This window comes from Methylobacterium aquaticum (genome assembly GCF_001043915.1).
Classification (GTDB): domain Bacteria; phylum Pseudomonadota; class Alphaproteobacteria; order Rhizobiales; family Beijerinckiaceae; genus Methylobacterium; species Methylobacterium aquaticum.
Genome location: NZ_LABX01000102.1, coordinates 1 through 48,985, shown reverse-complemented (window position 1 = coordinate 48,985; position 48,985 = coordinate 1). Strand labels below are relative to the sequence as shown.

The 48,985-nt window shown below is 68.3% G+C and carries 48 protein-coding genes, 1 pseudogene and 1 riboswitch; of the genes and pseudogenes, 23 read left to right on the top strand and 26 right to left on the bottom strand.

The annotated features are described in order from the left end of the window. Positions 1-255 precede the first annotated feature (255 nt). On the bottom strand, positions 256-1,404 hold the full coding sequence (locus VP06_RS13860; protein WP_048464357.1) for an epoxide hydrolase family protein: 1,149 nt from the start codon (positions 1,402-1,404) through the stop codon (positions 256-258). Positions 1,405-1,516: 112 nt separating this feature from the next. Between VP06_RS13860 and VP06_RS13855 the strand changes: the two genes are divergently transcribed. From VP06_RS13855 to VP06_RS13845, 3 genes are all read left to right on the top strand, one after another. Further along, positions 1,517-2,602: an isocitrate/isopropylmalate dehydrogenase family protein gene (locus tag VP06_RS13855; RefSeq protein ID WP_048464356.1), complete on the top strand. Its 1,086-nt coding sequence runs from the start codon at positions 1,517-1,519 to the stop codon at positions 2,600-2,602. 23 nt (positions 2,603-2,625) lie between these two features. Continuing rightward, on the top strand, positions 2,626-3,510 hold the full coding sequence (locus VP06_RS13850; protein ID WP_048464355.1) for an NAD(P)-dependent oxidoreductase: 885 nt from the start codon (positions 2,626-2,628) through the stop codon (positions 3,508-3,510). 64 nt (positions 3,511-3,574) lie between these two features. Further along, a complete protein-coding gene (locus tag VP06_RS13845; RefSeq protein ID WP_048464354.1) occupies positions 3,575-4,279 on the top strand; it encodes a glutathione S-transferase N-terminal domain-containing protein in 705 nt (234 codons plus the stop codon). A 165-nt stretch (positions 4,280-4,444) separates the two neighbouring features. Here the strand turns inward: VP06_RS13845 and argC are convergent, their stop codons facing one another. Beyond that, positions 4,445-5,386, bottom strand: a complete 942-nt coding sequence (argC, locus tag VP06_RS13840; RefSeq protein ID WP_048464353.1) for an N-acetyl-gamma-glutamyl-phosphate reductase — start codon at positions 5,384-5,386, stop codon at positions 4,445-4,447. Between the two features lie 227 nt (positions 5,387-5,613). Between argC and VP06_RS13835 the strand changes: the two genes are divergently transcribed. Beyond that, on the top strand, positions 5,614-6,135 hold the full coding sequence (locus VP06_RS13835) for a DUF5872 domain-containing protein (protein WP_048464352.1): 522 nt from the start codon (positions 5,614-5,616) through the stop codon (positions 6,133-6,135). Between the two features lie 76 nt (positions 6,136-6,211). Here the strand turns inward: VP06_RS13835 and rpsI are convergent, their stop codons facing one another. From rpsI to VP06_RS13820, 3 genes are all read right to left on the bottom strand, one after another. After that, positions 6,212-6,703: a 30S ribosomal protein S9 gene (gene rpsI / locus VP06_RS13830; RefSeq protein ID WP_048464351.1), complete on the bottom strand. Its 492-nt coding sequence runs from the start codon at positions 6,701-6,703 to the stop codon at positions 6,212-6,214. 1 nt (position 6,704) lies between these two features. Next, a complete protein-coding gene (gene rplM, locus VP06_RS13825) occupies positions 6,705-7,166 on the bottom strand; it encodes a 50S ribosomal protein L13 (protein WP_048464350.1) in 462 nt (153 codons plus the stop codon). A 185-nt stretch (positions 7,167-7,351) separates the two neighbouring features. Continuing rightward, positions 7,352-7,783 (bottom strand): PaaI family thioesterase, encoded by a 432-nt coding sequence (locus tag VP06_RS13820; protein WP_048464349.1) that lies wholly within the window; start codon positions 7,781-7,783, stop codon positions 7,352-7,354. 110 nt (positions 7,784-7,893) lie between these two features. Here VP06_RS13820 and VP06_RS13815 point away from each other — a divergent pair, with 110 nt between their 5' ends. Both VP06_RS13815 and VP06_RS13810 read left to right on the top strand, forming a co-directional pair. After that, a complete protein-coding gene (locus VP06_RS13815; protein ID WP_048464348.1) occupies positions 7,894-8,676 on the top strand; it encodes an enoyl-CoA hydratase in 783 nt (260 codons plus the stop codon). Further along, the gene (locus VP06_RS13810; RefSeq protein WP_048464347.1) at positions 8,673-9,197 is read left to right on the top strand and encodes a CoA-binding protein; all 525 of its coding nucleotides are present in this window, start codon (positions 8,673-8,675) and stop codon (positions 9,195-9,197) included. Before VP06_RS13815 ends, VP06_RS13810 begins: the two co-directional genes overlap by 4 nt. 171 nt (positions 9,198-9,368) lie before the next feature. Here VP06_RS13810 and mgtE read toward each other — a convergent pair whose 3' ends face one another. Next, the gene (gene mgtE, locus VP06_RS13805) at positions 9,369-10,736 is read right to left on the bottom strand and encodes a magnesium transporter (RefSeq protein ID WP_048464346.1); all 1,368 of its coding nucleotides are present in this window, start codon (positions 10,734-10,736) and stop codon (positions 9,369-9,371) included. A gap of 327 nt (positions 10,737-11,063) precedes the next feature. Between mgtE and VP06_RS38990 the strand changes: the two genes are divergently transcribed. After that, positions 11,064-11,825, top strand: a complete 762-nt coding sequence (locus VP06_RS38990; RefSeq protein ID WP_082167380.1) for a low affinity iron permease family protein — start codon at positions 11,064-11,066, stop codon at positions 11,823-11,825. Positions 11,826-11,981: 156 nt separating this feature from the next. Further along, positions 11,982-13,226, top strand: coding sequence for an NAD(P)/FAD-dependent oxidoreductase (locus VP06_RS13795; RefSeq protein WP_048464345.1), 1,245 nt, complete (start codon positions 11,982-11,984; stop codon positions 13,224-13,226). A gap of 24 nt (positions 13,227-13,250) precedes the next feature. Here the strand turns inward: VP06_RS13795 and VP06_RS13790 are convergent, their stop codons facing one another. After that, complete coding sequence (locus VP06_RS13790) at positions 13,251-13,796, bottom strand: MarR family winged helix-turn-helix transcriptional regulator (RefSeq protein ID WP_048464344.1); 546 nt, start codon at positions 13,794-13,796, stop codon at positions 13,251-13,253. Positions 13,797-13,946: 150 nt separating this feature from the next. Here VP06_RS13790 and VP06_RS13785 point away from each other — a divergent pair, with 150 nt between their 5' ends. The 3 genes from VP06_RS13785 to VP06_RS13775 are packed head-to-tail and all read left to right on the top strand — an operon-like array spanning position 13,947 to position 16,786. After that, positions 13,947-15,197, top strand: coding sequence for a cytochrome P450 (locus tag VP06_RS13785; protein ID WP_048464366.1), 1,251 nt, complete (start codon positions 13,947-13,949; stop codon positions 15,195-15,197). 14 nt (positions 15,198-15,211) lie between these two features. After that, on the top strand, positions 15,212-15,535 hold the full coding sequence (locus VP06_RS13780) for a 2Fe-2S iron-sulfur cluster-binding protein (protein ID WP_048464343.1): 324 nt from the start codon (positions 15,212-15,214) through the stop codon (positions 15,533-15,535). A 36-nt stretch (positions 15,536-15,571) separates the two neighbouring features. Further along, a complete protein-coding gene (locus VP06_RS13775; protein WP_048464342.1) occupies positions 15,572-16,786 on the top strand; it encodes an ABC transporter substrate-binding protein in 1,215 nt (404 codons plus the stop codon). A 297-nt stretch (positions 16,787-17,083) separates the two neighbouring features. Here the strand turns inward: VP06_RS13775 and VP06_RS13770 are convergent, their stop codons facing one another. The 8 genes from VP06_RS13770 to VP06_RS13740 all read right to left on the bottom strand — a co-directional run bounded on the left by VP06_RS13770 (position 17,084) and on the right by VP06_RS13740 (position 24,546). Then, positions 17,084-17,974, bottom strand: a complete 891-nt coding sequence (locus tag VP06_RS13770) for an ImmA/IrrE family metallo-endopeptidase (RefSeq protein ID WP_048464341.1) — start codon at positions 17,972-17,974, stop codon at positions 17,084-17,086. A 194-nt stretch (positions 17,975-18,168) separates the two neighbouring features. Further along, on the bottom strand, positions 18,169-18,270 hold the full coding sequence (locus VP06_RS34940; protein ID WP_245291169.1) for a DUF3606 domain-containing protein: 102 nt from the start codon (positions 18,268-18,270) through the stop codon (positions 18,169-18,171). Positions 18,271-18,313: 43 nt separating this feature from the next. Beyond that, positions 18,314-18,658 carry a hypothetical protein gene (locus VP06_RS38100; RefSeq protein WP_048464340.1) on the bottom strand — a complete coding sequence of 115 codons (345 nt, stop codon included), beginning with the start codon at positions 18,656-18,658 and terminating at the stop codon, positions 18,314-18,316. Further along, the gene (locus VP06_RS38095; protein WP_048464339.1) at positions 18,592-19,053 is read right to left on the bottom strand and encodes a TonB-dependent receptor plug domain-containing protein; all 462 of its coding nucleotides are present in this window, start codon (positions 19,051-19,053) and stop codon (positions 18,592-18,594) included. Before VP06_RS38095 ends, VP06_RS38100 begins: the two co-directional genes overlap by 67 nt. Before the next feature lie 174 nt (positions 19,054-19,227). Continuing rightward, positions 19,228-19,420, bottom strand: a riboswitch (cobalamin riboswitch). A gap of 256 nt (positions 19,421-19,676) precedes the next feature. Next, the gene (locus VP06_RS13755) at positions 19,677-20,054 is read right to left on the bottom strand and encodes a response regulator (RefSeq protein WP_082167377.1); all 378 of its coding nucleotides are present in this window, start codon (positions 20,052-20,054) and stop codon (positions 19,677-19,679) included. Between the two features lie 10 nt (positions 20,055-20,064). Beyond that, a complete protein-coding gene (locus VP06_RS33745) occupies positions 20,065-23,433 on the bottom strand; it encodes a PAS domain-containing protein (RefSeq protein ID WP_156295588.1) in 3,369 nt (1,122 codons plus the stop codon). 253 nt (positions 23,434-23,686) lie between these two features. Continuing rightward, positions 23,687-24,112 (bottom strand): hypothetical protein, encoded by a 426-nt coding sequence (locus VP06_RS36315; protein ID WP_156295587.1) that lies wholly within the window; start codon positions 24,110-24,112, stop codon positions 23,687-23,689. A gap of 50 nt (positions 24,113-24,162) precedes the next feature. Then, complete coding sequence (locus VP06_RS13740) at positions 24,163-24,546, bottom strand: DUF3768 domain-containing protein (protein ID WP_425350909.1); 384 nt, start codon at positions 24,544-24,546, stop codon at positions 24,163-24,165. A gap of 178 nt (positions 24,547-24,724) precedes the next feature. Between VP06_RS13740 and VP06_RS34930 the strand changes: the two are divergent. Together VP06_RS34930 and VP06_RS13730 are read left to right on the top strand one after the other, a co-directional pair. Beyond that, a pseudogene (locus tag VP06_RS34930) lies at positions 24,725-24,934 on the top strand (transposase); the annotation flags it as partial. 216 nt (positions 24,935-25,150) lie between these two features. After that, complete coding sequence (locus VP06_RS13730; RefSeq protein WP_048464361.1) at positions 25,151-26,899, top strand: calcineurin-like phosphoesterase C-terminal domain-containing protein; 1,749 nt, start codon at positions 25,151-25,153, stop codon at positions 26,897-26,899. A gap of 106 nt (positions 26,900-27,005) precedes the next feature. Here VP06_RS13730 and VP06_RS13725 read toward each other — a convergent pair whose 3' ends face one another. Beyond that, on the bottom strand, positions 27,006-27,968 hold the full coding sequence (locus VP06_RS13725) for a hypothetical protein (RefSeq protein ID WP_048464337.1): 963 nt from the start codon (positions 27,966-27,968) through the stop codon (positions 27,006-27,008). Positions 27,969-28,180: 212 nt separating this feature from the next. Here VP06_RS13725 and VP06_RS33740 point away from each other — a divergent pair, with 212 nt between their 5' ends. The 6 genes from VP06_RS33740 to VP06_RS13695 all read left to right on the top strand — a co-directional run bounded on the left by VP06_RS33740 (position 28,181) and on the right by VP06_RS13695 (position 34,883). After that, positions 28,181-28,909, top strand: coding sequence for an SGNH/GDSL hydrolase family protein (locus VP06_RS33740; RefSeq protein ID WP_053081781.1), 729 nt, complete (start codon positions 28,181-28,183; stop codon positions 28,907-28,909). A gap of 495 nt (positions 28,910-29,404) precedes the next feature. Beyond that, positions 29,405-31,072 (top strand): PAS domain-containing sensor histidine kinase, encoded by a 1,668-nt coding sequence (locus tag VP06_RS13715; protein WP_053081779.1) that lies wholly within the window; start codon positions 29,405-29,407, stop codon positions 31,070-31,072. A gap of 199 nt (positions 31,073-31,271) precedes the next feature. Further along, positions 31,272-32,012 (top strand): DNA repair protein RecO, encoded by a 741-nt coding sequence (recO, locus tag VP06_RS13710; RefSeq protein WP_048464336.1) that lies wholly within the window; start codon positions 31,272-31,274, stop codon positions 32,010-32,012. 102 nt (positions 32,013-32,114) lie between these two features. Further along, positions 32,115-34,376, top strand: coding sequence for a DNA topoisomerase IV subunit A (parC, locus tag VP06_RS13705; protein WP_048464335.1), 2,262 nt, complete (start codon positions 32,115-32,117; stop codon positions 34,374-34,376). Positions 34,377-34,395: 19 nt separating this feature from the next. Continuing rightward, positions 34,396-34,692 carry a hypothetical protein gene (locus VP06_RS13700; protein ID WP_048464334.1) on the top strand — a complete coding sequence of 99 codons (297 nt, stop codon included), beginning with the start codon at positions 34,396-34,398 and terminating at the stop codon, positions 34,690-34,692. Beyond that, positions 34,689-34,883, top strand: coding sequence for a hypothetical protein (locus VP06_RS13695; protein WP_048464333.1), 195 nt, complete (start codon positions 34,689-34,691; stop codon positions 34,881-34,883). The genes VP06_RS13700 and VP06_RS13695 overlap by 4 nt, the downstream gene beginning before the upstream one ends. A gap of 723 nt (positions 34,884-35,606) precedes the next feature. Here VP06_RS13695 and VP06_RS13690 read toward each other — a convergent pair. The 10 genes from VP06_RS13690 to VP06_RS13645 all read right to left on the bottom strand — a co-directional run bounded on the left by VP06_RS13690 (position 35,607) and on the right by VP06_RS13645 (position 43,916). Continuing rightward, on the bottom strand, positions 35,607-36,305 hold the full coding sequence (locus tag VP06_RS13690) for a DUF2268 domain-containing putative Zn-dependent protease (protein ID WP_053081778.1): 699 nt from the start codon (positions 36,303-36,305) through the stop codon (positions 35,607-35,609). A gap of 67 nt (positions 36,306-36,372) precedes the next feature. Beyond that, the gene (gene rpe, locus VP06_RS13685) at positions 36,373-37,056 is read right to left on the bottom strand and encodes a ribulose-phosphate 3-epimerase (RefSeq protein WP_048464332.1); all 684 of its coding nucleotides are present in this window, start codon (positions 37,054-37,056) and stop codon (positions 36,373-36,375) included. A gap of 83 nt (positions 37,057-37,139) precedes the next feature. Then, entirely contained in the window at positions 37,140-37,418 is a 279-nt protein-coding gene (gene infA, locus VP06_RS13680) for a translation initiation factor IF-1 (RefSeq protein WP_048429304.1), read from the bottom strand. Positions 37,419-37,670: 252 nt separating this feature from the next. Then, complete coding sequence (locus tag VP06_RS13675; RefSeq protein ID WP_048464331.1) at positions 37,671-38,798, bottom strand: branched-chain amino acid ABC transporter substrate-binding protein; 1,128 nt, start codon at positions 38,796-38,798, stop codon at positions 37,671-37,673. Positions 38,799-38,959: 161 nt separating this feature from the next. Further along, entirely contained in the window at positions 38,960-39,313 is a 354-nt protein-coding gene (locus tag VP06_RS13670) for a DUF6867 family protein (RefSeq protein WP_048464330.1), read from the bottom strand. Then, a complete protein-coding gene (locus VP06_RS13665; RefSeq protein ID WP_048464329.1) occupies positions 39,313-40,095 on the bottom strand; it encodes an ABC transporter ATP-binding protein in 783 nt (260 codons plus the stop codon). Before VP06_RS13665 ends, VP06_RS13670 begins: the two co-directional genes overlap by 1 nt. Then, positions 40,092-40,706, bottom strand: a complete 615-nt coding sequence (locus VP06_RS13660; RefSeq protein WP_048464358.1) for a LysE family translocator — start codon at positions 40,704-40,706, stop codon at positions 40,092-40,094. The genes VP06_RS13665 and VP06_RS13660 overlap by 4 nt, the downstream gene beginning before the upstream one ends. A gap of 11 nt (positions 40,707-40,717) precedes the next feature. Continuing rightward, a complete protein-coding gene (locus VP06_RS13655) occupies positions 40,718-41,578 on the bottom strand; it encodes an ABC transporter ATP-binding protein (RefSeq protein ID WP_048464328.1) in 861 nt (286 codons plus the stop codon). Further along, positions 41,578-42,996: a high-affinity branched-chain amino acid ABC transporter permease LivM gene (gene livM, locus VP06_RS13650; protein WP_156295586.1), complete on the bottom strand. Its 1,419-nt coding sequence runs from the start codon at positions 42,994-42,996 to the stop codon at positions 41,578-41,580. The genes VP06_RS13655 and livM overlap by 1 nt, the downstream gene beginning before the upstream one ends. Further along, positions 42,996-43,916 (bottom strand): branched-chain amino acid ABC transporter permease, encoded by a 921-nt coding sequence (locus VP06_RS13645; RefSeq protein WP_048464326.1) that lies wholly within the window; start codon positions 43,914-43,916, stop codon positions 42,996-42,998. The genes livM and VP06_RS13645 overlap by 1 nt, the downstream gene beginning before the upstream one ends. 225 nt (positions 43,917-44,141) lie before the next feature. On the opposite strand from VP06_RS13645, the gene VP06_RS13640 reads away from it, so the two are divergent. The 4 genes from VP06_RS13640 (at position 44,142) to VP06_RS13625 (ending at position 48,897) form a co-directional block, all read left to right on the top strand. Continuing rightward, on the top strand, positions 44,142-44,618 hold the full coding sequence (locus tag VP06_RS13640) for an SRPBCC family protein (protein ID WP_048464325.1): 477 nt from the start codon (positions 44,142-44,144) through the stop codon (positions 44,616-44,618). A 259-nt stretch (positions 44,619-44,877) separates the two neighbouring features. Next, on the top strand, positions 44,878-45,372 hold the full coding sequence (locus VP06_RS13635; protein ID WP_048464324.1) for a (2Fe-2S)-binding protein: 495 nt from the start codon (positions 44,878-44,880) through the stop codon (positions 45,370-45,372). A gap of 334 nt (positions 45,373-45,706) precedes the next feature. Next, the gene (locus tag VP06_RS13630; RefSeq protein ID WP_048464323.1) at positions 45,707-48,076 is read left to right on the top strand and encodes a xanthine dehydrogenase family protein molybdopterin-binding subunit; all 2,370 of its coding nucleotides are present in this window, start codon (positions 45,707-45,709) and stop codon (positions 48,074-48,076) included. Between the two features lie 20 nt (positions 48,077-48,096). Next, positions 48,097-48,897 carry an FAD binding domain-containing protein gene (locus VP06_RS13625; RefSeq protein ID WP_048464322.1) on the top strand — a complete coding sequence of 267 codons (801 nt, stop codon included), beginning with the start codon at positions 48,097-48,099 and terminating at the stop codon, positions 48,895-48,897. The last annotated feature ends 88 nt before the right edge of the window (positions 48,898-48,985 follow it).

The window sequence follows — 48,985 nt, the reverse complement described above, 5'->3', positions numbered from 1 at the left end:
AAACGGAAGCAGGTCCAGGTCGCCCTGGCCCTTGCTGTCTTCTCTTTCGGGATGTCCCGGAGGGCTGAGCCGTTCGCTCGGCGCCCCGTCGGTGAGCGGCTGTCTAAGGGTAGCCGGCTCGCCTGTCAACTCGGGTGGGATCGGACGGTTGCGGCCATGGCGACAGGCGAGGGCAGGGGGCCCTGGCCCCGGTGGCTGGCGTGCAAACCAGATGAGCCTGCACGCGGTTCGTTCAAGCCGGCAACGCGTCCTCTCCTATCGCGGCAGCACGGCCGCGAAGGCGCGAATGTCCTCGGCGAGGAGGTCCGGCTGTTCGAGGGCGGCGAAGTGGCCGCCGCGGCTCATCTCGGTCCAGCGGCGGAGGTCCGCAAACATCGTTCGCTCCGCCAGCGAGCGGGGCGGGCGGACCATCTCCTTCGGGAACGCCGCGTAGGCGGTCGGCACCCTGACTCTCTCGCCGTCCGGCACCGGCCAGGGCCGGTGCATGCGGGAATAGTAGGGGTGGAACGATGAGCCGATGGCACCGGTGAACCAGTAGAGCGAGATGTTGGCGAGCATCCTGTCGCGAGAAATCGCCGCCTCGATCGTCCCGTCGCAGTCGGACCAGGATCGGAACTTCTCGACGATCCAGGCGGCGAGGCCGGCGGGCGAGTCGGTGAGGGCGAAGGCCAGGGTCTGGGGCTTGGTGCCCTGGATCCAATGGTAGCCCGTTTCCTCCTTCAGCCAGGCAGCAACGCGCGCGTAATGGGCGGCCTCCTCGGGAGTCGCGTCGTGGCCGGAGAGATCGCGGCGCACCGGCAGCATGGTGAGGTGCAGCCCCTCGACCCGATCCGGGTGGCGCCAGGCGAGGCGCGTGGTGATGAAGGCGCCCCAGTCGCCGCCCTGCGCCATGAAGCGGTCGTAGCCGAGGCGGGTCATCAACTCCGAAAAATGATCGGCGATCTCCTCGACGCCGAGGCGGGGCTGGCCAGGACGGAAGGACAGGCCATAGCCGGGGAGCGACGGGGCCACCACCGTGAAGGCGGTCTCCGCGTTGCCGCCGAAGCGAGCCGGATCCGTGAGGCGCGGAATGAGGTCGAGGAACTCGAAGACCGAGCCGGGCCAGCCGTGGCACAGGAGGAGCGGACGGGGCTTCGGTCCTTGCCCCGGCACGTGCAGACAATGGATGTCGATCTCGCCCACGCGCACCATGCTCTGCGGGAAGGCGTTGAGCGCGGCTTCCTGCGCCCGCCAGTCGAACTGGTCACGCCAATAGGCGACGAGATCGGCGAGGTAGGCGACATCCGTGCCGTAGGTCCAGGGGGCCTCGGGGGCCTGGTCGGGCAGGCGGGTGCGTTCCAGGCGCCCGCGCAGGTCGGCCAGGGCCGAATCGGGAACGTGATAGGTGAACGGGTGTCCCGTCATCGTGCGCTTCCTCCCTGTCATGCGCCGGACAGGATGTCGCGGCCGGCGGCGCCGTGCTAGCGCCCCCATAAGGTTCCGCGCCGGACGCGGATCTCAAGGGAGGGGCGGAGTCATGGCGCCATATCGCATCGCCACCATCGAGGGCGACGGCATCGGGCCCGAGGTGACGAAGGCCGCGATCACGGTGCTGGCAGAGGCGTGCGGGGCCGGTACCCTCGCCTTCGAAAGGCTGGAGGGCGGCGCCGCCCACTACGTGAGGAGCGGGCACGTCCTGCCCGAGGACACTTTCGCGGGCTGTCGCGACGCCGACGCGATCCTGCACGGGGCGGCCGGCCTGCCGGGCGTGGTCTATCCGGACGGCACCGAGGTCGGCAACGACCTGCATCTGCGCCTGCGCTTCCGTCTCGACCTCTACGCCAATGTCCGTCCGGTCAAGCTCCTGCCCGGCGTGCTCTCGCCCCTGCGCGCCTTCGAGGGCGGCGGCATCGACTACGTCATCGTGCGCGAGAACACCGAGGGACTCTATGCGAGCCGCGGCGCCGGGGTGGTGTTGCGCGACGAGATCGCCTCGGACAGCCTCGTGGTGACGCGCAAGGGCACCGAGCGGGTGGCGCGTTTCGCCTTCGAACTCGCGGCCAAGCGCCGTGGCGCGCCGCGGGACGGCCAGCGGCGGGTCACCGTCTGCGACAAGGCCAACATCCTGCGCAGTTACGCCTTCTTCCGCCGGATCTGCGACGAGGTCCATGCCGGCTATCCGGACGTCGCGATCGACTACGCCTATGCGGATGCGATCACGGTGCACATGCTCAAGCGCCCGGACAGCTACGACGTGATCGTCGCCGAGAACATGGTCGGCGACATCATTTCGGATCTCGGCGCGGCGACGGTCGGCGGCATGGGCATCGCGCCCTCCGGCGAGATCGGCGATGCCCACGCGCTGTTCCAGGGCGCCCACGGCTCGGCGCCAGACATCGCCGGGCAGAACGTCGCGAGCCCGGTCGCCACCCTCCTGTCGGGGGTGATGATGCTGCGCTGGCTCGCCGAGCGGAAGAGCGACACAGCCCTCGGCCAGGCTGCCGACCGGATCGAGGCGGCGGTCGCCACGGTGCTCGCCGAGCGGCGGGCGGTGCCGCGCGACCTCGGCGGCCACGCGAGCTGCACCGAGGTGGCCGAGGCCGTGCGCCGGGCGCTCGCCTGACTTTATCGCAAGGAGACAGCGTCATGATCAAGCAGACGGTCGGTGTCGTCGGTGTCGGGCTGATGGGGCACGGCATCGCCCTCAACCTCGCCCGCAAGGGTTGGCCCCTGGGCTATCTCGACCATCCGGGCAACCAGCCGACGGACGATCTCGACGCCCTTGGGGCGACCCGCCATGCCGACCGGGCGGCGCTGGCGCGGGCGAGCGAGGTGATCGTCCTGTGCGTCACCGGCACGCCGCAGGTCGAGGACGTGCTCCTCGGCGAGGGCGGCGTACTCGCAGCCTTGCGGCCCGGCACGGTGGTGGTCGATTGCTCGACCGCCGTCCCGGCCTCGACGGCGCGGGTCGCGGCGGCCGTGCGCGAGGCCGGCGGCCGCTTCCTCGATGCACCGATGACCCGCACGCCGAAGGAGGCGGCGGAAGGGCGGCTCAACCTCCTGGTCGGGGCCGAGCCCGACCTGTTCGAGGCGATGCACCCGCTGCTCTCGGCCTTCGCAGAAAATATCTTCCATGCCGGGACCGAGGCCGGTGCCGGCCACACCCTGAAGCTCCTGCACAACTACGTCTCGCTCGGCTCCGTCACGCTGATCGCCGAGGCCGCCGCCTGCGCCGGCAAGGCCGGCATCGCCCCGGAGGTTCTGGTCGACGTGCTGCGCAAGGGCGGCGGGCATGGCGCCGCGCTCGACCGGCTCTCGCCCTACCTGCTCGCAGGCGATTCCTCGCCGATGCGCTTCTCGGTCGCCAATGCCCGCAAGGACCTGAGCTACTACGTGGCGATGGCCGAGGGCTTGGGCGCCGAGCACGCCGTCGCCGCCGGGGTGCTGGCCGATCTCGATCGCCTGGTCGAGGCGGGCCATGGCGCCGACCACCTGCCGCGGATCGTCTCGCACTTCGCAGCCAAGGGCTGACAAGCGCCCTTGCCCGGCCCGGGAGGCCGGGTATCGTCGCGGCCCCGCACGAGGGAGCCCCGCGATGCCCGATCTCTCCGCCTTTCCGATCACCGCCCGCTGGCCGGCCCAGCACCCGGACCGGATCCAGCTCTATTCGTTTCCGACCCCGAACGGCGTGAAGGTGTCGATCGCGCTCGAGGAACTCGGCCTCCCTTACGAGGCCCACACCGTCCGGATCGGCCAGAACGAGACCTGGCTCCCGGAATTTTTGTCGCTCAACCCCAACGGCAAGATCCCGGCAATCCTCGATCCGGACGGGCCCGGGGGCAAGCCATTCGCCCTGTTCGAATCGGGTGCGATCCTGCTCTACCTGGCGGAGAAGACCGGGCGGCTGATCCCCGCCGATCCGGCCGGGCGCTACGAGACCACGCAGTGGCTCTTCTTCCAGATGGCAGCGCTCGGGCCGACATTCGGCCAGCTCGGCTACTTCCATAAATTCGCCGGCCGCGAGATCGAGGACAAGCGGCCGTTGCATCGGTACCGTGACGAGTCGAAGCGCCTGCTCGGGGTGCTGGAGACGCGGCTGACCGGGCGCGACTGGATCATGGGTGCCGACTACACCATCGCCGACATCGCGATGCTGGGCTGGGTGCGCAACCTGATCGGCTTCTACGAGGCGAAGGAGCTGGTGGAGTACGATGCGCTCGAGGCGGTCCCGGCCTGGCTGGAACGGGGCCTCGCCCGCCCAGCGGTGCAGCGGGGGCTGGAGATCCCGTCGCGGGAGTAGTTTCAGAGCCGTCGCGATCGGCTGACACCGCGGTGAAGCCCTCGATGTCATTCCGGGACCCGCTTTCGCGGCCCCGGAATGTCGCGGAGGGTGTCCGCCCTGTAGAATGAAGCACACGCTTTCCGGATCGCCGGAAGGTGTTCGGCCCTCCGGCGACCGGGTTGTTTAATCGAGGTCGAGCATCAGGCGCAGGTTCTGCACCGCAGCGCCCGATGCGCCCTTGCCGAGATTGTCGAGGCGGGCGACCAGCACCGCCTGGCGGTGCGTGTCGGAGCCGAACACCCGGAGTTCCAACCTGTCGGTGTCGTTGAGCGCTTCCGGCTCGATGCGCTCCCGGTCGGCGCCATCCTCGGCCGCGGTCACGACCTTGACCAGCGTCGTGCCGGCATAGCGGGCGACGAGGGCAGCTTCGAGATCGGCGGGGCTCGGCTTGCCGGGCAGCAGGTCGAGATGCAACGGGATCGACACCAGCATGCCCTGCCGGAAGTTGCCGACCGACGGCACGAAGATCGGGCGGCGGGTCAGGCCGCTGTACCTTTGCGTCTCGGGCAGGTGCTTGTGGCCGAAGCCGAGCCCGTAGAGCTGGAAGGCCGGGGCTTCGCCGGCCTCATAGGCTTCGATCATCTTGCGGCCGCCGCCGCTATAGCCGGAGACCGCGTTGATGCTGATCGGATGATCGGCCGGGATCAGGCCGGCATCGATCAGCGGGCGCAGGAGCGCGATGCCGCCGGTCGGGTAGCAGCCCGGGTTGGAGACGCGGCGCGACGCCCGGATCGCGGCGTCCTGCTCGGGCGCCAGCTCGGCGAAGCCGTAGGTCCAGGCCGGATCGACCCGGTAGGCGGTGCTGGCATCGAGGAGCCGCGGGCCACCGCCGGGCAGCGAATCGGCGAGCGCCGCGGTCTCGCGCGAGGCGTCGTCGGGCAGGCACAGGATGACGAGGTCGACCTCGGACAGGAGGGTGCGCTTCGCCTCCGGGTCCTTGCGGCTCTCATGCGGGATCGACCGGACGGTGATGTCCGTGAAGGCGTCCAGGCGCTCGCGGATGCCGAGACCGGTCGTGCCGGCCTCGCCGTCGATGAAGACGCTCGGGCTGTGCTTGCGGGTCATGGGCGAAGTCTCCGTGGCGCGGAACCGGCCGGTGCCGAACGACGCGCGTGGTGATTGGGGGGCGGGGGCCGTCAAGTCAATCGGCAATGACGATCCTCGGGGCCGGGACTGTGCCGCGCGATGTGCGACGATCTCGTGTCGCACCGCCCTCCACAGCGGAACCCGCCTCGGCGGAACCCGCCGCCGCCACCTCGGTTGTGCTGCCGGATCGCCAGCAGGAGCGCCTCATGGCCGGAACCGCCAAGAAGACCGACCCGAAGCTCTGGGACAAGGTGAAGAAGGACGTCACCCGGTCGTCGAAGGGCGGCAAGCCCGGGCAATGGTCGGCCCGCAAGGCCCAGATGGCGGTACAGGACTACAAGGAGGAGGGCGGCGGCTACGAGGGCCAGAAATCTTCCGACAACCACCTCACGCAATGGACCGAGGAGGAGTGGAACACGAAATCGGGCGAGAAGAGCGGCGAGACCGGCGAGCGCTATCTGCCGAAGAAGGCCCGCGAAGACCTCTCCGACGAGGAGTATACGCGCTCGACCGCCAAGAAGCGCGCCGACAGCGCCAAGGGCAAGCAGCACTCCAAGCAGCCGAAGGATGTGGCGACGAAGGCTGCGGCGGCCCGCAAAGCCTCGCATGCGGGCGGCAGCCGGGGCGGGCCGACCAAGGCCGACTTGATGCAGAAGGCGCGGGCGAAGAACATTCCGGGCCGTTCCACCATGTCGAAGGGCGAGCTGGAGCGGGCGCTGAGCGCCTGACCACCATCCCGCAACGAAGAAAGGGCGAGCCCCCGCGGGCCCGCCCTCCGTCTTTCGCAGTGACCGAAGCGGTCGCTTAGCGCTTCGAGAACTGGAAGCTGCGGCGGGCCTTCTTGCGGCCGTACTTCTTGCGCTCGACGACGCGCGGGTCGCGGGTCAGGAAGCCTTCGCGCTTCAGCGGGGAGCGCAGCTCGGGCTCGTAGTAGGTCAGAGCCTTGGACAGGCCGTGACGGACCGCGCCGGCCTGGCCGGAGAGGCCGCCGCCGGCCACCGTGACGACGATGTCGTACTGGTCGACGCGGTTCACGACCTGCAGCGGCTGCTGGAGGATCATGCGCAGCACCGGGCGGGCGAAGTAGGTGTCGACCGGACGGTCGTTCACCGTGATCTTGCCGGCGCCGGGCTTGATCCAGACGCGGGCGATCGCGTCCTTGCGCTTGCCAGTGGCATAGGCGCGGCCGAGGGAGTCCAGCTTCTGGACATGGACCGGGGCCTCGTTCTCGCCCTGCGACGAGTTCTGGGCCTTGCTGGCCTGACCGAGGTCGGCGAGAGACTGAAGGGTCGCCATCTTACGCGCTCACGTTCTTGCGGTTGAGAGCGGCGACGTCGAGCGTCTCCGGCTGCTGGGCGATGTGGGGGTGCTCGTTGCCCTTGTAGACCCGGAGGTTGCCCAGGATCTGCCGGAACAGCGGGCCGCGCGGCAGCATGCGCTCCACGGCCTTCTCGACGACCCGCTCGGGGAAGCGGCCTTCGAGGATGAACTTGGCCGAGCGCTCCTTGATGCCACCCGGGTAACCAGTGTGGTGGTAGTACACCTTCTGGTTATATTTGCGGCCGGTGAACTTCACCTTCTCCGCATTGATGACGATGACGTTATCGCCGCAATCGACGTGGGGCGTATACTGGGGCTTGTGCTTGCCCCGCAGACGCATCGCGATGATCGACGCCAGGCGGCCGACCACGAGGCCCTCCGCGTCGATGATCACCCACTTCTTGTCGACGTCGGCGGGCTTCAGCGAAAAGGTCTTCATCGCGGATAGGTCCCGGAAGTCTTGACGAAAAAAACAGGACGCCGCCGCGGTCAGGACTGAGCGCGCGGCGGCGATGGCCGGCTCAATAACGGAGGTTCCCACCCGCGTCAAGCGGACCAAAAAACCCAGAACGGCAAAAACGCTTGTTTTTCGAGCGGCTTCGCATATGCGGTATTGTGATACCGCTATTTCGGCGGGATCGCGTAGGTACCGGTGGCATGGCAGACGAGGTCGTCCTGGCCCTGGCTCCGGATCAGCACCTCGCCCACGGCGAGGGAGCGCCCGAGCTTGAGCAGGCGCGCTTCCGCGAGGAGATCGGCCGGCGCCGGCTTGCGCATGAAGTTGAACGACAGGTTGGTGGTGACGGCGAGCGCCACCGGGCCGATCTGGCCTAAGATCGCGACGTAGAGCGCCACGTCGGCAAGGCCCATCATGGCGGGGCCGGAGATCGTGCCGCCGGGGCGCAGGTGGCGCTCGTGGTAGGGCAGGCGCATCGTGGCGCTCATCGGGCCGACGCTCTCGACCACCGGGCCGGGCCCGCCGTGATGGATCTGCGGAAAAGCCTCGTCGAGGAAGGCCGCGACCGCGTCGCGGTCCATCATGAGGGCGGCAGGCATGCGGGGGCGTTTCCGGTTGGGGGTCGTGCACGATCTTGCAGCACGGCGCCCGGCACCGGACAATAGGCCATCCGTTTCGCCCTCATCCGAGGCTGCAAGACCGAGTCCCCATGTCCGATCCCCTGCTCCTGCGCAACGACCGCGACGGCGTCGCGACCTTGACCCTCAACCGGCCGCGGGCCCGCAACGCGCTCTCGCACGCTCTGCTCACCGCCCTGTCGGAGGAATTCGCCCGGCTCTCCCGGGACGAGAGCGTGCGCGCCGTGGTGCTGGCTGCCGAGGGCCCCGCCTTCTGCGCCGGCCACGACCTGAAAGAGATGACCGCCTACCGTGCGGAGGCCGACCGGGGCGCCGAGCGCTTCAAGGCGCTGTTCGATCTCTGCTCGTCGGTGATGATGGCGGTTCCCGCCCTGCCGCAGCCGGTGATCGCCGCGGTCGAGGGCATCGCGACGGCAGCCGGCTGCCAGCTGGTCGCCTCCTGCGATCTCGCGGTGGCGGGCGAGGACGCTCGCTTCGCCACGCCCGGCGTGCAGATCGGCCTCTTCTGCTCGACCCCGATGGTGGCGCTCTCGCGCAACCTGTCGCGCAAGGCCGCGATGGCGATGCTGCTCACCGCCGAGATGGCGGAGGCCGAAGAGGCGAAGGCGCTCGGCCTCGTCAACCGGGTGGTGCCGGCCGGCACGGCGCTGAGTGCCGCGCAGGACCTCGCCGCCGGGATCGCGGCCCGGAGCGCCTATACGGTGCGGGTCGGCAAGCGCGCCTTCTACGAGCAACTGGAGATGCCGCTCGCGGACGCCTATGCCCATGCCGGCCGGGTGATGACCGAGAACATGCTGGCCCGCGCCGCCGAGGACGGCATCGCGGCATTCCTCGACCGGAAGGCGGCCCGATGACCCACGACCGTTACGACGACGAGAGCGTCAGAAAAATCCTGCGGCAGGTGCGCAGCATCGCCCTCGTCGGCGCCTCCGCCAACCCGGCCCGGCCGAGCTGGATCGTCACCAAGTACCTGCTGGAGCGCGGCTACCAGGTGACTCCCGTCAATCCGGGCTTCGCCGGGACTGAGCTCCTGGGCCGGCCGGTGGTGGCGCGGCTCGCCGACCTCACCCACCCGGTCGACATGGTGGAGATTTTTCGCAATTCCGAGGCCGCCGGCCCCCTCGTCGACGAAGCGCTCGCCCTCGACCCGCTGCCGAGCGTGATCTGGATGCAGCTCGGCGTGCGCAACGACGCCGCGGCCGCCCGGGCCGAGGCGCGGGGCGTCACCGTGGTGATGAACCGCTGCCCGAAGATCGAGTACGGTCGCCTCTCGGGCGAGATCGGCTGGACGGGAGTGAATTCCCGCATCCTGAGCGCCAAGCGGCCGAAGCTGGCGGCCAAGGGGTTCCAGAAGCTGACGATCGAGGAACGATGATCTCTCTTCGCTGACAGATGACACCGGAGAGCATCCCCGTCCTTCCGGGCTCCGCTTTCGCGGCCCCGGAATGGTACCAACGGCCCGATGCGTCAGCATCTTGGGCCGTCGGTAGGGCTCGGCGGAATGATGGAACTGTGCTGACCGGACGATCCCGCGACGCTTCCGATCCTACAGCAACGTGCCCTTCAGGATCACCAGGGCCACCGTGAAGTAGATCACCAGCCCCGACACGTCGACGAGGGTCGCGACGAACGGGGCCGAGGCGGTGGCGGGGTCGAAGCCGACGCGCTGGAGGATGAAGGGCAGCATCGAGCCGGTGACGGAGCCGAACAGCACGATGCCCACCAGTGCGGTGCCGACCGTGGCGGCGACCAGGAACCAGTGCTCGCCGTAATCGTAGAAGCCGAGCTTCTGCCAGATCACGATCCGCACCACGCCGATCGCGCCGAGGATCGCCCCCAGCGTCAGGCCGGCGGGGATCTCGCGCAAAGCCACCCGCCACCAGTCGGAGAGCCGCACCTGGTGGAGCGCCAGCGCCCGGATCAGCAGCGAAGTCGCCTGCGAGCCCGAATTGCCGCCCGAACTCATGATGAGCGGGATGAACAGGGTCAGGACCAGGGCCTTTTCCAGCTCGCCCTCGAACCCCTGCATCGCGCTGGCGGTGAGCATCTCGGACAGGAACAGCACGCAGAGCCAGCCGGCCCGCTTGCGGATCATGGTCAGGAAGTTGATCGACATGTAGGGCTCGTCGAGCGCCTCCATGCCGCCGAAGCGCTGTACGTCCTCGGTTTGCTTCTGGATCATCGCGTCGATCACGTCGTCGACGGTGACGATGCCGACGACGTGGTTGCTGGCATCGACCACCGGCACGGCGAGGAGGTCGTATTTCGAGATCAGGCGGGCCGCCTCGTCGCGGCTGGCATCGGCCGAGACCACGACCGGGCGGCGGTTCGGCGCCACCGACAGGATGTTGTCTTCCGGGTTGCCGGTGATGAGCCGGCGCAGCGGCACCGCCTTGGCCAGTGCCCCGGTGCGCGGATCGAGCACGAAGATCGAATAGACGGTCTCGCGGGTCCGCTCGACCTTGCGGATGTAGTCGAGGGTGAGACCGACGGTCCAGGTCGTCGGCACGGCAACGAACTCGGTCGTCATGATCGAGCCGACGCTCTCCTCCGGATAGGCGATGAGCGCGTCGACGGCACCGCGAGTCTCGGCGTCGAGGCGGGCGCGCAGGTCCGAGCGCCCCGGCTCCTCGATCTCCTTGAACACGTCGGTCACCCGGTCGGCCGACATGCCCGACAGGAACGAGGCGACGCGGTCGCGCGGCAGCATCTCGATGATGTCGGGGGCGCAGTCCAGCTCCGGCTGGTCCAGCACCTCGACGGCGCGATCGTGCGGCAGGCTGAGCAGGATGGCGGCGGCCACCTCCGGCGCCTCCCGGTTCAGGGCCTCGACGATGTCGGGGGCCCGCTCCTCGGAGAGGCGCGCGGCGAGGGCGGCGGGCTCGACGGGGGTGTCGATCACGGTATCGGTCATGGCTCACCTGTTGGGCGCTGGCGTCGGCCGGCCGTCCCCGGCCGGTCGCGGTGAGCCGCCGAAAGGCTAAGCGCGCGGGACCTCAGGCCGGAGACGGCAGGAACGGTCGACTGTGACTGTCGCTCGGCATGGAAGTTGGGGTTGTCCGGGGATGCTGTGGCGCGAGACGGCGCCGCGAGCGGCCTGTCACTGCGCCGCGCCGCAGGCCACGTCAAGAGGGGAACCGGGGGCACCGCACCGGAATTCGCAAGCGGTGACCCATAGCCCGGAATCCACTGGAAACGCTGGGGAAACCTCCCAGGATCCCGGGCCGCCGCGGGAGCCGCGATGGTCACGACACGCCTCTGTACCTTGTCGGATTTTGCCGCCGCCGTCGCCCGGGCGGTGGGCCGTCCGGGCACCTTCGCGGCGCGCCTCATCCTGATCGCGGTCTGGGCGGTGACCGGCCCGCCCTTCCCCTATTCGGGCACGTGGCGGCCGATCATCAACACCGTCCCGACCATCGTGACATTCCGGTTGGTGTTCCTGATCCAGAACACCCGAAACCACGATGGTGCGGCGATCCAGGCGAAGCTCGACGAGCTGATCCGGGCGAGCGCGGCGCAGAACGCCGATATCGGCATCGAGCACCTGACCGAGGAGGAACTCGATTCCTTGCGTGCCCGCTGCGAGGCGCGGGCGAAGGACTTATGCCTGAGCGAGGCCGCGGATGCCGTCGAGAAGACCGCAAATGCCAAGGCCGCGAGGGGGTCGTTGAGCCGTCTTGCGCGCAGCGCTGGCGCGAGAGCGCTTCACGATTGCGTTGCAATCGCGAAGCGCTCTCGCTTTTTGATTTTGCCGCATTGTCTACGACGAACCGATATCCACTTCGTCGGAAAATGCTCTGGATGTCTGGCCCTGAGTTTGAATAATGATCTTGGGATTTCGGCTGGTACTCACGCAGCAGACTTCGTGATGATCCCAACACGCCTCTGGTCTTCGTCGCTGCCCGTGCTCCTGATAGTCCCACATACAGCAGCAATTCCGATACCGCAGCCGGACGTTTTTCTTGAATCGCAGGGCTCCTCGGACTGCGATATCGGCCGGTAAGACGGGCTTGATCGGCATTCGAGACACCTTGGACCGACGCCTCTCATATGGTTGCCAGGGCAACAAAATGGTTGCCAGAGCAACATGATTGTGCGAGCTTCGGGCATGAGAGCGTTCAATCGCCACCGCGGAGGAAACGATGCACAGGGCTCGGCAATGAATGGGTGCCGCGACATCATCGTCGTCGGAGCCGGTCAGGCAGGTTTCCAGGCGGCTGCCTCGCTGCGTGAGGCGGGCTTCGACGGATTGCTTACGATCGTCGGCGACGAGCCCGTCGCGCCATATCAGCGTCCGCCACTCTCGAAAGCCTACCTGGCGGGCAAGGCGACGGCTGGGACCCTGGCGCTGAGACCGGCGAGCTTCTACGCCGACCATCGCATCACGCTCAGGCTCGGCGAGCGGGCCGCCCTTATCGATCGGCCCATCCAGCAGCTCGAACTCAAGTCGGGCGAGCGGTTGGGTTATGACCACCTCATCCTGGCCACAGGAGCCCGCAATCGTTCCCTGCCGGTTCCTGGGGCCGACCTCGCCGGTGTGCTCCAGCTTCGCACGCTGGCGGATGCCGAGGACGTCCAGCGGTATCTGGCTGGCGTCGAGAGTGTGGTCGTCGTGGGGGCCGGCTTCATCGGACTCGAATTCGCCTCGGTGGCCGCGGCGCGCGGGATTGCCGTCACGGTCGTCGAGTTCGCCGACCGGGTCATGTCGCGAGCGGTCTCCCGGCCGACCTCGGCCTTTTTTCGGGACGCACACGAGGCCGCCGGGATCCGGTTCGCCTTCGGCGTGGGCGTGGGCCGCATCACGGGGGCAGACGGGCACGTCACCGCGGTCGAGACGACCGACGGTCGCGCGTTTGCGGCCGATCTCGTGCTCGTCGGCATCGGTGTCGTGCCGAACGTGGAACTCGCGGCGGAGGCGGGTTTGACCGTCGCCGACGGCATCCTGGTCGACCAGGCCCTTCTCACGTCGGACCCGTCCATCTCGGCGATCGGCGACTGCGCCACGTTCCCGAACTCCTTCGCCGGGAATGCACCGACGCGCATCGAATCGGTTCAGAACGCCGTCGACCAGGCTCGGTGTGTCGCCGCCCGTCTCGCCGGACGGGCGGCATTCTACGCTGCCCTGCCCTGGTTCTGGAGCGACCAGGGCGGCTGGAAGCTGCAGATCGCCGGTCTGGCGAACCCGCACGATCTGACCGTGACGCGCGGCGACCCGGCACAGGGAGCGTTCTCGATCTTCTGCTACCGGCACGACCGCCTCGTCGGGGTCGAGTCTGTGAACAGGCCTGCCGACCACATGATCGCCCGGCGGCTCATCGCCGAGCGCCTGCCACTGGTGCCCGATCAGGCGGCGGACCTCGCCCTCGACTTGCGGGCGCTGATCAGAACCGCCGCGGCTGCCTGAGCGGAGCGGCCCGTCCCATCTCGATCAATCTCGACGCTCGCGCCGGGATGTCCCGGACATCGTCACGGCTGGGAGGTTTGCATGCAGGCGGTTGAGAAGATCGATCAGGGTGTCCCGCTGCTCGGGCGTCAGGCAAGCCGTCAGACGTCGCTCACGCTCCAGCGCCACGACGATGATCTCGTCGTGCAGCGATTCGCCCTGGGCCGTCAGGCGGATCAGGCGTCGGCGCGCGTCGGTCGGGTCCTCGTCGATGGCGACGAGATCCCGCTTCTCCATCGAGGCGATGGTCCGGCTCACCGGCCCCTTGTCGAACCCGATCACTTGGCAGATCCGCGCGGCCGAGATGCCGGGCTCGATGGCGAGCAGGGACATGATCCGCCATTCGGTGACGTTGACCCCGAAGCGGCTCTGATAGGTGGTGCTGGCGCTGTGCGACAGCTTGTTGGCGACGAAGGTGAGGAGCGCCGGCACGTACCGCTCGAGGTCGAGCCGCAGCCCAGGCGTCACGTCCGCGGCCGGTGCCTGGTCGATCGCTCGACCAGCGGCGTGTCTTGCTCGACCCGATGGCATCGTCTCTCCGGTGCGCTGTCGATGCTCCACCTTATGTCTCGACGGATCGGCCGCGTCCAGGCGCACATCTCCGTTTAATGGGGAGATCCGGGCCAATCTTTCGCGCTCGCTACATAGAAAACGGCAATAAGCCATGGAGGATCGCTCATGATCGAGCCGTCGCATATATCGAATTCTGCTGCGCCGCCGGCGGTCCCGCCGGTCGATGTCCATGGTACAGGCGCGGCGATCGTCGACGTCGACCCCTTCTCGATTGAGTTCTTCGAGGATCCGCACCGCATCCATGAGGCGTTGCGAGAGGCCGGACCGGTGGTGTGGCTGCCGCGCTGGGGCGTGCACGCGGTCGCGCGCTACGAGGAGGTGCGGGCCGTGCTGCACGATCCGGCGACCTTCTGCTCCGGCCGCGGCGTGGGCCTGAGCGACTTCGCCAAGGAGAAGCCCTGGCGGCCTCAGAGCCTGATCCTGGAGGCCGATCCGCCGGCCCATGGACGCACGCGCGCGGTGCTGAGCCGGGTCCTGTCGCCGGCGGTCATGAAGACCCTGCGCGAGCGGTTCCAAGCGGCTGCAAACCAGCTCGTCGACGAGCTCCTGGACCGTCGCGAGATCGATGCGGTCGCCGATCTCGCCGAGGCTTTCCCGCTCTCGGTCTTCCCGGAGGCGGTCGGCCTACGCGAGGACGGGCGCGAGCACCTGCTGCCCTATGCGGGTCTCGCCTTCAACGCTTTCGGGCCGCCCAACGAGTTGCGCCAACGAGCCTTCGAGACCGCCGCACCCCACGTCGCCTGGGTCATGGAGCAGTGCCAGCGCGAGAACCTGAAGCCCGGCGGCTTCGGCGCGGCGATCCACGCGGCAGCGGATACAGGCGCCATCACGCACGATGAGGCACCGCTCCTCGTGCGCTCGCTCCTGACGGCGGGCCTCGACACGACGGTGAACAGCATCGGTGCCGCAATCTACTGCCTGGCCCGCTTCCCCGACGCCTGGGCTGCGTTGCGGGACGATCCGACCCTCGCCCGCGCGGCCTTCGAGGAGGCGGTGCGGTTCGAGAGCCCGGTCCAGACCTTCTTCCGCACCACGACGCGGCCGGTCGAGATCGGCGGGGTGCATCTCGACGAGGGCTCCAAGGTCCTGATGTTCCTGGGCGCCGCCAACCGCGACCCGCGCCGCTGGAGCGACCCCGGCCGCTATGACCCGACCCGCTCGACGGTCGGCCATGTCGGCTTCGGCTCCGGCATCCACATGTGCGTCGGCCAGCTGCTCGGCCGCCTCGAAGGCGAGGTGATCCTGTCGGCCCTGGCCGCGAAGGTCGGCGCGATCGCGATCACCGGACCGGCCGTGCGCCGGTACAACAACACCCTGCGCGGGCTCGAGCGCCTGCCCGTCACCCTGATGGCCGCCTGAAGGACTTGCCCGTTATGCCGACCATTACCTTCATCCGCCCGGACGGCGCGCAGCGGGAGCTTGCCGTCGCGGAGGGCACGAGCCTGATGCAAGCCGCCACCCATCACGGCCTCGACGGGATCGTGGCCGAGTGCGGCGGCAACGCGATGTGCGCCACCTGCCACGTCTACGTCGACGAGGCCTGGTCCGCGCGACTGCCGCCCTTGTCCGACGACGAGGATGCCCTGCTCGACGGGGCCGCGGCCGAGCGTCGGCCGACGAGCCGGCTATCCTGCCAGATCATCGCGACCGCCGCCCTCGACGGACTGGTGGTCCGTCTGCCCGACCGGCAGGTCTGAGCGGCTGGAAACATCACTTTCAAAGGGAGGAAGACAATGCGCACGGTGATGCGGGCCATGCTGCTCGCAACGATAGTGCTTGCGGCGGGTGCAGCAAAGGCGGAGATTTCGGACGGGGTGGTCCGGATCGGCGTGCTGACTGATATGTCTGGCCCGTTCCAGGACACCAACGGTCAGGGTTCGGTCGAGGCCGCCCGCATGGCGGCCGAGGACTTTGCCGGCGGGGGCAAGGGCATCCGGGTCGAGATTGTTGCGGCGGATCACCAGAACAAGGCGGATGTCGGTTCATCCATTACCCGCAAGTGGCTCGACGTCGAGAAGGTCGACGCGGTGGTCGACGTACCGAACTCCTCGGTGGGCTTGGCCGTCAACGCGCTCCTGCGCGACACCCGGATGGCGCTCCTAGCTTCGGCCACCGCCACCTCGGACCTCACCGGCAAAGCCTGCTCGCCCAACACGGTGCAGTGGGTCAACGACGCCTGGGCGACCGGCAACACGACCGCCGCCGCCATGATGAAACGCGGCGGCACGTCTTGGTACTTCCTGACCGTGAACTACGCGCTCGGCCAGGGTATCGAGTCGGAGGCCAGCGCCTACGTCACCCGCAATGGCGGCACCGTGAAAGGGGCCAGTCGCCACCCGCTCGGTACGGCGGACTTCTCGTCCCTGCTGCTGCAGGCGCAAGCATCGGGCGCAAAGGTCGTCGGGCTCGCCAATGCGGGTGCTGATGCGATCAATATCGTCAAGCAAGCCAATGAGTTTGGGCTGACGCAGAGCGGTCAATCGCTGGTAGCATTCCTGGTCTTCATCAACGATGTGCACGCTATGGGACTGAAGGATGCTCAGGGCCTTCTGCTGACCGAGTCATTCTACTGGGACATGAACGACGAGACTCGGACATTCGCGAAGCGGTTCGCGGCCCGGTCAGGTCAGGCGGGTAAGGTGCCGAGCGGCAACCAGGCCGGCGTCTATTCGGCCACGCTCGCCTATCTTGATGCTGTGGCACGCACCGGTAGCGATGACGCTCGAACCGCGGTGGCGGAGATGAAGCGCAAAGGCCCGCGCGACCGGCTGTTCGGCGACCTCACAGTGCGTCCGGACGGGCGGGCAATCCACCCGATCTACCTCTTCGAGGTGAAGAAGCCGGCGGAGTCGAAGGGCGCATACGACTACTACAAGCTTGTCGACACAATCCCAGCGGATCAGGCATTCCGACCGCTCGCGGATGGCGGTTGCCCCATGGTGAGATAATCAACGAAGGCATTCCGCCGATTTGAGACTTGATCGGCGAATTTTGTCGGTGTTTTTTGTTTTTTATAATATAATATTATTTTCTGACCAAGTCGACACCGGTTGGTCGCATAAAATGCGGCAAAATAAAAGACCTAGAGCACTGCCCGATCGCAACTTGGTCGGGCAGTGCTCTAGATGTCATCTAGATATTTTCCTAAAAAAATCCATGCTGCGATTACGATGGGTGGCACTGAGCCATTGCACGCTCGCGACACGACTGACTCGACCAGTCGTGGGACGCTCGCTGAGGCTTGTCTACCGTCGCCCCGAGTGGAAGCGGTGACGCCAGCCCTCCTCCAGCCTGCGCTCCTCCGCGTTGTCCTCGGGGACAGGCTCCAGACGCAGCAGAATCATCGCGAAGCCGTTCTGCTGGGGGTATACCTGCTCGTAGAGGGCCGGCGCGCGAAGATCGCGCTTTACATCAATCCAGAGGTCGGAACTGCACGCAGCGATGTCGCTCGCAATGTTCAGTCGATGCGCACCTACATGATAGTGCGACCGTGTCGGGACCGGGCTACCGACCCCGCAGCTGATAGCCGGGAAGGAGAGGCTGCGATAGCACCGCTGCACCCTGCCGTTGCCCGCCACGACGATGGCGATCCGCTCGGGGTGGTACTGCACGTAGGCCCGAGCTGCCACCTCCTTGCCGACCGCGAAGTCGCGCGCGAGTATAAGAACGTGCTGCAGATCGGGCTCGCGAAAGGCTTCCATCGCCCCCCGCAGAAGGGGCGGGGGCATCAGCACGAGACTGGCGAAGCGGTTGGCCTCCATCTCCATCCGCTGTCGCGGATCACCCGGCTTCGCTGTGAGGCGTAGCAGGTCAGAACTCTTGCACAGAAACCGACCGGGCTGATCCGGGACGTGGTGCGCCATCAGGAAGTGGCCGAGTTCGTGTGCGATGGTGAAGCGGCGACGCGGTTCGCCCCCGCGCTTTGCGAGGATGGTGCCTTCGGACCGCTTCGCGTCGGTGACGAGGCCGCCCTCGAACTCGTCGGTGTCGAACTTCTCGATCCTGAGGATGCCGAGGCGCGCGCACAGCTCCTGGATCGGTACGGGCACCGAAAGGTTCGGCTCGGCCTGTAGGATGTGTTTAACGAGCGCCTCCGGTGAGCCCGCCTCCGCGAGGTCTGTCCTGGTAATTGGCATCCGCGCAGCCCCTTCCCGTCCCTAAACCGATCCATCGGGCCGCCACCCACCCGCGACCCCACGATCTGATTACGGTGAGTTTGTACGGGTTGTAACGCATCTTGGGTTCGGCATCGGGAGCGGGCCGAACTTTGCGGCGGCTTCACCATCGATGACGTCTCCTGACGAAATATCTCGTTGCTGCAAGCACACGCCTATCGCTTCTTGCCCAACTCGGCAGCGATATCCTTTGTGATCCGGCCGACCTTTCGATGCGCTGCCGTAAGCTGGTCCTGCGTGACGCCCCATCGCTTCATCCAAAACTCGACGGCCTTGCGTTCTGACAGATCGAGTCGGTCCTTAGCAATCGAAGGTCGCGCGGTTCCGTAGGTACTGGGCCTCGACCGTCAGCTTGGTGTCGGGAGTGACCTGCCAGCTCACCACAGGCGCGGCAAGCACCCGGTCGCCGTCGACGTAATCACGAAAGCTGTCCTGGCGGGCGAGGACGCCGTTGAAGCGGTAAAGCACGCTGCCGTCCTGGGTCAGCGGGCCCCCGGCATCGTCGGTGGTGCGGGCGGTGCCGAAGCTGCCGAACAGGGTGCCCATCTCGACGAACGGCAGGGCGACCGGCTGCTTGGTCAGGATGTTGATGGTGCCGCCCGGATCGCTGCGGCCGTAGAGCGCTCCGCTCGGGCCCTTGAGCACCTCGATCGACTCTGGGTATCGGGCGCGCCGTTGTAGCCGCGGGCGATGGTGAAGCCGTTCTGGAAGATGTCCTGGGTGGCGAAGCCCCGCACCGAGTAGAGGGCGAGGTTCTGATTGCCGAAGTCGTTCTGCTTGGCGATGCCGGGCACGTAGTCGAGGGCGCGCTCGACGCGGGTGGCGGCTGTGTCGCGCAGCACCTCGCGGGGGACCACGTCGACCTGCTGGGGCAGATCACGCCGCGGGGTGATCGTCTTCGATCCGCTGTAGAGTTCCTCGACGCGGTAGCTCGGCGTCGCCGTGAAGGTGCCCTCGACCGTGATCGGATCGAGCTGGATTGTGGCGTCGGCGGGGGCCGATGATTGTGCAGGCTGAGCGCAAGCCGGGATTGCGGTCACGACGGGTGAGAGCGCGCAGGCGGTGATGGCACAAAGCCGGAGCGACGAACGAGAGCGGGACGGGATCACGGAGCCTCGGTGAACGGCTGTGGTACGTCACCGCGAACGAAGTCTCGCACGGATGCGCGCATCCGCCTCAACACCCGTCGGAACACCCCGTCCGACGCGCTGCGCGTGTGACCACGGCTGACGGCAGGTCTCCTGGCTCGCGGGTCGGTGCCCGCCACCGTCTTCCCGGGTGAGGCACCCAGTGACGTCAGTGGTGGAAGGCTCGCCGCTCACAGTTGCGGGGGCCAGCCGCGGATTCGGGCAGGCCCTCACCGAATTCCCTTTTGATCCCGGGGGAACCGTCGCCGTCTCTGTTGCAGCCACGTTTCCGATCGTCAATGACAGGCAGCGACGAACCGCCGGCTGTGCCGCTCAAAGCACCTAACTTTCCTACCTCGAAACGCCCCGCTGGTGAAGGAGACATCAGCGAGGGGCAAACCTCGATCAACTTGGCCGTGCGAAGGACCGCTGAGGGTGGAGAGCGGCTGTTTCGCGAGCGGCGAGAAGCGGGCATATGTCAGGTCACAATCATCTATACGCAAGCGCGCAATTAGATTTCTATAGTAATTTGAAAACTATCCCACCATCCGCCGCATGGCGGCGGTGATTTCATGCTTCTTGTAGGGCTTGGCGAAAAATACGCCTCGCGCGGGCATCTCATCGGCCTGGGGCCTTCGCTTCCCCGAGACGATGATGAGCTCGATGGGCGGCCAGCGGTCCCGTATCGTCGCGGCGAACCGCATCCCGTCCAGGCCACCGGGCATGTCGACGTCCGTGAACACGACGCGGATGTCGGGGCGGCTCTCCAGTACGAGAACCGCCTCGGCCGCGCTGGCAACGTCGACCACGTCGAACCCCGCGTCCTCGACCAGGTCCACCGCCATCAGGCGCTGTAGCGGCTCGTCCTCGACAACGAGCACGACGGGCCGCGCCGGCGGCGTTACCTGACCCAACCAGACCTCCTCAAGAATGCTGCAACTGGACGAGCGGTGCGCGCATCGTCGCCTGGAACCCGGACGTTGGGTAACGAAGGTCGACCCCCCCCGTTCCGACGAGCCCGAGGTGGATCAACCGCGAGCCGAATCCCTTGCGCCCGCTGCTCGCGGGTGGTGTCGGCGGCGGACCGCCGCGCTCCGTCCAATCGAGCGTCACCTCGCGTCCCTCGCCTTCACCTTCCAACCGCCACCCGACCGCGACCCGGCCGTCGGGCACCGACAGCGCGCCGTATTTGGCCGCGTTCGTCGCGAGTTCGTGCAGAAGGAGCGAGAGCGAGAGCGTCGCGCGTGGCCCAAGGTCAAGCTCGGGACCCGCGAGGTCGACGCGGTCGTCATGCCCGGCATTGGCCAATACGGCCTTCATGACCTCTCTCGCCGGAGCCGCCGCCCAACTCTGGCGCAGCAACACGTCATGAGCGGACGAGAGCGCGTGGATGCGGCGCTCGAACGCCTCCACAGGCGCGCGGTCGGATACGGTGCGCAGCGTCTGCGAGGCGATGGAGATCACCATCGCGAACGTGTTCTTGAGGCGGTGCGAGAGTTCCTCGTTGAGCACCCGTTGCTCCGCCTCGGCCTGGATGCGAGCGACCGCGCTCTGCACGCGGTCGGCGACGGTGCGCACGAAGGCGAGGTCGTCACCGGAGAAGGGATGATGGCTCGCCCAGTTGACGAAGGCGATGCCGACGAGCCGGCCGCGCTCCAGGATCGGCACGTTGAGCAGCACCCGCACGCCGATGGCGAGCAGTGCCGTCGCCGTGTCCCGCGTGCGCGGGTCGAGCGCCACGTCGTTGATGGCGACGACCTCGCCGCGCTTGAGGTCATCGATGTAGGAACCGTAGGTGCGAAAGCCGTGCAGGCCGGCAACCGACACGGTGTCGGGTGCGTGCCAGTCGGTGAGCACCTCGACCGTCTCGCGTACAGCATGGACGAGGCCGTAGCCGGCGCGGGTGGCATCGGTGGCGCGGGCGAGGATGCCGGCAGCGGCCTCCACCAGCACGGGTATGCTGTCGAGGTCGCGCAGGCGCTCGCCGAGTTCGAGCAGCGCGTCGCGCCGCACATCCGTCTCGACGCGGGCGGTCACCTCGAGGAAGATCATACCGAACCGCTCGACCCCAAGCGGGAAGGCGCGGCCTTCGTACCAGCGCCGCAGGCTGCCCACCCGACGCGTGAACGTCACCGGCTTCCCGGTCTCGACCACCTCGGCGAACTCGTCGACCCAGATGTCCTCGACGCCGGGCAGGACTTCGCGCAACGTCCGCCCGATGACGCTCGTGGGGTCGAGTCCGACGAGGGCACCCCAGGCGGCGTTGACGTCGACGTAGCGCCAATCGGTGATCCGGCCCGTCTCGTCGCGCACGACCTCGCCGACGAGGAAGCCCTCGCTCAGGCGCTCGAACAGGCCGCGCCAGTGCGCCTCGCTCTCAGCCTGGCGCGCCTCGGCCATCTTCCGGTCGGTGACGTCGACGGCGGTGCCCGAGAAGCGCACGGGCGTACCCGCTGCATCGTGGATCAGCTTCCCCTTACACTCGACCCAGCGCAGCGCCTCGCCGGGGATAGCCAGGCGGTACTCGACCAGGAATGGGGCCTCGCGCTCGAAGGTGTCGCGGATGCGGGCGCGCAGCGGTTCGATGTCCTCGGGGACGACGAACTCCTGGTACTGCTCCATGGTGAGGCCGGCGGCGGTGCGCGCGGGATCGAGCCCGTAGAGACGCGCGAAGTTGGCGTCGCCGTGCAGGAGGTCGGTGTCGACCATCCAGTCCCACAGCCCGACCACCCCCGAGGCTGTCAGTGCCAGTTGAAGGCGTTCCTCGGTGGTGCGCAACGCCTGCTCGGCCGCGTGTCGCCCCTCGATGTCGAGGAGCACACCGGGAAAGCTCAGCGGCGCGCCGTCCGGTCCGCGCTCGACGCGGCCATTCGCCTCGATCCAGCGATAGCGTCCGTCAGCTCTGCTTACGCGGTACTGGTGCGCGTAGGCTCCCCCTCGAAGGATCGCCTTGGTGAGGGCGTCTGCCAAGCCGACCTTGTCATCGGGATGCACGGTCGCGACGATCTGCGCGAGCGGGATGCCGTCGCGGCCGAGCGCCGGATCGAGGCCGAAGGCCGCAGCGAAGCCCTCGTCGACGGTGAACTGGTCGGTGGCCAGGTCCCAGTTCCACGTGCCGATGATCGCGCCGGCCGCGAGGGCGAGTTGCACCCGCTGGATGTTCTCGCGGGCCAGCGCCTCGCTCGCGCGCAACGCGCTCTCGGACCGGCGCCGCGCCGTCGTGTCGGCGATGAGCATGGCGACACGACCGCCGCCGACCGGGAAGAGGTGGGCGTCGTACCAGCGCCCGAGCGGCGCAGCCTCACCCTCGAAGCGCAGCGGCTCCCCTGTTCGAACGACCTGCCCATAGGCGTCGTGCCAGTGCTGCTCGATGCCGGGAGCGATCTCGTTGGCCCAGCGTCCCACGGCGTCTGACAACCCGGTATGGCGCTCGAAGGCAGGGTTGGCGGCGAGCACACGGTGATCGATCGCCCGGCCGTCCTCGTCGAACTTCACCTCGCAGACGCAGAAGCCGGCATCGATGTTCTCGAACAGGACGCGGTAGCGTTCCTCACTCCGGCGCGTCTCCAACAGGCCCGAGACCTGCCTCCCGAGCGCACGCAGGTCGTCGGCCTGATCCTCCGTCAGCCCCTCGGGCCGAGGAACCGTGTCGATGACGCACAGCGAGCCCACCACATACCCGTCCTCCAATCGCAGCGGCGAACCGGCGTAGAAGCGGATGCCGGGCTCGCCCGTGACCAAGGGGTTGTCGCGGGTGCGCGGGTCAGCGGCCAGGTCGGGGATGACCAAGAGGTCGGGCTGGGCGAGGGCGAACTTGCAGACCGAGCGGTCAAGGTCGGTCTCGCAGTGGGGAAAGCCGACCTGTGCCTTGAACCACTGCCGGCCCGACGCCACGAGGCTCAGCAACGCGACCGGCGCGGCGCAGAGGCGCGCGGCGAGGCGCACGGCATCGTCGAAGCCAGCCTCGGCGGGCGTATCGAGGATGGCGAGCGCGTCGAGCGCGGCGAGGCGCGCCGGATCGGTGACGACGGACGGATTCATCCTGGCCGATGTCATCGTTTCAGCGTCCAAGGTCAACCGAGTTGCCAGCGAGCTGACCTTCGGCGGGGTCGAATTGAGTCGGAAGCTGACTCCCAAACGGTCAAGCTGGTTGGGTTTCCACCCTATGGTTGAAAGCTCGCGAATGCGGGCGATGATGATTTGCCTTGTGCCGACCCACGATGCCAGTAAAATCTGCGCCGCCTGCTGATATTTCAGTTGAATACGGCGGAATTCGCAGCATGTGAGAGGCAATTACCATTTGCATTTACTGCCTCACGTCGATCAGTTCGTCGCCAAGCCAGTTCTTTCACACCGTGATCGTTACCAGCCCACACTGGCCCGATGACAACTCCGCCTCGAACACGCAGGAACGGACGGTATCCGGTTGCCCCGAATTCGTAAGCCCACGTGTTAGATCGAGCAGCTTGCCGCCCCGAAGCGTGCGCGGTCCGTCGCATTGGCGGCCTCCATCGACTGTCGAGGCACTACAACCCGATTGCATGGATCACGCGCCAGCGCCGATTCCTCCTCGCGCCGGAGGCGGGCCAAGGTCTCGGCGTCCGCCCGCTCCTATAACTCCCGGGTTGGCGGCGCGCTGAGCGTCGTTGCGTTGCAGTTGTGCCGCAACCTCCGCCGCCTGCCGTTCGGCTTGCGCCCGAGTCCCAGCATCCCGGTCGCGCAATCCGAGAGTGGGCGCGGTGAGCAGCGCGAGCCGCCGTTCCGCGAGATCAGGAGCAGCGGCGAGGAGCTGGGCGTCGGCGAGCCGCTGAATGCCGGTAGCCATGTGCAGCGGGCAGCCCCCGGGCTCGACGGGCGCATCCCGCCGGATGAAGTAGGGCCAGCCACCGGGCCGGTCCTCGGCAGCCGGCTCGGCCCCGAGCATGATTTGCGCGGGCCATGCATCCGGGTCGGCCTCGCCGGCACCAACCATGGCCCGGGGTGTCGGGGATGGCCGAGGCCACCAGTTCGCGTCCGGCCACGTCAATACTCCCCGGCGAGCATGACGGTCAGCATCCGCGTCGTGCTGCTGCTGTCGGCCGGATCCGGGGAGTGCCCCGTCATCGCGCGGTCGTAGTCGTCGATCTTGGAGAACACCCGCTCGCCCGCGACCTCGAGCGCACCGAAGTCGTGTTCGCCGCGGGGATCGTTGTCGGGCGTAGAGTCGTCGGAGGCAGCCAGGGCGTCCAGAATGGTCTGCCGGCATTCGCGGCCGAAGGCGATGACGCCAGCGGTGAGCATCAGTAGGCCGCCCGAGAGGGAGCGGCGGAGGATATCGTTGAGCGCGCGGGTGCGATCCACGTCGAGGACAGCGGTCAGCACAGGAGCCTCGAATGTCGGAAGGGCGTTGACGGCGGCGCGGGGCATCCTGCCGCTGGGCACCCGAGCTAGCCTGTGCGGCCCAGGTGCGGGGTACGGAACGGCTAGGCTTTGCCGGGCGGCAGCAGCGCGAGTTCGTCGGCGCGGCGCGGGATGGTGGGCTGGGTCGGGTAGCTGCGCCAGCGGAGCGAATGGACGGTGCCGTTGCGCCCGATCACCTCCGCCTCCCGGCAACGCCAGCGACGTGAAGACCGCCCCCGCCGTGCTGGACAAGGCGCCCGGTCGCGTGCGCCGGCTCATCGCCGACAAGGGCCACGATGCCGACTGGCTGCGCCAGGATCTGCGCCAGCAGGGCATCAGCGTGGTCATTCCCGGCACCCGCGCCCGCAAGCGCAAGATCCGCCTCGACAAGCGGCGGCATCGAGATCGTTGCCGGAACGGCGGGCGGGGCCGGTGCCGCCGCCGCCTCCGCCCTGTCGCAACGGTCCGAGGACCTGCGCCAGGGCGTCTCCCGCTTCCTGGAGCGCCTGCGGGCGGCGTGAGCCGCCCGTGACCGTCACCGAACCGTCAAGGTGGCGTGGTTGCCTCGCCAGGGATGAACGCGCAGCCCCGGCCGCCCCGGCGGCGGGGCTGCCGGGAGGACGAGGCCGCGATGACGGACCACAACACCCTGACCCGGCGCACCACCCTGGCGGGGGCGACGGCCCTGGCGCTGGCTCCCCTCGCGGCGCTGGCGCAGGGCGCTCCGGCCACTGGGCCGGGACCGGAGCGGGCGACCGGACAGGTCACCGGCCTCGTCTACGAGGACAAGGGCGGCAAGGGCCGGCGCGGGCCGGACGATCCGGGCCTGCCCGACATGCTGGTCTCGAACGGCCGCGAGGTGGTCCGCACCGACGCGCAGGGGCGCTACACCCTGCCGATCGGCGACGAGGCGGTGATCTTCGTCATCAAGCCGACGGGCTTCTCCCTGCCGCGTGGCGCCGACGGGCTGCCGCATTTCTCCTATCTGCACCAACCGGCCGGCACGCCTGCGGATCTCGCCCTGCGCTATCCCGGCATCGCGCCGACCGGGCCGCTGCCGGCCTCTGTCGATTTCGGCCTGGTGCGCAGCCCGGAGAGCGGTGACTTCGACGTCGTGCTGTTCACCGACCCGCAGCCGGAGAGCCATGCCGAGCTGACCTTCGTGCGCGACACCGCCATCGCCAGGGTGCTCGGCAGGCCGGGCGAATTCGGCAAGGTTGCCTTCGGGATGACGACGGGCGATGTGCTGTTCGACGACCTCTCGCTCTACCCGCGCCAGAACCGGCTCATCGCGCAGATGGGCGTGCCGTGGTTCCATCTCGGCGGCAACCACGACCTCAACTTCGAGGCGCCCGACGCCCGCCATTCCCGCGAGACCTTCAAGCGCACCTTCGGCGCGCCGTATTACGCGCTGGAACACGGCGGCGTGCTGTTCCTGATGCTCGACAACGTGAACTACCTCGGCGCGTCGACCGCCACGGCGGGACGCGGCGGGCGCTACGAGGGCCGGATCGGCGAGCGCCAGCTTGCCTTCGTGGAGAACCTGCTGACGCTGGTGCCCCGGGACCGCCTGGTGGTGGTGGCGATGCATATCCCGCTCGCCAGCGATCTCGGACCGGACGATCCCGGCATCAGCACCGCCGACCGGGCGCAGCTGCTGCGGCTCCTCGCCGGGCGGCCCTCCGTCAGCGTCTCCGGCCATACCCATACCACCGAGCACCATTACCTCGGGCCGGACGGCCGTCCCGGGGCGACGGGGGAGGGAGCCCACCACCACCACGTGCTCACCGCGGTCTCGGGCTCGTGGTGGAGCGGCCCGCCCGACCGGCGCGGCATCGCCACGGCCGACAGCCGCGACGGCACGCCGCATGGCTTCCACGTGCTCAGCATCACCGGCGGGCGGACCTACACCACCCGATACGTCCCGGCGAGCGACGATGCGGACCGCCAGATGCGGATCGTGCTGGAGAGCCAGTTCCATTCCGACGATCTGGCCCGGCTGCCCGACACGCGGCTCTACGAGCTGCTCGGCGCCACGATCCCGGCCGAGAGCGCCGGCGGGACGAACGTGGTGGTCAACCTGTTCGATGGCGGGCCGCGCAGCCGGGTGTCGTTTCGCATCGGAGATCGCGCGCCGGTGCCGATGACGCGGGTGCGTCGCCCGGACCCGTTCGTCGCCGCACTCTATGCGCGCAACACCGCGACCAAGAAGAGCTGGGTAAAGGCCGAGCCCTGCTCGCATCTCTGGGTCGCCCGGCTGCCCCGGGATCTCGCGGCCGGCACCCACCGCCTGACCGTCGAGGCCACCGACGAATATGGCCGCCCGCATCGCGACGCGCTGGTGCTCGAGCTGCTGGACGGGGCGAGCCGGGCTGGTTGAGCCGCCTTCGCCGACACGGGGTTGGTCCGGCGACGGCGATGATGCGAGACGCCGGAGGCCAAGCGGCGCTACGCCACGCGGCTCGGCCCGCCTGTCGGCCGCGCCGTTACAGCCGGCTGGGGAAGGAGATCACCGCGTCGACGGTGTCCTTGATGACGCGGCCGGCCGGGGCGAGGTCGGGCATCGGCATGCCGAGGAAGCGGGTCGGCTCCTCCGGCGCGGGCGCCGCGGCGGGCTGGGCGGCGGCGCTGCGCTGGTGCGCCTCGGCCTTTCCCCGCCGGGCGACCGGCGTCTCGGCCGCGTGCTTCTCCGCTCGTCGTTTCTCCGCGGTGGGCGTCTCGGCGGGGCGCTTTTCGGCGGCGTGCCGGACCGGGGCGGGCTTCGGCTCGGCCTTGGCGTCGCGGGCGGGTGCCGGCCTCGGCGTCGCCTTCGGCTCGGCGGCCTTCTCGCGCGGCGTGGCCGCGGGCTTGGACTCGGATCTGGCCTCGACTGCCCGGGGCGGCGGCAGCGGAACCGGCTCGCGCGCCACCGCGACGGCGCGCGGGATGGTACCCTCGCGGGGGGCGGCGACCGGACGCGGCGCCTCCGGCGGCTTCAGGGCGGCGGGCCGGAGCGGTACGGCTGTGCCGGTCGCCACCACGTCGGAGGCCGGCGACCCGGCCCCCTGCGCCGGGGATGTCGGCGCCGAAGACGCCTGAACCGGTGCGGCCTGTAGCGAGGCGCTTCCCGGCACCGCGCCGGGCGGCACGGCCGGGTTCGAATCGGGCAGGGCGGCAGGCGGCGCGGCCGTGATCGGAACCTGGCGCACCGGCGTCGTGCGCAGAGCCGGAATTCCGTCCTTGATCTCCGGCATGTCGGCGACGCGACCGAAATGCACCTGCGCGGGCTGCGGTCGCAGCATGTCGCTGATCGCCGGATAAGCCGCCGCGGCGAGGCCGGCGCAGCCACCGACACCGACCACGGCCAGGGCTGCCCGCATCGCCGGACGGCCGAGGCGTGCGCGAACGCTCTCGTGCGAGTCCCTGCGCGGCCGGCGCACCTCGGACGGATCGATCTCCACTGGCATCATGGCGCGGGCTCTCCGTTGACCTGCCCTCAACCATGATCAGAACCACCGAATCAGGCGTGAAGATGTCGGAAAAAAGCTGACAGCCTGTGGATAATGTCCGGGCCTCACTTGAGGGCCGACGATGTCCGCAAACGGTGAGGCGCGCGATTGACTCGCGGCGGGCCGCGGAGCTTCTACGGCGCGGGGGGCGTCAGGATCAGGCGCGAGGACGGGTGCACACGAGAACGAAGATCGGGATCGGCCTCGTCGCGGCCGTTCTGGCGGCCGGATCGGCCGCGATATTGGTCAGCCGGCACCGGACCGGAGGCGGGCAGGGGGTGGCGGCCTTCCGCCAGGCCCGGGCCTTCGGCGTCTCCGGCGAATTGCGGCAGATCGACGGCCCCTATAGCCTCCTCCTCGGCGACTCGCAGATGGAGCGTCTCCACCTGCCGACCCTGTGCGGCCGTCCCGCCGTCAACGGCGCCATCGCGGGCACCCGGATCGCCGGCCTGCGCGCCGTGGTCGGATGGGTCGACCTGCCGCGGCCCCCGGAGACGATCGTGGTGACCATCGGCACCAACGACCTCACCCGGCGCCAGCGCTCCGGCCATCCCGACGCCGCAGCGCGCTTCCGCAGCGACGTCCGCGCGCTGGTCGCCGAGCTGGCGCCCCGGGCCCGGCACCTCGTCGTCACCGCGGTGCCGCCCTTCGATGCCGGCCGGCCCGGCGTGACGGCATTCTACGACACCGACGCCGCGCCGGCCTATTCGGCGATCCTGTCGGAGGAATGCGCCCGGGCCGGCTGCCGCTTCGTCGACGCCTTCGCGGATCTGCGCGACCCGGCCTCCCTGAGCCGGTCGCCGGACGGGGTCCATCTCGGCCTCGACCCGGCGGCGCGGGATCGCGTCGCCGCGCGGCTCGAGGCGGCGACCTGCCCGGACGCCTCGGACCGCCCCCGCTGAGACGGGGGCCGGGAGCGCGGTCGGCTCCCGGCCGTCGACCCCTCTCGCAGGGTCAATGCCTAGCCCACAAGTCCGGAGCCTTGGGTGGGACTCTTGACCTTGGCGAAAATTCGCCAATGGAACCAAAGGCCGCATTCAATGACCGGTGACATGACTTGACTGAAAGACGATTTTACGCACAATAGTGCCACCTGTGGCGGCGTGACTGCGCCGGCACGCGGCGCGGTGCCTGAATCGACATTCCGCGCAGCCAAGTGCCGGCATGATTTGCATCAGGCTCTGGCAGATCATGGCCAGGCGGCGGTTTTGCCCGGGAAAGCTTTCGAAGTCGGCTTCGGGCTCTTGGACGGAGCGCGTCGTTAGGTTAGCAGAAGCAGGACTCGGGATGTGCCCGATTCGGCCGGGTTCCGGCGGTGGCTGAGGCGGACGGATGTCACGCCGGGGCACCGCGCCTGCGTCGGCACCCACGCTTGGCGCGATCGCGTAGGAGAGCTGATGACGGCGCGGACCGCGCATCCGATCGAGGGCATCCCGGTGAAGGGACCGGGCGATGCCCTCGGCCATGCGCTTCCGGAGAGCGAGCCGGGGATGAGCGGACTGCCCTCGCGCCTGATCCTCGACGCGCTCCCGCAGAAGGTCTGGATGCTCGACCGCGACGGGCTGGTCCACTTCGCGAATCGGGCGGCGCGGGAGATCGGCACCAGCTTCGGCGAGCCCGACGGCTGGGACAGCGTGATCCACCCGAAGGACCGCGCCCGGGCGGCGGCGGCGCGCAGCGCCGCCGTCCGGTCGGGCCAGCCCTACGACCTCACGATCCGTCTGCGCGACGCTAGCGGGCGCTGGCACTGGCACCAGACCGACGTGGTGCCGATCCGCGAGGGCGCCGGAATTACCGGCTGGCTGATGACCGCCGCCGATGTCGACGAGGTCGTGGCGGACAACCAGGCGCTGGAGGCCACCACCAACCTGCTGCTCCTGACCCACAAGGCCGCCGGCGTCGGCCTGTGGGACTGGAACATGCGGACCGGCGCGCTTTCGCTCTCGGCGGAGGGCGCACGCCTGCACGGCCTCTCGGCGCAGGCTTGCATCATCACCTCCTCGGCCTGGACCGCCCTGGTCCATGCCGACGACCGCGCCATGCTGTGGGACGCGGTGACGAAGGCCGTGACCACCCGCACCCCGTTCTCGGTCGATGTGCGGGTGACGGCCGAGCATGGCGCCATCCGGTGGATCCAGAGCCTCGGGCGCGTCCTCGACGACGCGAACGGCCTGAGCGGGCGCATCGTCGGGCTCACCCTCGACATCACCGCCCGCAAGCGGGCCGAGCAGGCCCTCTCGCACGCCAAGGAGGGGGCCGAGCAGGCCAGCCGGGCCAAGTCGGACTTCCTGGCGATGATGAGCCACGAGATCCGCAATCCCCTCAACGCGGTCCTCGGCTACACCGAGCACATGCTGAGCCGCTCGCGCGAGCCCGAGACCCTGCGCCATCTTGCTGCCGTCCAGGAGGCGGGCGAGATCCTGATGCGGGTCGTCGACGACGTGCTCGACGTGGCGCAGATCGAGGCGGGCCAGATCGCCCTCGACCCGGAGCCGTTCGTGCTCGGCGAGCTGCTAGAGGGAACCGCGGCGGTTGCCCGGGGGGCCGCCTCCCGGAAGGGTGTGGTGGTGGACGTGCTGCGCGATCCCGCCACGCCGACCCTGGTGATGGGTGATGTTGGGCGCCTGCGGCAGGTCCTGCTCAATCTCCTCACCAATGCGGTGAAGTTCACCCCGGCGGGCCGGGTCGTCCTGGCGGTGGGCCCGGATGCCAGCCGAGGCGGCGAGGGGCGGCTGCTGTTCACGGTGAGCGACACCGGCATCGGCATGTCGGCGGCACAGCAGGAGCGGCTGTTCGTGCCGTTCGGCCAGGGTGACGAATCGATCCGGCGCCGCTTCGGCGGGACCGGGCTCGGCCTCGTCATCTGCCGCCACCTCGTCGAGCTGATGGGGGGGACAGATCGGCGTCGCCAGCGAGCCGGGGCGTGGCACGCGGATCTGGTTTGCCGTCTCGTTGCCGCCGGCCTGAGACGCGCCGTTCAGGTCCGGCCCGTGAGCGACGCGAGCATCGTTCGACGCAGCGGATACCGGTTCGTCACAGACAATGCGGCACCGTCAAAGACCTAGAGCATCCCCGATCACACGGATGCGAGATGCTTTGTTTGCAAGGACTTGCGGCTCCATCGAACCGCCCTGTTCGAGCCGTTTCGGTTTTTCGCGTGAATTTGTGCCGGTTATCCTTTCGCTCGCCTAGGTTCTTGTTTTATCGCAGATTTTTCCTGCCGAACCGGTGACCACGTCGGCGAAATCGGCTTAGGCTGCCACCATGCAATGGACGGATGACGGACTGGTTCTCGGGGCGCGGCGACATGGCGAGACCAGCGTGGTCCTCGAATTGATGACTGCGGCCCATGGCCGCCATCTCGGTCTCGTCCATGGCGGGCGCTCGCGCCGGATGCAGCCGGTGCTCCAGCCCGGCAACCTGGTGCGGGCAGTGTGGCGGGCGCGGCTCGACGAGGGGTTGGGCGCCTACGCGGTCGAGCCGATCGAGAGTGCCAGCGCCCGGCTGATCGGCTCGCGCCTCGCCCTCTACGGCATCGGCCATGCGGCCGGGCTGATGCGGCTCCTGCCCGAACGCGATCCCCATCCGGCGCTGTTCGCGGCCGCCCGCGTGCTGATCGCGCATCTGCACGAGCCCGAGATCGCTCCGGCCCTGATGGTGCGCTTCGAGCTGGCGATGCTGGCCGAGTTGGGCTTCGGCCTCGACCTCTCGGCCTGCGCCGCCACCGGCACCAACGCCTACCTAGCCTATGTCTCGCCGAAGAGCGGGCGGGCCGTCAGCGCCGCCGCCGGCGAGCCCTGGCGCGACCGGCTGCTCGCGCTCCCCGATTTCCTGGTCGACCGGCCTGACCGCCGCGGCCTCACCGTGCCGACGCCCGGCGAGGTCAAGCAAGGCTTTACCTTAACGGGATATTTCCTTGATCAGCACATCTGGGGTCCGCGCGACCTCGCCGAGCCGGAGGAGCGGGCGCGATTCGTCGCCCTCGGCACCGCCGGTTCGGAGTGACCGACCCGAAGGCCCGGAGGGGTCGGCCATCCTGGCCAGCGGGCAATGTTCGTGTTATGTTCTGGTCTTGAGACCGCCGAAATCGTGAGTTGACGTCCGCCCATGGGAAAGCCTTTCGAGCCACCCTCCGATCGCGACGGGATCGAGAACGTCGACCTGAAGGCGGCGCTCGAGGAGCGCTATCTCGCCTATGCGCTCTCGACGATCATGCATCGGGCCCTGCCCGATGCCCGCGACGGTCTGAAGCCCGTCCATCGCCGCATCCTGCACGCGATGCGGCTCCTGCGCCTCGATCCCGGCAGCGCCTACAAGAAATGCGCCCGCGTCGTCGGCGACGTGATCGGCAAGTACCATCCCCACGGCGACGTCGCGGTCTACGACGCGCTCGTGCGCCTCGCCCAGGACTTCGCCCAGCGCTATCCCCTGGTCGACGGCCAAGGCAATTTCGGCAATATCGACGGCGACAACCCGGCGGCCCAGCGGTACACCGAGTGCCGGATGACCGAGGTCGCCCGCCTCCTCCTCGACGGGATGGACGAGGACGCGGTCGATTTCCGCCCGAACTACGACGGGCAGGAAGAGGAGCCGGTGGTCCTGCCGGCGGCCTTCCCGAACCTGCTCGCCAACGGCTCGCAAGGCATCGCCGTAGGCATGGCGACCTCGATCCCGCCGCACAACGTGGCGGAGCTGTGCGAGGCGGCGCTCTACCTCATCACCCACCCGGCCACGACCTCCGAGCAGCTGACCACGTTCGTGAAAGGCCCGGACTTCCCGACCGGCGGCATCGTGATCGATTCGGCGGCCTCGATCGCCGAAGCCTACCGTACCGGCCGCGGCGGCTTCCGGGTGCGGGCGCGCTGGCAGAAGGAGGACCTGGGCCGCGGCACCTGGGCGGTCGTCGTCACCGAGATTCCCTATGGCGTGCCGAAGGCCCGGCTGATCGAGAAGATGGCCGAGCTGCTGCAAGAGAAGAAGCTGCCGCTGCTCGCCGACGTTCGCGACGAATCGGCCGAGGATGTGCGGGTGGTGCTGGAGCCGCGCTCCCGCACCGTCGATCCCGTGGTGATGATGGAATCGCTGTTCCGGCTCACCGAGCTGGAAAGCCGCATCTCCCTCAACATGAACGTGCTGGTCGGCGGCACGGTGCCGCGCGTGATCGGCCTCGCCGAGGCGCTTCGCGAATGGCTCGACCATCGCCGGGTCGTGCTGCAACGCCGTTCGCGCCACCGCCTCGCCCAGATCGAGCGGCGCCTTGAGATCCTCGGCGGCCTGCTCATCGTCTATCTCGACCTCGACCGGGTGATCCAGATCATCCGCGAGGAGGACGAGCCGAAGGCCGAGCTGATGCGGGTGTTCGCGCTGACCGAATTGCAGGCCAACGCCATCCTCGACACGCGGCTGCGCAGCTTGCGCAAGCTGGAGGAGATGGAGCTGAAGCGCGAGCACGACGCGCTGACCAAGGAGAAGGCAGACCTCGACGGCCTGATGGGCTCCGACGACAAGCAGTGGAAGTCGATCGCGACCCAGATCCGGGCCGTGCGCAAGACCTACGGCCCGGAGACCCCGCTGGGCCGGCGTCGAACGACTCTGGAAAACCCGCCCGACACCTCCGGCATCGACTTCTCGGAGGCGATGGTGGAGCGGGAGCCGATCACCGTGATCGTGTCGCAGAAGGGCTGGATCCGGGCGCTGAAGGGCCACGTCGCCGATCTCTCCGCCGTGCAGTTCAAGGGCGACGACACCCTCAAGGTCAGCTTCCCGACCGAGACGACTGCGAAAATCCTGGTGCTGGCCTCGAACGGCAAGGTCTTCACCCTGGAGGCGGCCAAGCTCCCGGGCGGGCGCGGCGTCGGCGATCCGATCCGCCTGATGGTCGACATGGACGAGGGCTCGGAGATCGTGACCGTCTGGGCCCACAAGCCCGGCGTGAAGCTGCTTCTCGCCACCACCGACGGGCGCGGCTTCATCACGCTGGCGGACGGGCTCGTCGCCAATACCCGCAAGGGCAAGCAGGTGATCGGCCTGGACGATCCGGCGACGGCGAGCCTCGTCGTCGAGGTCGGAGAGGGCGACCATGTGGCCGTCTGCGGCACCAACCGCCTGCTGACGGTGTTCCCGCTCGCGGAGATCCCCGAGATGGCCCGCGGCAAGGGCGTGCGGTTGCAGAAGTACCGCGATGCCACCCTCGACTCCGTCGTGATCTTCCGCCTCGCCGATGGCCTGACCTGGCCCGACAGCGCCGGGCGCACCCGGACGGAGGCCGGCGAGGAGTTGGCGAAGTGGGTCGGCCATCGCGGCGGTGCCGGAGCGATGGCGCCACGCGGTTACCCCAAATCCGATCCCAGCAAGTCCGGCCGGCCGTGACCCAGGCCTGGAATCGCGCATGGCGAGCGGGCTGCAACCCGACGGAGAGATGGGGGAGGAGAGCGACCGGGAGCGCGAGCGGGCGCTTCTCGCCCGCGACATCCTCATCCACAACGAGCAGGTGAAGCTGACCGCCAACCTGATGAATATCGGCGCCGCGGGCTTTGCCATCACGGGCATCGTCGCACCGCTCACGGCCGCCATGGCGACGACGGGCCGCGTCATGGCGCCCACCCTCGCGCTGATGGCCGTTTGGTTCGTGCTCGGCGTTGGTCTACACTTCGGTGCGAGGCTGACGTTGACGACATTGCGATGATGAGCTTGACGACCTACGCCCTGGTCCTGGTGCCTTGCCTCGTGGGCGGAGCGGCGGCGCTCGGCGTCGTGACGCTGCGCCGATCGGCCGACCGGCTCGACCGGCGGGCGGCGCGGATCGCCGCGGAGGCGGCACCGCCGCGGAGGCCGCATTCCTCGCCGGGGGCGGTGCGGCGGGTCGTTGGGGGCTGATCATGGCTTGGAATGGCCTGTGGTCCATCCAAGATGCAGAACGAACCGCCAGGTTCCTTGAAGAAGAATGATGCAATATTCAGGGCCTGGAGCACTGCCCGATCACGTTGTAACACGGTACACGACCGTCGCGTGACTCCTGCCGGAGGAGTCTCTCCCACCCGCACCTGAGGATGTGGTCGAGGGTGGGAAGGATTTGAACACCAGACGGACCATCTTGTCGTAGACCATGATGTTGCAATCAGTCAGTACTCTCAATCTTAGATTTTGCCGCATTTTCTGCGGCTAACCGGTGTCCGCTCGGTCGGACGATCCTCCGAGTGAGTGGCTGCTTCAGTAGTTCTGGCGCGAATCGTGATATCTTGTACCAACGGTCGTCGAAAACGACTTTTGGTGCCGATCTCGAAGTTTCGCCAAGCCCAAGGTCCCGGACATCTGCGCTTGGCATCGACAATGCAAGACTGGGTCAACGGCCGCGTCGATCCCGGGCCTGCCCGAAATCGACCCGATGCGTCAGCATCTTCGGCCGTTGGTATTACTACGTTATCCCCGGGGCTCGCCGAATGCGGGTAACCGGGATCCACAACCGCTGACAGTTCAGGGCGAAGCGGAGCGCGTTCGGCTTTCTCCGGGATCGTCAGCGGTTGTGGATCCCGGGTTCCGCCGCACGGCCGCGGGATGACGGGGAGGGTCGGAGTTCGGTGGTCTCAATCAAACCGGCTTTCAGCCCACGGCCTGATGCTTGTCCATGACCAGAGCCTCAAGGATCGGCGAAAGCACCGGCCACGCCTCCTCCGCCGACAGCGTCGCGTCCTCCGACGCGGTCGTGCCCCGCTCTGCCAGGGTGCGCCGGACGAGTTGGTAACCCAGCGAATAGCCCCCACTCCACGGCCAGGCCGGATCGGCACGGTCGCCGAAGAACCAGCGGCCATGGTTGTATCGGGTCTCGGCCCATTCCGCCCGGGCGAGGCCCGCCAGGACCGACAGGCGCGGGCCCTGCACGGCCAGCGCATAGTTCGGCGTCGGGCAGCCGACCTGCTCCTGGAAGCATTGCGCAAGCCCTTCGGCCAGGAGATTGGCGCCGAGGGTGTCGTGCGGGCCCGGGCCACGGAACCGGCGCAGATGGTGCAGTTCGTGGGCGAGGGTCGTCCTGAGTTGCTCGGAATAGGACGGAGTCCAGACGTCGAGATCCGTCGTATCGACGCCGATCGTCAGTCGGGCGATGCCATGCGCGTAGGCATTCAGGTTCCAGCCCGGGATGAGCCAGCGCGCCGGCGTCGGCGCTACCACGACATCGACTCGGTCGAGACCGAGGACGGGCGCAATCTCGGCGCAGGCCGTGTTCAGGCAATCGACGATCCGGTCAAGCTGGCCTGGCGGACATTCCGCCATGGCGTCGAGCGCGAGGAACCGGATCGTCATGGGTCAGTCCGAAGCCCGCACTCAGTGGCTTACCTTGCGGCAGAGAACGTCGGACCGCAAGCCGCTTCTACACCCACTGCCCCGCCGCGCCCTCCGCCGCCCGGCGGATCGCCGCGATGTTGGCACCGTAGGCGTCGCGCCCGCCCTTGAAGGTGGCGGAGCCGGCGACGAGGGCGTTGGCTCCCGCCTTCACCACGGCTGGCGCGGTCTCCGGCGTCACGCCGCCATCGACCTCGATGTCGATGTCGCGGCCGGCACTCATGGCGCGCACCCGCGAGACCGTCTCGCAGACCGAGCCGATGAAGCTCTGGCCGCCGAAGCCCGGGTTGACCGTCATGCACAGCACGAGGTCGACCATGTCGAGCACCGGCTCGACCAGGCTCGCCGGCGAGCCCGGGTTGATCGCCACACCGGCCTTCTTGCCGAGCGCCCGGATGGTCTGGAGCGAGCGGTGCAGGTGAGGCCCCGCCTCGGCATGAACCGTGATGATGTCGGCCCCCGCCTCGGCGAAGGCTTCGAGATAGGGATCGGCCGGGGCGATCATCAGGTGGACATCGAACACCGCCGTGGTGTGCGGACGCAGCGCCTTCACCACGACCGGGCCGAAGGTGATGTTCGGCACGAAGTGGCCGTCCATCACGTCAATATGGACCCAGTCGGCCCCGGCCGCGACGACGTCGCGGACCTCCTCGCCGAGCCGCGCGAAGTCGGCCGAGAGGATCGAGGGGGCGATCACCAGGGGGCGGGTCATGGCAAGCCTCGCAGGCATCCATACGCAAAAGGCCAGGGTTCTCTCACCCCAGCCCCGCGCAAGCGCACATTTTGTCGGACGGATCAGCGCCGGCGGAACTGGCTGCCGCCGCGGAACGGCGGACGCGGGCCCGAGGAACGCTCGTCCTTGTGGCGGAACACCAGACGGCCCTTCTCCAGGTCGTAGGGCGACATCTCGACGGTGACCCGGTCGCCGGCCAGAGTCTTGATGCGGTTCTTCTTCATCTTGCCGGCCGTGTAGGCCACGATCTCGTGGCCCTGGTCGAGCTGCACGCGGTAACGCGCGTCCGGCAGGATCTCGAGCACGAGACCGTCGAACTGCATCAACTCTTCTTTCGCCATTCACACTCTCCACCCGGGTCGCCGTCGCGGTCGGCGCCACCGGGGACACATCTTCGGAATTTGATCGCGACGCAGCCGGCCGTGCGGGTGCTCGGCCGAACTGCCGGGCGCGCTGATGGCCTTGTAACGCTCACGTGCATGTAAGGTGAGGCGTTCGGACGCGCAAGCGGGGCCAGTGACGAACGCACGGGTTCGTCAACGGAAAAAGGCCCGGCGCGTGGGGCGCCGGGCCGATTTGGCGAGCGCCGTCTGTTACTGGGTCAGCTCGTTGCCGGTATAGTCGATCCGGCCGTCGGCGCCCTTCTTCCACATGTACATCACGTAATCGGGACGGGTGATGTCACCCTTCTTGTCGTAGGAAATGTCGCCGATCACGGTCTTGAACGGCTTGCCTTCGAGCATGTAGGCAGCGACCTTCTTGCCGTCGGTCGACTTGGTGGCCTCCATGGCGGATTTCAGGATCTGTACCGCGGCGTAGGAGTAGAGGGTATAGGCTTCGGGGTCGATGTTCTTGGCCTTGAAGGCCGCGACCACCTCCTTGGCGTTCGGGTTCTTGCGGGCATCCGGCGCGAAGGTCATCAGGGTGCCGTCGGCGCCCGGGCCGGCGATCTGGGCGTATTCCTTGTCGGTGATGCCGTCGCCGCTCATCAGCGGGGCGTTCAGGCCCTGGTCGCGCATCTGGCGCACGATGAGGCCAGCCTCGGTGTGCAGGCCCCCGTAATAGACCACGTCGGTCTTGGCCTGCTTGAGCTTCGAGACCAGAGCCGAGTAATCCTTCTCGCCCGGGTTGATGCCCTCGAACAGCACGTCCTTGCCGCCCTTGGCCTTCAGGGCCTTCAGGGTCTCGTCGGCGAGGCCGCGGCCATAGGGAGTCTTGTCGTTCACGAAGGCGATGTTCTTGCCCTTGAACTTCTCCGCCAGCCACGCGCCGGCCACGGCGCCCTGCTGGTCGTCGCGGCCGCAGGTGCGGAAAGTGTTCCACAGCTTGCGGTCGGTGAATTTCGGGTTGGTCGAGGCCGGGGTGATCTCGACGATGCCGGATTCGGCGTAGACGTCGGAGGCCGGGATCGAGACGCCGGAGTTGAAGTGGCCGACGACGGCCTTCACGCCCTCGGCGGCGAACTTGTTGGCGACCGAGACGCCCTGCTTCGGATCGGAGGCATCGTCGCCGATGACCAGCACGATCTTCTGGCCGTTGATGCCGCCGGCCTTGTTGATGTCGGCGACGGCCTGCTCGGCGCCGTTCTTGAGCTGGGCTCCGAACGCCGCGTTGGGGCCGGTGATTGGGCCGGCCACGCCGAGCTTGATCTGGGCCTGCGCCGATCCGGCCCAGGCGAAGCTGGCCGCGAGGGCGAAGCCGGCCAGTAGCGTGCGCTTCATCTCAGTACTCCTCTGGAACGACGGAAATGTCGGGCTCGTGGGCCCATTCGGCCGGAAGACCGGGGCGTGGGGACCCCGGATCGGATGCCGGGGTCGAGCCCCGGATCAAGTCGCATCCTGCACCCGTTCCGGAGCGCAGGGCAGGGGGCATGCGCCGGACGTCAGGTTCCGGGCTTGGCCCGCCAGGTGAGCGGACCGCTGCGCTCGTAGAGCCAGCGATACTGCGTCGTCATCTGCCGCGCGCGGGTGGCGCGGTAGCCGGCCGAGCCGATCATCAGGAGCACGATCGTGTCGACCACGTAGTAGTGCGGCGACAAAAGCGTGCCCCCGAACAGCGCATAGTGGATGAAGCGCACGGCGAAGCCGAGCAGCAGCAGCGAGAGCACCGCCTGCCAGTACGGCTTCCAGCCGAGCGCGATGCCGCGGCCGATCATCCATGCCATCCAGCCGCCCATCACCACCGTGACGAGCAGGAAGAGCCAGAGCGTACTCTCCTCGTAGAGGATCCCCTGCATCAGTGCCGTCCCCCTTCGAGATAGGCGGCCTTCACCGACGGATCGTCGAGGAGCTGCTTGCCGGTACCCGACATCGTGATCGTGCCCGTCACCATGACGTAGCCGCGATGGGCAAGCTTGAGTGCATGGTAGGCGTTCTGCTCGACGAGGAACACCGTCATGCCGTCGCGCTCGTTCAGCTCCTTGATGGCGGAGAAGATCTGCTTGACGATGAGCGGCGCCAGTCCGAGCGACGGCTCGTCGAGGAGCAGGAGCCGCGGCCGGCTCATCAACGCGCGGGCGATCGCCAGCATCTGCTGCTCGCCGCCCGACATCGTGCCGCCGCGCTGGTAGAGCCGCTCCTTGAGGCGCGGGAACATCACGCAGACCCGCTCCAGGTCCTGCTCGAAATGGGCGCCGCCATTGACCGCGGCGCCCATCTGGAGGTTCTCGTAGACGGTCATCCGCGGGAAGATTCGCCGCCCCTCCGGCGATTGCGCCAGGTTGAGCCGGGCGATCTCGTGGGTCGGCATCCGGGTGATGTCGCGGCCCGCATAGGTGATGGTGCCCTCGCGGGCCCGCGGCGCCCCGAAGATCGTCATCATCAGAGTCGATTTGCCGGCCCCGTTGGCGCCGATCAGCGTGACGATCTCGCCCTCGTTGACGTCGAGATCGACGCCTTTGAGCGCGATGATGTTGCCGTAATAGGTCTTGACCCCGCGCACGGTGAGAAGTGGAGCCCGGGCGCCGGCTTGCCGGGCACGGGTCTCGTCGACGAGGACGTTGATGCCGGCGACGCTCATGGTGTGCTCCGGGCGGCCGCGGCCCCGGCGCCGATGAGCAGGCTGCCGCCGACGCGGTTCATCAGCCGCACCCGGGACGGCTTGGCGAAGAACCCGCGGGCCTGCGACGCGGCGAGCGCGTAGCCGAGGGCGTTGAGGAAGGCGAGGGCAACGAAGGTCGCCTCGAACACCACCATCTGGGTCAAGAGATCCCCTCGCGGATCGAGGAATTGCGGCAGGAACGCCACGAAGAAGGTCAAGCTCTTCGGGTTCAGCGTGGTGACGAGCCAGGCATGGGCCACCATCCGCAGGGCCGGCGCGCCGGAACGCGGCGCGGCCTGGAACTGGGCCCCGGCCCGCCACAGCTTGATGCCGAGCCAGACGAGATAGGCGGCGCCGCACCATTTCAGCACCGTGAACAGGGTCGCCGAGGCCGCCAGCAGCGCGCCGAGGCCGAGGAGCGACAGCGTCATGGCGGTGAGGTCGCCGAGCGCGACGCCGATCACCGCCGGCAGGGCGGCGCGCAGGCCGCTGCCGATGGCATAGGAAACGACGAGCAGGATCGTCGGGCCCGGAATCACCAGCAGGATCGCCGAGGCGGTTGTGAAGGCGGCCCAAGTGGTCAAGGACATTCCGGCAAGGGTCATACGCCGACCTCCGCCTCGACCTGCTCGACCTCGTCGTCCTCGACGCCGAGATAGGCGGCGATGACGCTCTGGTCGCTCTGGATCTCCGCGGGCGTGCCGTCGGCGATCTTGGTGCCGTAATCGAGCACCACGACGTGGTCGGAGATCTCCATCACCACCGACATGTCGTGCTCGATCAGCAGGACCGAGGTGTCGTGGTTGTCGCGGATCGCCCGCAGCAGATCGTTGAGCAGCAGCGATTCGCGGGGGTTGAGGCCGGCCGCCGGCTCGTCGAGGCAGAGCAGGACCGGGTCGGTGCACATCGCGCGGGCGATTTCGAGCCGGCGCTGGTCGCCATAGGGCAGGGCGCCGGCCGGATCGTCGGCGCGGTCCATCAGGTGGATGCGCTCCAGCCACGCCGTCGCCCGCTCCAAAGCCGCCTTCTCGGCCCGGCGGTACGCCGGCAGCCCGAGAAGGCCCGCGATGGTGAAGCCGGAGGCCAGCATCAGCGGGTTGTGCTGGGCCACCAGAAGGTTCTCCAGCACGGTCATGCCGGTGAACAGGCGGATGTTCTGGAAGGTGCGGGCGACCCGCGCATTCCGGTTCACCGCGTAGCCCGGCAGCCGCTCCAGCAGGAACTCGCCGCCGTCGCGGTGGCGCAGGGTCATCATGCCTTCGGTCGGCTTGTAGAAGCCGGTGATGCAGTTGAACACCGTGGTCTTGCCGGCCCCATTCGGGCCGATCAGCGCCGTGATGTCGCCGCGGCCGACACGGAACGACAGGTCGTTGACGGCGACGAGGCCGCCGAAGCGCATGGTGACGTGATCGACCGTCAGGACCGGATCGGCCATGCGGGGGGAGGCAAATCTGTCGGCCATCAGCCGTGGCCTTCCTTCACGAGGGAGCCCGAGATGCGCTTGCGCTCCTTGAGCACGATCGAGGGCGCGCGTTCCGAGATCAGGCCGCGGGGGCGCCAGATCATCATGATCACCATGGCGAGACCGAACAGCAGCAGGCGGTACTCGCTCGGATCGAAGCCTTCGCCGAACACCGCCTTGAGGAAGCCGAGGTTGCGCAGGAGTTCCGGCCCGCCGACCATCGCGACGGCCGCGACCGCGACGCCGATCTGCGAGCCCATGCCGCCCAGCACCACGATCGCCAGGATGATCGCGCTCTCGAGGAAGTTGAAGCTCTCAGGGCTGACGAAGCCCTGGCGCACGGCGAAGAACGAGCCGGCGAAGCCGCCGAACATCGCGCCGAGCGCGAAGGCGGTGAGCTTGGTGTTGGTGGTGTTGATGCCGAGCGACCGGCAGGCGATTTCATCCTCGCGCAGGGCCTCCCAGGCGCGGCCGATCGGCAGGCGGCGCAGGCGCAAGGTTACGCCGTTGGTGATGAGCGCGAGAGCCAGGATCAGGTAGTAGAGGAAGATGACCCGGTGCATCGGGCTGAAATCGAGCCCGACCTTCGCGGCGAAGCCGTCCTCGTCCGCCGTGAACGGGATGCCGAAGAAGGTGGCGCGGGGGATCGACGAGATGCCGGCGGCGCCGCCCGAGAAATCGGTCCAGTTGATGAGGACGAGGCGGATGATCTCGCCGAAGGCGAGCGTCACGATGGCGAGGTAGTCGCCGCGCAGGCGAAGGACCGGAAAGCCCAGCACCATGCCCCACAGGCCGGCGAACAGGCCGGCGAGCGGCAGGCAGACCCAGAACGACAGGCCGAACACCGTCGAGAGCAGCGCGTAGGAATAGGCGCCGACCGCATAGAAGGCGACGTAGCCGAGATCGAGGAGACCGGCGAGCCCGACCACGATGTTGAGGCCCCAGCCCAGCATCACGTAGGTGAGGATCAGGATGCCGAGGTCGATCCAGTAACGGGATTCGCCGAGCCCCCCGGTGCCGAGCACCACGAGGAGCGGGAAGGCGAGCGTCACGCCGAGGAAGGCCGGCAGGGCATAGGTCGAGAGCTTCTGCGAGGCGTTCGGCGTCGCGTCGACGGCCTCCGTCGCCTGGCTCGGAGAGGGGGTCAGCGCCCGGCGGGCGTCGCGGTTGGCGAGGACCACCCGTTGGCCCAGCCGCGCGACGAAGACGAGGCCGCACAGGATCGCGACAAGGCCCCAGCGCGGCACGAGGTCGAGCGCGGAGGTCTGGCTCAGATCGGTCCGGAACGCGACGATCGGGACGCAGAGGCCGAGGGTGACGAGCGCGAACAGCGCCGCGTCCTTGACGATCGCCGCCCTCTCGGTGGCGGCACGGTCGGCGGCGTTGGGCGCCGCCACGGAGGTGGCCGGGTTCGCCATCAGACCTTCTCGACCTCGGGCCGGCCGAGGATGCCGGACGGCATGAAGATGAGCACGATCGCGAGGATCGAGAACGCCGCCACGTCCTTGTATTCGATCGAGAAATATGCCGACCAGAACGTCTCGACGAGGCCGATGAGCAAGCCGCCGAGCACCGCGCCGGGCAGGCTGCCGATGCCGCCGAGCACCGCCGCCGTGAACGCCTTGACGCCGGGGGTGAAGCCGTCGGCGAAGGAGACGACGCCATAATAGAGGAGGTACATGGTGCCGGCGACCGCCGCGAGGGCCGCGCCGAGCACGAAGGTCAGCGAGATGGTGCGGTCGACATCGATGCCCAGCAGCGCGGCCATCTTGCGATCCTGCTCGCAGGCGCGCTGGGCCCGACCCAGCGGCGTCTTCTGCACCAGGTACCAGAAGCCGGCGAGCAGCACGACCGTGGTCAGCATGATGATGATCTGCTTGTAGGACAAAGCGACGGCGTAACCGTTATCGCCGGTCCACAAGGTGATCACGTCGCGCATCATCGGCGGCGTCGGCTTGTTGCGGGCGCCCTGCACCACCTGGACGAAGTTCGAGAGGAAGATCGACACGCCGATCGCCGAGATCAGCGGCGCCAGGCGGAACGAGCCGCGCAGGGGCCGGTAGGCGATCCGCTCGATCGCCCAGCCCCACAGGGCGGTGAGGACCATCGCGCAGATCAGAACGATCAGCAGCGCGAGGGCAATCGACGAGATGCCGAGCCAGGTCGTGACGATCAGGAAGGTGATCAGCGCGATGAAGGCCGAGAGCATGAACACGTCGCCATGCGCGAAGTTGATCATGCCGATGATACCGAACACCATCGTGTAGCCGATGGCGATGAGGCCGTAGATCGACCCCAGCGTCAGCCCGTTGATGAGCTGCTGCGCGAAGACCTCCATGCGGTCACGTTCTCCGTTCGCGGGCGTGCAGCCCGGGCCTCCCTGGCCGCGCCCCGTCATCCGGGTGTCACGACCATCCCCTGCCGCGAGGCTTAGCAAGCACCGCACCACTCGACAATCCGGTTGAGCCGGGCGGGTGTGCGAAAGCCCTGCTGGTCCTGACGCAAGGGCTCCGCTACCCTTCCGACGAGACCCGTTCGACAACGACAAGGGGGGAGCGCCGCCATGGCGATGACGATGACTGGCGAGGTGCTGCTGCCGGCCGATCAGCAGACGGTGTGGGAGAAGCTCAACGATCCGGAGGTGCTCAAGCGCTGCATCCCGGGCTGCGACACCCTGGAGAAAGTGGGGGATAACGAGCTTCAGGCGTCGGCCAAGATTGCGGTCGGTCCCGTGAAGGCGACCTTCAAGGGCAAGGTGACGCTCACCGACATCGACCCGCCGAACGGCTACCGCATCACCGGCGAGGGCCAGGGTGGTGTCGCCGGCTTCGCCAAGGGCGGGGCGGTGGTGCGGCTGGAACCGGCCGAGGGCGGCCAGACCAAGATGACCTATGACGTCGAGGCCAGCGTCGGCGGCAAGCTCGCCCAGCTCGGCGGGCGCCTGATCAACGGCGTCGCCAAGAAATATGCGGACGCCTTCTTCGACACCTTCGCCAAGGAGGTCCAGGGCGGCGACGCCGGCGCGACCTCGGCGGCCTGATCCCGATTTCGATCGCCCACGATCAGCTTGTTGCGAGGCGAATGGGCGACGTGCCCGAAACCGGGCGAAAACGGCCGGTTTCCGCGCCAAAATGTCGGTGCGCCACGCCTTGACCGGCGCTTCCGGCCGGTCGACACTCGAATTCGAGCGATTCCAGAGAGGCAGGCCGGCCCGGCCACCACGAGCGACAGGGTCCGACCGACAGGACCCGCGGGTCTTCGGCCGAAAATGCCTTTGGGCCAGGAGGAGGACGTCACCCATGAGCGCTGTCAGCCTGACGGTGAACGGCAAGGCCGTGACCGCCGACATCGATCCGCGCACGCTGCTGGTGCAATACCTGCGCGAGACGCTGCGCCTCACCGGCACCCATGTGGGCTGCGACACCAGCCAGTGCGGCGCCTGCGTGGTTCATCTCGACGGCGAGGCGGTGAAGGCTTGCACCGTGCTGGCGGTGCAATGCGACGGCCGGTCGGTCACCACCATCGAGGGCCTGGCCTCCGGCGGCGAACTGCACCCGATGCAGGCGGCCTTCCGCGAGCATCACGGGCTCCAGTGCGGCTACTGCACCCCCGGCATGATCATGACCGCGGTAGATCTGGTGCGCCGCAAGGGCAACGCCCTCGACGAGCACACCATCCGGCACGAGCTGGAAGGCAACATCTGCCGCTGCACCGGCTACCACAACATCGTGAAGGCCATCGCGGCGGGTGCCGAGGCGATGGCGAGCGAGCCACAGAAGGTCGCCGCGGAGTAGCACCGACCTGAACCTTTCCCCATTGGGGGAGGGTGCCCCGCCGCGGGTGCGAAGCACTCGTGCGCGGGGCGGGAGAGGGGACGCCGCCTCCGCAAAGGTCGTGAGCGTCATGAAACGCGCCGCCTGGATCAGCGTCGCGCTGCCCCTCTCGGCGGGACGTCGCCCGCTCCGCTCTCCACCCTCCCCCGCAGCGGGGGGGAGGATTATCGAGCTGCGCCATACTGAAAATCAGTCCGATCGATCCAGACCAACACCAATACTCCACCCAAGAACGAGGTCGGCCTCGAACCCCGACGCGCCGGCCCATCAGGCCAGATCCGGGAGAGACACGCACATGACCGCCACGGGTATCGGCGCCTCGGTGCGCCGCAAGGAAGACCAGCGCTTCATCACCGGCAAGGGCCGCTACGTCGACGATTACAACCGTCCGGGCCAGGCCTATGCGTATTTTCTGCGCTCCCCGCACGCCCATGCCACGATCCGCGGCATCGATGTTTCGGCGGCTGCGGCGATGCCGGGCGTGGTCGGCATCCTCACCGGCGAGGACCTGGCGGCCGACAAGGTTGGCGGCCTGATCTGCGGCTGGATGATCCATTCCAAGGACGGCACGCCGATGAAGGCCGGGGCGCATCCGGCCCTCGCCCAGGGCAAGGTGCGCTATGTCGGCGACCACGTCGCGGTGGTCATCGCCGAGACCCTGGCCCAGGCCAAGGACGCCGCCGAGGCGATCTCGGTCGATTACGACGTGCTCCCGGCGGTGGTCGAGACGGCGAAGGCTGCGGGCGCCGGCACGGTCGTCCACGACGTCGCGCCCGACAACACCGTCTTCAACTGGCATCTCGGCAACCAGGCCGATGTCGAGGCGGCCTTCGCCCGCGCCGCGCACGTGACGAAGCTCGACATCGTCAACAACCGGCTGGTGCCGAACCCGATCGAGCCGCGGGCCGCGGTGGGCGAGTACGACGAGGCGGAGGAGGCGTTCACCCTCTACACCACCAGCCAGAACCCGCACGTGGCTCGCCTCGTGCTCTCGGCCTTCATCGGCATCGCGCCGGAGAACAAGCTCAGGGTGGTGGCGCCGGATGTCGGCGGCGGCTTCGGCTCGAAGATCTTCATCTACGCCGAGGAAACGGTCTGCGTCTGGGCGGCCAAGAAGGTCGGCCGGCCGGTGAAGTGGACCAGCGACCGCACCGAGGCGTTCCTGTGCGACGCGCATGGCCGCGACCACGTCACTCATGCCGAACTGGCAATGGACGAGGGCGGCAAGATCTTAGGTCTCAAGGTCCACACCATCGCCAATCTCGGCGCCTATCTGTCGACCTTTTCGTCATCGGTGCCGACCTATCTCTACGCGCCGCTCCTCTCCGGCCAGTACAACATCCCGGCGATCTACTGCGAGGTGGACGGGGTCTACACCAACACGGCGCCGGTCGACGCCTATCGCGGGGCCGGGCGGCCGGAAGCGACCTTCGTCATCGAGCGGCTGGTCGAGGTTGCGGCGCGCGAGCTGAACCAGGATCCGGCAAAATTCCGGCGCAAGAACTACATCAAGAGTTTCCCGCACCAGACCCCCGTCATCATGATGTACGATGGCGGCGACTATTCCGCGTCCCTCGACAAGGCGCTGGAGATCGCCGACCACAAGGGCTTCGCTCGCCGTCGGCGCGAGAGCGCCCGAAACGGCAAGCTGCGTGGCATCGGTTTCTCGTCCTATATCGAGGCGTGCGGCATCGCCCCGTCCCAGGCGGTGGGATCGCTCGGCGCTGGCGTGGGCCTGTGGGAATCGGCGGAGGTGCGGGTGAACCCGACCGGCTCGATCGAGGTGCTGACCGGCTCGCACAGCCACGGCCAGGGCCACGAGACCACCTTCGCCCAGCTCGTCTCCGACCGGCTCGGCGTGCCCATCGAGAGCGTCACCATCGTGCACGGCGACACCGACAAGGTGCAGTTCGGCATGGGCACCTACGGCTCGCGCTCCGGCGCGGTCGGCATGTCGGCCATCGCCAAGGCGATCGACAAGGTGGTGGCCAAGGGCCGCAAGGTTGCCGCCTACGCGCTGGAGGCCGGCGAGGACGACATCGAGTTCAAGGATGGCCGCTTCTCGGTTGCCGGCACCGACAAGTCGCTCGCCTTCGGCGAGGTGGCGCTGCAAGCCTATGTCGCTCACAAGTTCAGCGGCGCGCAGCTCGAACCCGGGCTGAAGGAGGGGGCGTTCTACGATCCCACCAACTTCACCTTCCCGGCCGGGATGCATATCTGCGAGCTTGAGGTCGATCCCGAGACTGGCATCGTCACCATCGAGAAATTCACGGCCGTCGACGATTTCGGCAACGTCATCAACCCGATGATCGTCGAGGGCCAGGTCCATGGCGGCATCGCGCAGGGCGTCGGGCAGGCCCTGTTCGAGGGCGCGCTCTACGACTCGGACGGCCAGCTCGTCACCGCGAGCTTCATGGATTACCGCATGCCGCGGGCGGCGGACCTGCCCTCCTTCGAGGTCGGCATGACGGTGACGCCGTGCCCGTCGAACCCGCTCGGCATCAAGGGCTGCGGCGAGGCCGGCGCCATCGCGGCTCCGGCCGCGGTGATGAACGCGCTCACCGACGCGCTCGGCCACGAGAACATCGCGATGCCGGCGACCCCGCTGGCGGTGTGGCGGGCCGCCCAGGCGAGCCCCCATCTGCGCCCGGAAGCCGCGGAATAAGAGACAGCCTGGAGAGCATCATGTACGCTTTCGCCTATCACCAGCCGACCAGCCTCAAGGAGGCCGTGAGCCTGCTCGCCGGCGAGGACGCCAAGCTCGTCGCCGGCGGCCACACCCTGATCCCGACCATGAAGCAGCGTCTCGCGGCCCCCGGCACGCTGATCGATCTCGGCAAGGTGCCGGACCTCGTCGGCATCGAGCGCAGCCCGCGCTCGGTCACCATCGGTGCCATGACCACCCACGGTGCGGTGGCCGAGTCGGCCGACGTGAAGGAGGCGATTCCGGCGCTGGCCGAACTCGCGGCGCTGATCGGCGATCCGGCGGTGCGCCACCGCGGAACGATCGGCGGCTCGGTCGCCAACAACGATCCGGCGGCGGATTACCCGGCGGCCTGCCTGGCGCTCGGTGCCACGATCAGCACGAACAAGCGCAAGCTGGCGGCTGAAGAGTACTTCACCGGCCTGTTCGAGACCGCGTTGGAGGAGGGCGAGATCGTCACCGGCGTCTCGTTCCCGATCCCCCACAAGGCGGCCTACGAGAAGTTCCGGAACCCGGCTTCGCGCTACGCGCTCGTCGGCGTGTTTGTCGCCAAGCGCCCGAGCGACATCCGGGTCGCCGTCACCGGGGCCGGTTCGAACGGTGTGTTCCGCTGGACCGAGGCCGAGGAGGCGTTGGGCAAGCGCTTCGCCGCGAAGTCGCTCGAGGGCATGTCGCCCTCGACGGACGGCCTCAACAGCGACATCCACGCCGATGCCGATTACCGGGCCCACCTGATCGGCGTGATGGCGCGGCGCGCCGTGCAGAAAGCCGCCGACCGGTAAGGCGCGACGCGCGTGCGAGAACCCTCCCCCCTCTGCGGGGGAGGGTGGCCCCTGCGTGAGCAGGGGTCGGGAGAGGGGACGCCGCTTC

Excerpts from the sequence above, each read along its gene's own strand:
- VP06_RS13860 (WP_048464357.1), bottom strand. The coding sequence starts at position 1,404 with ATGACGGGACACCCGTTCACCTATCACGTTCCCGATTCGGCCCTGGCC.
- VP06_RS13855 (WP_048464356.1), top strand. The coding sequence starts at position 1,517 with ATGGCGCCATATCGCATCGCCACCATCGAGGGCGACGGCATCGGGCCC.
- VP06_RS13850 (WP_048464355.1), top strand. The coding sequence starts at position 2,626 with ATGATCAAGCAGACGGTCGGTGTCGTCGGTGTCGGGCTGATGGGGCAC.
- VP06_RS13845 (WP_048464354.1), top strand. The coding sequence starts at position 3,575 with ATGCCCGATCTCTCCGCCTTTCCGATCACCGCCCGCTGGCCGGCCCAG.
- argC (WP_048464353.1), bottom strand. The coding sequence starts at position 5,386 with ATGACCCGCAAGCACAGCCCGAGCGTCTTCATCGACGGCGAGGCCGGC.
- VP06_RS13835 (WP_048464352.1), top strand. The coding sequence starts at position 5,614 with ATGGCCGGAACCGCCAAGAAGACCGACCCGAAGCTCTGGGACAAGGTG.
- rpsI (WP_048464351.1), bottom strand. The coding sequence starts at position 6,703 with ATGGCGACCCTTCAGTCTCTCGCCGACCTCGGTCAGGCCAGCAAGGCC.
- rplM (WP_048464350.1), bottom strand. The coding sequence starts at position 7,166 with ATGAAGACCTTTTCGCTGAAGCCCGCCGACGTCGACAAGAAGTGGGTG.
- VP06_RS13820 (WP_048464349.1), bottom strand. The coding sequence starts at position 7,783 with ATGCCTGCCGCCCTCATGATGGACCGCGACGCGGTCGCGGCCTTCCTC.
- VP06_RS13815 (WP_048464348.1), top strand. The coding sequence starts at position 7,894 with ATGTCCGATCCCCTGCTCCTGCGCAACGACCGCGACGGCGTCGCGACC.
- VP06_RS13810 (WP_048464347.1), top strand. The coding sequence starts at position 8,673 with ATGACCCACGACCGTTACGACGACGAGAGCGTCAGAAAAATCCTGCGG.
- mgtE (WP_048464346.1), bottom strand. The coding sequence starts at position 10,736 with ATGACCGATACCGTGATCGACACCCCCGTCGAGCCCGCCGCCCTCGCC.
- VP06_RS38990 (WP_082167380.1), top strand. The coding sequence starts at position 11,064 with ATGGTCACGACACGCCTCTGTACCTTGTCGGATTTTGCCGCCGCCGTC.
- VP06_RS13795 (WP_048464345.1), top strand. The coding sequence starts at position 11,982 with ATGAATGGGTGCCGCGACATCATCGTCGTCGGAGCCGGTCAGGCAGGT.
- VP06_RS13790 (WP_048464344.1), bottom strand. The coding sequence starts at position 13,796 with ATGCCATCGGGTCGAGCAAGACACGCCGCTGGTCGAGCGATCGACCAG.
- VP06_RS13780 (WP_048464343.1), top strand. The coding sequence starts at position 15,212 with ATGCCGACCATTACCTTCATCCGCCCGGACGGCGCGCAGCGGGAGCTT.
- VP06_RS13775 (WP_048464342.1), top strand. The coding sequence starts at position 15,572 with ATGCGCACGGTGATGCGGGCCATGCTGCTCGCAACGATAGTGCTTGCG.
- VP06_RS13770 (WP_048464341.1), bottom strand. The coding sequence starts at position 17,974 with ATGCCAATTACCAGGACAGACCTCGCGGAGGCGGGCTCACCGGAGGCG.
- VP06_RS34940 (WP_245291169.1), bottom strand. The coding sequence starts at position 18,270 with ATGAAGCGATGGGGCGTCACGCAGGACCAGCTTACGGCAGCGCATCGA.
- VP06_RS36315 (WP_156295587.1), bottom strand. The coding sequence starts at position 24,112 with ATGGTTGGTGCCGGCGAGGCCGACCCGGATGCATGGCCCGCGCAAATC.
- VP06_RS13740 (WP_425350909.1), bottom strand. The coding sequence starts at position 24,546 with ATGCCCCGCGCCGCCGTCAACGCCCTTCCGACATTCGAGGCTCCTGTG.
- VP06_RS13730 (WP_048464361.1), top strand. The coding sequence starts at position 25,151 with ATGACGGACCACAACACCCTGACCCGGCGCACCACCCTGGCGGGGGCG.
- VP06_RS13725 (WP_048464337.1), bottom strand. The coding sequence starts at position 27,968 with ATGATGCCAGTGGAGATCGATCCGTCCGAGGTGCGCCGGCCGCGCAGG.
- VP06_RS13715 (WP_053081779.1), top strand. The coding sequence starts at position 29,405 with ATGACGGCGCGGACCGCGCATCCGATCGAGGGCATCCCGGTGAAGGGA.
- recO (WP_048464336.1), top strand. The coding sequence starts at position 31,272 with ATGCAATGGACGGATGACGGACTGGTTCTCGGGGCGCGGCGACATGGC.
- parC (WP_048464335.1), top strand. The coding sequence starts at position 32,115 with ATGGGAAAGCCTTTCGAGCCACCCTCCGATCGCGACGGGATCGAGAAC.
- VP06_RS13700 (WP_048464334.1), top strand. The coding sequence starts at position 34,396 with ATGGCGAGCGGGCTGCAACCCGACGGAGAGATGGGGGAGGAGAGCGAC.
- VP06_RS13695 (WP_048464333.1), top strand. The coding sequence starts at position 34,689 with ATGATGAGCTTGACGACCTACGCCCTGGTCCTGGTGCCTTGCCTCGTG.
- VP06_RS13690 (WP_053081778.1), bottom strand. The coding sequence starts at position 36,305 with ATGACGATCCGGTTCCTCGCGCTCGACGCCATGGCGGAATGTCCGCCA.
- rpe (WP_048464332.1), bottom strand. The coding sequence starts at position 37,056 with ATGACCCGCCCCCTGGTGATCGCCCCCTCGATCCTCTCGGCCGACTTC.
- infA (WP_048429304.1), bottom strand. The coding sequence starts at position 37,418 with ATGGCGAAAGAAGAGTTGATGCAGTTCGACGGTCTCGTGCTCGAGATC.
- VP06_RS13675 (WP_048464331.1), bottom strand. The coding sequence starts at position 38,798 with ATGAAGCGCACGCTACTGGCCGGCTTCGCCCTCGCGGCCAGCTTCGCC.
- VP06_RS13670 (WP_048464330.1), bottom strand. The coding sequence starts at position 39,313 with ATGCAGGGGATCCTCTACGAGGAGAGTACGCTCTGGCTCTTCCTGCTC.
- VP06_RS13665 (WP_048464329.1), bottom strand. The coding sequence starts at position 40,095 with ATGAGCGTCGCCGGCATCAACGTCCTCGTCGACGAGACCCGTGCCCGG.
- VP06_RS13660 (WP_048464358.1), bottom strand. The coding sequence starts at position 40,706 with ATGTCCTTGACCACTTGGGCCGCCTTCACAACCGCCTCGGCGATCCTG.
- VP06_RS13655 (WP_048464328.1), bottom strand. The coding sequence starts at position 41,578 with ATGGCCGACAGATTTGCCTCCCCCCGCATGGCCGATCCGGTCCTGACG.
- livM (WP_156295586.1), bottom strand. The coding sequence starts at position 42,996 with ATGGCGAACCCGGCCACCTCCGTGGCGGCGCCCAACGCCGCCGACCGT.
- VP06_RS13645 (WP_048464326.1), bottom strand. The coding sequence starts at position 43,916 with ATGGAGGTCTTCGCGCAGCAGCTCATCAACGGGCTGACGCTGGGGTCG.
- VP06_RS13640 (WP_048464325.1), top strand. The coding sequence starts at position 44,142 with ATGGCGATGACGATGACTGGCGAGGTGCTGCTGCCGGCCGATCAGCAG.
- VP06_RS13635 (WP_048464324.1), top strand. The coding sequence starts at position 44,878 with ATGAGCGCTGTCAGCCTGACGGTGAACGGCAAGGCCGTGACCGCCGAC.
- VP06_RS13630 (WP_048464323.1), top strand. The coding sequence starts at position 45,707 with ATGACCGCCACGGGTATCGGCGCCTCGGTGCGCCGCAAGGAAGACCAG.
- VP06_RS13625 (WP_048464322.1), top strand. The coding sequence starts at position 48,097 with ATGTACGCTTTCGCCTATCACCAGCCGACCAGCCTCAAGGAGGCCGTG.